The organism is Leptospira ainazelensis, from assembly GCF_016918785.1.
In the GTDB taxonomy this organism is placed as follows: Bacteria; Spirochaetota; Leptospiria; order Leptospirales; family Leptospiraceae; genus Leptospira; species Leptospira ainazelensis.
Map to the genome: position 1 here is coordinate 56,509 of NZ_JAFFPT010000025.1, position 57,671 is coordinate 114,179.

At 42.5% G+C, this 57,671-nt stretch carries 47 protein-coding genes, 1 tRNA gene and 1 pseudogene (2 of these 49 only partly in view); 27 read left to right on the plus strand and 22 right to left on the minus strand.

Annotation, left to right across the window (positions count from 1 at the left end):
* The 4 genes from JWG44_RS06455 to JWG44_RS06470 all read left to right on the plus strand — a co-directional run.
* Positions 1-3,754: the 3' portion of an alpha-2-macroglobulin family protein gene (locus JWG44_RS06455; RefSeq protein WP_205274146.1), read on the plus strand. The gene continues 854 nt to the left of window position 1, outside the view; 3,754 of the gene's 4,608 nt are visible here — the last part of the coding sequence; the start codon falls outside the window, past its left edge; the stop codon is at positions 3,752-3,754.
* Positions 3,755-3,860: 106 nt separating this feature from the next.
* The gene (locus JWG44_RS06460; RefSeq protein WP_408611905.1) at positions 3,861-4,499 is read left to right on the plus strand and encodes a YfaP family protein; all 639 of its coding nucleotides are present in this window, start codon (positions 3,861-3,863) and stop codon (positions 4,497-4,499) included.
* 3 nt (positions 4,500-4,502) lie between these two features.
* Positions 4,503-5,621: a penicillin-binding transpeptidase domain-containing protein gene (locus JWG44_RS06465; RefSeq protein WP_232371515.1), complete on the plus strand. Its 1,119-nt coding sequence runs from the start codon at positions 4,503-4,505 to the stop codon at positions 5,619-5,621.
* Complete coding sequence (locus JWG44_RS06470) at positions 5,618-7,429, plus strand: hypothetical protein (protein WP_232371516.1); 1,812 nt, start codon at positions 5,618-5,620, stop codon at positions 7,427-7,429. Before JWG44_RS06465 ends, JWG44_RS06470 begins: the two co-directional genes overlap by 4 nt.
* Before the next feature lie 3 nt (positions 7,430-7,432).
* Here JWG44_RS06470 and JWG44_RS06475 read toward each other — a convergent pair whose 3' ends face one another.
* The 4 genes from JWG44_RS06475 to murA are packed head-to-tail and all read right to left on the minus strand — an operon-like array spanning position 7,433 to position 11,283.
* Complete coding sequence (locus JWG44_RS06475; RefSeq protein WP_205274147.1) at positions 7,433-8,140, minus strand: hypothetical protein; 708 nt, start codon at positions 8,138-8,140, stop codon at positions 7,433-7,435.
* Complete coding sequence (locus tag JWG44_RS06480) at positions 8,137-9,327, minus strand: SpoIID/LytB domain-containing protein (RefSeq protein WP_205274148.1); 1,191 nt, start codon at positions 9,325-9,327, stop codon at positions 8,137-8,139. The genes JWG44_RS06475 and JWG44_RS06480 overlap by 4 nt, the downstream gene beginning before the upstream one ends.
* Before the next feature lie 4 nt (positions 9,328-9,331).
* Positions 9,332-9,988: a 4Fe-4S dicluster domain-containing protein gene (locus JWG44_RS06485; RefSeq protein WP_205274149.1), complete on the minus strand. Its 657-nt coding sequence runs from the start codon at positions 9,986-9,988 to the stop codon at positions 9,332-9,334.
* The gene (gene murA, locus JWG44_RS06490; protein ID WP_205274150.1) at positions 9,985-11,283 is read right to left on the minus strand and encodes a UDP-N-acetylglucosamine 1-carboxyvinyltransferase; all 1,299 of its coding nucleotides are present in this window, start codon (positions 11,281-11,283) and stop codon (positions 9,985-9,987) included. Before murA ends, JWG44_RS06485 begins: the two co-directional genes overlap by 4 nt.
* A 192-nt stretch (positions 11,284-11,475) precedes the next feature.
* Here murA and JWG44_RS06495 point away from each other — a divergent pair, with 192 nt between their 5' ends.
* Entirely contained in the window at positions 11,476-13,248 is a 1,773-nt protein-coding gene (locus tag JWG44_RS06495; RefSeq protein ID WP_205274151.1) for an apolipoprotein N-acyltransferase, read from the plus strand.
* Between the two features lie 139 nt (positions 13,249-13,387).
* Positions 13,388-13,708 (plus strand): DUF2809 domain-containing protein, encoded by a 321-nt coding sequence (locus JWG44_RS06500; protein ID WP_232371517.1) that lies wholly within the window; start codon positions 13,388-13,390, stop codon positions 13,706-13,708.
* On the opposite strand, the gene JWG44_RS06505 is transcribed toward JWG44_RS06500, so the two are convergent.
* Positions 13,698-14,822, minus strand: coding sequence for a hypothetical protein (locus tag JWG44_RS06505; protein WP_232371518.1), 1,125 nt, complete (start codon positions 14,820-14,822; stop codon positions 13,698-13,700). The two genes, JWG44_RS06500 and JWG44_RS06505, sit on opposite strands and share 11 nt — an antisense overlap.
* Positions 14,823-14,866: 44 nt before the next feature.
* Positions 14,867-15,274 (minus strand): LIC_13246 family protein, encoded by a 408-nt coding sequence (locus JWG44_RS06510; protein WP_205274152.1) that lies wholly within the window; start codon positions 15,272-15,274, stop codon positions 14,867-14,869.
* Positions 15,275-15,489: 215 nt separating this feature from the next.
* Between JWG44_RS06510 and JWG44_RS06515 the strand changes: the two genes are divergently transcribed.
* From JWG44_RS06515 to JWG44_RS06525, 3 genes are read left to right on the plus strand one after another with little or no spacing between them, the layout of a single operon-like run.
* Positions 15,490-16,065, plus strand: a complete 576-nt coding sequence (locus tag JWG44_RS06515; RefSeq protein ID WP_205274153.1) for a hypothetical protein — start codon at positions 15,490-15,492, stop codon at positions 16,063-16,065.
* 60 nt (positions 16,066-16,125) lie between these two features.
* Positions 16,126-17,322: an NADP-dependent isocitrate dehydrogenase gene (locus JWG44_RS06520; RefSeq protein WP_205274154.1), complete on the plus strand. Its 1,197-nt coding sequence runs from the start codon at positions 16,126-16,128 to the stop codon at positions 17,320-17,322.
* A 56-nt stretch (positions 17,323-17,378) separates the two neighbouring features.
* Positions 17,379-18,047: a hypothetical protein gene (locus JWG44_RS06525; RefSeq protein ID WP_232371519.1), complete on the plus strand. Its 669-nt coding sequence runs from the start codon at positions 17,379-17,381 to the stop codon at positions 18,045-18,047.
* Here the strand turns inward: JWG44_RS06525 and JWG44_RS06530 are convergent.
* From JWG44_RS06530 to mazG, 3 genes are read right to left on the minus strand one after another with little or no spacing between them, the layout of a single operon-like run.
* Complete coding sequence (locus JWG44_RS06530) at positions 18,044-18,826, minus strand: response regulator (protein ID WP_205274155.1); 783 nt, start codon at positions 18,824-18,826, stop codon at positions 18,044-18,046. The genes JWG44_RS06525 and JWG44_RS06530 overlap by 4 nt on opposite strands.
* Positions 18,823-19,212, minus strand: coding sequence for an LIC_13241 domain-containing protein (locus JWG44_RS06535; protein WP_205274156.1), 390 nt, complete (start codon positions 19,210-19,212; stop codon positions 18,823-18,825). Before JWG44_RS06535 ends, JWG44_RS06530 begins: the two co-directional genes overlap by 4 nt.
* Positions 19,209-20,024, minus strand: a complete 816-nt coding sequence (gene mazG, locus JWG44_RS06540; protein WP_205274157.1) for a nucleoside triphosphate pyrophosphohydrolase — start codon at positions 20,022-20,024, stop codon at positions 19,209-19,211. Before mazG ends, JWG44_RS06535 begins: the two co-directional genes overlap by 4 nt.
* A 151-nt stretch (positions 20,025-20,175) precedes the next feature.
* Between mazG and JWG44_RS06545 the strand changes: the two genes are divergently transcribed.
* Positions 20,176-20,700 (plus strand): DUF6580 family putative transport protein, encoded by a 525-nt coding sequence (locus tag JWG44_RS06545; RefSeq protein ID WP_205274158.1) that lies wholly within the window; start codon positions 20,176-20,178, stop codon positions 20,698-20,700.
* Between the two features lie 106 nt (positions 20,701-20,806).
* On the opposite strand, the gene JWG44_RS06550 is transcribed toward JWG44_RS06545, so the two are convergent.
* Positions 20,807-22,075 (minus strand): LA_2444/LA_4059 family outer membrane protein, encoded by a 1,269-nt coding sequence (locus JWG44_RS06550; protein WP_205274159.1) that lies wholly within the window; start codon positions 22,073-22,075, stop codon positions 20,807-20,809.
* Between the two features lie 742 nt (positions 22,076-22,817).
* Here JWG44_RS06550 and JWG44_RS06555 point away from each other — a divergent pair.
* Positions 22,818-23,372 (plus strand): LOG family protein, encoded by a 555-nt coding sequence (locus tag JWG44_RS06555; protein ID WP_205274160.1) that lies wholly within the window; start codon positions 22,818-22,820, stop codon positions 23,370-23,372.
* A 374-nt stretch (positions 23,373-23,746) separates the two neighbouring features.
* Here JWG44_RS06555 and JWG44_RS06560 read toward each other — a convergent pair whose 3' ends face one another.
* The 5 genes from JWG44_RS06560 to JWG44_RS06580 all read right to left on the minus strand — a co-directional run bounded on the left by JWG44_RS06560 (position 23,747) and on the right by JWG44_RS06580 (position 26,700).
* A complete protein-coding gene (locus tag JWG44_RS06560; RefSeq protein WP_232371520.1) occupies positions 23,747-24,763 on the minus strand; it encodes an ankyrin repeat domain-containing protein in 1,017 nt (338 codons plus the stop codon).
* Between the two features lie 83 nt (positions 24,764-24,846).
* Positions 24,847-25,794: an AEC family transporter gene (locus JWG44_RS06565; protein ID WP_205274161.1), complete on the minus strand. Its 948-nt coding sequence runs from the start codon at positions 25,792-25,794 to the stop codon at positions 24,847-24,849.
* Positions 25,795-25,844: 50 nt separating this feature from the next.
* Positions 25,845-25,916: transfer RNA gene (locus JWG44_RS06570), tRNA-Thr, on the minus strand.
* Positions 25,896-26,072: a hypothetical protein gene (locus tag JWG44_RS06575; RefSeq protein WP_205274162.1), complete on the minus strand. Its 177-nt coding sequence runs from the start codon at positions 26,070-26,072 to the stop codon at positions 25,896-25,898. Before JWG44_RS06575 ends, JWG44_RS06570 begins: the two co-directional genes overlap by 21 nt.
* Positions 26,062-26,700, minus strand: coding sequence for a DUF2889 domain-containing protein (locus JWG44_RS06580; RefSeq protein WP_205274163.1), 639 nt, complete (start codon positions 26,698-26,700; stop codon positions 26,062-26,064). The genes JWG44_RS06575 and JWG44_RS06580 overlap by 11 nt, the downstream gene beginning before the upstream one ends.
* Positions 26,701-26,856: 156 nt before the next feature.
* Here JWG44_RS06580 and JWG44_RS06585 point away from each other — a divergent pair, with 156 nt between their 5' ends.
* Positions 26,857-27,654 carry an SDR family NAD(P)-dependent oxidoreductase gene (locus JWG44_RS06585; RefSeq protein ID WP_205274164.1) on the plus strand — a complete coding sequence of 266 codons (798 nt, stop codon included), beginning with the start codon at positions 26,857-26,859 and terminating at the stop codon, positions 27,652-27,654.
* A 2-nt stretch (positions 27,655-27,656) separates the two neighbouring features.
* Here the strand turns inward: JWG44_RS06585 and JWG44_RS06590 are convergent.
* The 4 genes and pseudogenes from JWG44_RS06590 to JWG44_RS06605 form a co-directional block, all read right to left on the minus strand.
* Positions 27,657-28,892: pseudogene (locus tag JWG44_RS06590) on the minus strand (formylglycine-generating enzyme family protein); the annotation flags it as partial.
* Between the two features lie 614 nt (positions 28,893-29,506).
* Positions 29,507-31,042: a DEAD/DEAH box helicase gene (locus JWG44_RS06595; RefSeq protein ID WP_205274166.1), complete on the minus strand. Its 1,536-nt coding sequence runs from the start codon at positions 31,040-31,042 to the stop codon at positions 29,507-29,509.
* A 408-nt stretch (positions 31,043-31,450) separates the two neighbouring features.
* Complete coding sequence (locus JWG44_RS06600) at positions 31,451-33,097, minus strand: alginate export family protein (protein ID WP_332460779.1); 1,647 nt, start codon at positions 33,095-33,097, stop codon at positions 31,451-31,453.
* A gap of 159 nt (positions 33,098-33,256) precedes the next feature.
* Positions 33,257-36,787, minus strand: a complete 3,531-nt coding sequence (locus JWG44_RS06605) for a molybdopterin-dependent oxidoreductase (protein WP_205274167.1) — start codon at positions 36,785-36,787, stop codon at positions 33,257-33,259.
* Positions 36,788-37,214: 427 nt separating this feature from the next.
* Here JWG44_RS06605 and JWG44_RS06610 point away from each other — a divergent pair, with 427 nt between their 5' ends.
* The 10 genes from JWG44_RS06610 to JWG44_RS06655 are packed head-to-tail and all read left to right on the plus strand — an operon-like array spanning position 37,215 to position 46,530.
* Entirely contained in the window at positions 37,215-38,429 is a 1,215-nt protein-coding gene (locus JWG44_RS06610) for a nitrate/nitrite transporter (protein WP_205274168.1), read from the plus strand.
* Between the two features lie 27 nt (positions 38,430-38,456).
* Positions 38,457-40,982: a nitrite reductase large subunit NirB gene (nirB, locus tag JWG44_RS06615; protein WP_205274169.1), complete on the plus strand. Its 2,526-nt coding sequence runs from the start codon at positions 38,457-38,459 to the stop codon at positions 40,980-40,982.
* A gap of 17 nt (positions 40,983-40,999) precedes the next feature.
* A complete protein-coding gene (nirD, locus tag JWG44_RS06620; RefSeq protein WP_205274170.1) occupies positions 41,000-41,368 on the plus strand; it encodes a nitrite reductase small subunit NirD in 369 nt (122 codons plus the stop codon).
* A gap of 17 nt (positions 41,369-41,385) precedes the next feature.
* Entirely contained in the window at positions 41,386-42,333 is a 948-nt protein-coding gene (locus tag JWG44_RS06625; RefSeq protein WP_205274171.1) for a GTP 3',8-cyclase MoaA, read from the plus strand.
* 2 nt (positions 42,334-42,335) lie between these two features.
* Positions 42,336-42,578, plus strand: a complete 243-nt coding sequence (locus JWG44_RS06630) for a MoaD/ThiS family protein (protein WP_205274172.1) — start codon at positions 42,336-42,338, stop codon at positions 42,576-42,578.
* A 1-nt stretch (position 42,579) separates the two neighbouring features.
* Positions 42,580-43,050, plus strand: coding sequence for a molybdenum cofactor biosynthesis protein MoaE (locus tag JWG44_RS06635; protein ID WP_205274173.1), 471 nt, complete (start codon positions 42,580-42,582; stop codon positions 43,048-43,050).
* Positions 43,047-43,649, plus strand: coding sequence for a molybdenum cofactor guanylyltransferase (locus JWG44_RS06640; protein WP_205274174.1), 603 nt, complete (start codon positions 43,047-43,049; stop codon positions 43,647-43,649). The genes JWG44_RS06635 and JWG44_RS06640 overlap by 4 nt, the downstream gene beginning before the upstream one ends.
* On the plus strand, positions 43,646-44,422 hold the full coding sequence (gene cobA, locus JWG44_RS06645; RefSeq protein ID WP_205274175.1) for a uroporphyrinogen-III C-methyltransferase: 777 nt from the start codon (positions 43,646-43,648) through the stop codon (positions 44,420-44,422). The genes JWG44_RS06640 and cobA overlap by 4 nt, the downstream gene beginning before the upstream one ends.
* A gap of 9 nt (positions 44,423-44,431) precedes the next feature.
* Positions 44,432-45,340, plus strand: a complete 909-nt coding sequence (moaCB, locus tag JWG44_RS06650; protein WP_205274176.1) for a bifunctional molybdenum cofactor biosynthesis protein MoaC/MoaB — start codon at positions 44,432-44,434, stop codon at positions 45,338-45,340.
* Positions 45,337-46,530: a molybdopterin molybdotransferase MoeA gene (locus JWG44_RS06655; protein WP_205274177.1), complete on the plus strand. Its 1,194-nt coding sequence runs from the start codon at positions 45,337-45,339 to the stop codon at positions 46,528-46,530. Before moaCB ends, JWG44_RS06655 begins: the two co-directional genes overlap by 4 nt.
* A 40-nt stretch (positions 46,531-46,570) precedes the next feature.
* Here the strand turns inward: JWG44_RS06655 and JWG44_RS06660 are convergent, their stop codons facing one another.
* Complete coding sequence (locus tag JWG44_RS06660; protein WP_205274178.1) at positions 46,571-48,370, minus strand: hybrid sensor histidine kinase/response regulator; 1,800 nt, start codon at positions 48,368-48,370, stop codon at positions 46,571-46,573.
* A gap of 347 nt (positions 48,371-48,717) precedes the next feature.
* Between JWG44_RS06660 and JWG44_RS06665 the strand changes: the two genes are divergently transcribed.
* Positions 48,718-50,049, plus strand: a complete 1,332-nt coding sequence (locus JWG44_RS06665) for an MFS transporter (RefSeq protein WP_205274179.1) — start codon at positions 48,718-48,720, stop codon at positions 50,047-50,049.
* A gap of 32 nt (positions 50,050-50,081) precedes the next feature.
* Here the strand turns inward: JWG44_RS06665 and JWG44_RS06670 are convergent, their stop codons facing one another.
* Positions 50,082-51,398, minus strand: a complete 1,317-nt coding sequence (locus JWG44_RS06670) for a DUF1554 domain-containing protein (RefSeq protein WP_205274180.1) — start codon at positions 51,396-51,398, stop codon at positions 50,082-50,084.
* 278 nt (positions 51,399-51,676) lie between these two features.
* On the opposite strand from JWG44_RS06670, the gene JWG44_RS06675 reads away from it, so the two are divergent.
* Positions 51,677-52,213 (plus strand): inorganic diphosphatase, encoded by a 537-nt coding sequence (locus JWG44_RS06675; RefSeq protein WP_205274181.1) that lies wholly within the window; start codon positions 51,677-51,679, stop codon positions 52,211-52,213.
* A 63-nt stretch (positions 52,214-52,276) separates the two neighbouring features.
* Here JWG44_RS06675 and JWG44_RS06680 read toward each other — a convergent pair whose 3' ends face one another.
* Positions 52,277-53,179 (minus strand): lysophospholipid acyltransferase family protein, encoded by a 903-nt coding sequence (locus JWG44_RS06680; protein WP_205274182.1) that lies wholly within the window; start codon positions 53,177-53,179, stop codon positions 52,277-52,279.
* A gap of 342 nt (positions 53,180-53,521) precedes the next feature.
* On the opposite strand from JWG44_RS06680, the gene JWG44_RS06685 reads away from it, so the two are divergent.
* The 3 genes from JWG44_RS06685 to pheT all read left to right on the plus strand — a co-directional run.
* A complete protein-coding gene (locus JWG44_RS06685) occupies positions 53,522-54,235 on the plus strand; it encodes a 7-carboxy-7-deazaguanine synthase QueE (protein WP_205274183.1) in 714 nt (237 codons plus the stop codon).
* Positions 54,236-57,076, plus strand: coding sequence for a DEAD/DEAH box helicase (locus JWG44_RS06690; protein WP_205274184.1), 2,841 nt, complete (start codon positions 54,236-54,238; stop codon positions 57,074-57,076).
* 78 nt (positions 57,077-57,154) lie between these two features.
* Positions 57,155-57,671, plus strand: the beginning of a protein-coding gene (pheT, locus tag JWG44_RS06695) for a phenylalanine--tRNA ligase subunit beta (protein ID WP_205274185.1). 1,892 nt of this gene lie beyond the right edge of the window; 517 of the gene's 2,409 nt are visible here — the first part of the coding sequence; its start codon is at positions 57,155-57,157; its stop codon lies off the right edge, out of view.

Sequence of the window (57,671 nt, forward strand, 5' to 3'; positions counted from 1 at the left end):
AGAAGGTGGGGCGAGAGCTTACATTTATACGGAAAGACCCGTTTATAGACCCGGCGATACGGTTTACTTTAAAGGTGTAGTTCGTAATTTCAATCGAGACGATTATAGAGTGGCTTCGGGGGCGGCCACGGTTTCCATTCACTCCGAAGAGGGAGAAAGTCCGTTGCCTGCGATTCCTGTTTCCATCTCCGGCGATCAAGGAACGTTTTCGGGAGAATTTCAAATTCCGAGCGATGAATCGATCAAACTCGGAAACTTCACTTTGGTTTTGAATTTTAAAGATCAAACCTTTCAGACCGAATTCTCTGTGGAAGCCTATGTCAAACCTACCTTCCTTGTTACGGTTAACGTGCCAAAATCCAATTTTCTTCAGAAGGAAGAAGTGAACGCTACCGTAAAAGCGAGATACTATTACGGTCAACCTTTGAACGGAAAGGATGTTCAGTTCCGCGTTTTTAGAAGACCAAAGTTCGATTTTTCTCCGGTCGGTAAAATGAATTTCGACGCGAGCGCCGATTATCTGGAACAAGCGGGTCAGAGCGACAAACAAGAGTTGGTTCATAGCGGAACGGGTTCTTTGGACAAAAAAGGAACTTACTCTATAAAATTTAAACCGAACAAAGTGGACGCCGATTCCATTTATACGGTCATCGCTTCCGTACAATCCGAAGATCTTACGCTGGATGGAGCGACTTCGTTTTCAGTAAACAGAAGCGCATTCTTTTTGAAGATGGAAAAAGATCAGTCAGTTTACGAACCTGGAAAGGAAAGTAAACTTACGATCAAACTGGTTCCGTACGACAAAACGTTAAGCGAAGAAGCCCGAAAGAAGGAGATCCAAGGACGTAAGGTGGAACTCGTACTTTACAATCGAGAAATCCAACATTCCTCCGAAGGCGGACGTTCTAAAATTTCCAAAATCTCCGCGACTACCGATGTTTCCGGGAGCGCGCAAGTTTCGTTTCAAATTCCAAAACGAGGGCAATACATAGTTACCGCTGAAACGGAAGACGAAGAAGGAAATGAAACCAAAAGTGAAACTTTCTTTTGGGCTTCTTCCGTTTCGGACTCGATCGATATCCCTTTTAAGGATATCAATCTGAAACCGAGCAAGGATTTATATTCCGTCGGAGAGAATGCGGAGATTCTGATCCTTAGTCCTATTTCCAACGGCCACGTAGTTCTTACCGTGGAAGGGAATCGGATTTTTAAAAGTCAAGTTGTCAAGATGAAAGGAAACGCTTTGAAGTATTCGGTAAAGATCGCTCCGGAGATGAGTCCCAACTTTACGTTATCCGCCGTTCAATTCTCGGGAAGCGAGGTTTACAAGAGTCAGGTTCGGATCGTGGCTCCTCCGGAGGAAAAATTCATCAAAGTCGATTTGACGTCCGTTAATAAAGTCTATCGCCCCGGAGATAAGGCGGAAATCAAATTGAAAACGACAGGTCTCGGAGGCAAGGCCGTTTCAGCTGAAATCTCGGTCGCGGTCGTCGACGAAGCGATTTACCAAATCAAAGAGGAAAAAATTCCGAACATCGGCACATTTTTCTATCATCCGAGAAGAAATAACGTTCAAACAACATTAGCTTCTTCTTATAAGTTTTTCGGTTATTCGGAGGAGAAACGTCTCAAGCTTGCCTTGGGTAAAAAGGGAGAATCCGGTTATTCCGCAATCAAAAACGAAGAACAGAATCGAGATCGATTTAAGGATACTAGTTTTTGGAACGCGAAGGTCAAAACCTCTGCGGACGGAACCGCGGTCGTAAGTTTTGTTCTGCCGGACAATCTCACTTCTTGGAGAGTTACGGCGATCGCAATTACTTCCGATACGAAAGTCGGTCGAGGACAAACAAACTTCGTAACAAAAAAAGATCTTATGATTTTGGGCGGTCTGCCTCGATACATTCTCAAAGGAGAATCCCAAAAGGTCACCGCTACGATTTCCAATCAGACAAATCGCAAATTTCCCGTAAACGTTTCTCTAAAAGTTGAAGGTCTGAAAACGGTCGGCCCTGAAACCGCGACGATCCATTTGGAACCGGGCCAGAATCAATCGGTTCAATTTACGGTTCAGGCGCTTCAAGATCCGAAAATTAAATTAGCAAAATTGAATATTGTTGCTTCGGGAGGCGGTGTTTCCGATTCCATCCGATCCGAAATTCCGCTGAAGGTTTGGGGATCGCCTCGGGTGAGCTCGGATAGCCTAGGACTGAATAAGGGAACCGGTTCCGGGGTATTAAAGTTGAACGTAACTAAAGAGTTGGCGGATCCTTATTTGGAAATCAGATTGAGCCCGGCGACCTTGCCGGCGTTAAATCAATCTTTGGAATATTTGGCGGATTATCCTTACGGTTGTGTGGAACAAACGATGAGTCGTTTTTATCCACTTCTTTCGGCTCAGAAGGCGGGTTTTGTAAATTCTCGAATTCAAAAAGAATTACCTAAAATGATCGAAGTCGGTTTAAAAAGTGTTCAAGCTTTGCAGAGAACGGACGGAGGTTTCGGTTGGTTCGAGGGAAATTCGGAGAGCGATATTCTGATGTCCGCCTATGTTTTGAAAGGATTGGCGATCAGTCAGAAAAACGGCGCAAGGGTTACCGCGAATACGATTTATCGGGCTCGAAATTTTCTTTATTCCTCCCTCGAAAGAGGAGATGTTTCGGATAACGTAAAATCTCATGTTCTGAATGCGCTGAGCGAAAGCGGATCCTTGGAAAATTCTTTGGTGGAAAGTCTTTCCAAATCGGAATCCAAACTGAACTTCTACAGCAAAGCCTTGTTAGGATTGACCCTTTATAATCAAGGTAAAAAAGCGGAAGCGTCTCGGTTATTTAAAAAGGCGATGGAAGAAAGCGGACTTGGAAAAACTCCGTTTTTAAAATTGGCTTCTTACGGTAAAAATCCGAATTGGGAAGAAGATAGAATAGAGGGTTTGTCCAGTTTGTTGAGTCTCGGCGTTCGTTTAAACGAGAACGAAACCGTTTTGGAAAACTTTGCCTCGACCATTCTCACAAATCGAAACGGTTATGCCTGGAACAATTCCAGGGATACTTCTTTGGCGGTGCTGAGTTTATCGGAATATTTGACCGTTCTTCGCGAAACGGATTCATCCGCCGATGTAGAGATTAAACTGAACGGAACCACGCTCAAAACCGCGACGGTTTCTCCGAAATCCGAAGACGGAGAACTTTTTAAGATCGTAGTCGCGAACGATCTCATTCATTCGGGTGAGAATCGGATAGAAGTGATCAAGAAGGACGGCCCCGTATTTTACGCGACGGCGTCGTTGTTCTACAAGGATCGATCTAAAAAAATATCCTCGTTTACGAACGGAATTCAAGTACAGAGAAAATATTATAAGGTGAAACCGGGTTCGGATGGCTCGGGAATCGATGTTTCAGAATCCAAATCCTTTTCCACCGGAGACATTGTATTAGTGGAATTGAATGTAGTCAAAGAGGGGAATCCGGATTCTTACTTTATGATAGAAGACGTTCTATTGCCGGGTTTTTCCTTTCTTCAAAGAGATGCGGAATATCTTTCGGGAGATAGAAAGGTAGAATACGATTCTCGTCAGATTTTTGCCGATCGCGTCGTTTTTTTCAGCTCGGGGCCTAAAAAGGATTTTACGGTTCGTTATTTTCTTCGAGCCGAAGTCGGAGGTAAATACAAGGCCATTCCTGCGAGGGCTTATCTTATGTATTATCCCGAAGTAACTGGAGGGAGCTCCGATGATGAAATCAAAGTGGATTAGAACGATTCTCTTTCGATTTCGTTTATCAAAACTTACTATTCAATCGGAGATTTTAATGAAACGAAAAATTTCAAACTATATCAGAATGCCGTTTTTCTTTTTTCTTATGTTCTTTGCGGTTTCAAATGTATATTCTCAATCCTTGGTAATCGAATCTCCAAACGGCGGATTTACTACGGAAAGGATTCAAAAAATTTCGGGATCGGTTTCCGGATTAGTCGGAGATAGAATTACGATCGTACTCAACGGTATTCCGCAGACGGTCCCCGTTAGCGGAGGAAGGTTCGCGATGAACGCAGTCGTCGCACCCGGAAACAATCTGATCGAAATCAAAGCGGGAAAAACTTCGGAGAAAATTTCCTTTTTTGCAAAGGTTCCTCCAAGGGATATCAAGGTGGTTTTGATCTGGGACACACAAACTGACGTGGATCTTTGGGTAGTCGATCCGAAAGGTGAGAAGTGTTATTATTCCCATCCTTCCACCCAATCGGGCGGAAATTTGGACGTCGACGTGATCGACGGATTCGGTCCGGAAACATTTACGATGGCAAAGGCATTGCCCGGAAATTATTCGGTTCAGGTCCAATACTACGGCTCCTACGATAAACCCATCACTCGTGTGAACGCATACGTTGTTCTTTACGAGGGAAAGTCGAACGAAAAGCGGATGCGGTTCCAGTTTGTGATGACCAAATCGCAACAAGTATATCATCTCGCCAATTTTGAAATCGAACCGGAGAATTGAACTTTGTTTCGGTTTCTTTTTTATCCATTGAATTCGTTCTTTTTTAATCCGGGTATATTTTTTGTTCTGATCTGTATTCAATTTTCATTGTATTCTGAAACTACAAACGGACTTCGTTTTCAATACTTGGATTCTACGATTCGAAATTTTGAAAGCGAGAACTCCAATTCGAAGTCTGCGGTTTTGATTCTTGAAACCGAGTCCGGTATCGTTCGTTACGTATTTCATCCGGAGATGGCGATTGAAAAAAAATTCGGTCCCGGCTCTCTTTTAAAACCGTTCTCCGCCTTGATCTTTTTAAAATATAAGAACGAGCTCGGTTTTTCACCTTCGGATAAAATCAATTGCCAAGGTCGATTTTATCCGGAAGATACGATGGAGATCGTAAAGAGTGATCTGTCTCGATTTCATCTGCCGCAGGATCAGAACGGAAAGAAATACTTACGATGTTCTTTGAGAGAAGGACACGGACGGGTCGATTTGGAACAAGCATTGGTTCAATCCTGCAATGTTTATTTCTTAAAGAGCGCGAGTAAGAATCCGGAGTTCTTCTATTCAAAATTGAGATCCGATTTCGAATTAACGAACTCGGCCCAATCCAGATTGAAACCGTACAAAGAAACTCCTGGAAACTTTGAAGAATCTCCAAGCAACTTGAGAAAAGTCAGCTCGTCGATCGGGGAAGGCGGCTTTTTACTGAGTCCTCTTAAAGTTTCCCAATTGTATGCTTCCATATGGACTTCGGGACCGAGGCTTTCCCCTTCTTGGGAAACTTCAGAAAAAAGAATCAAAGTAAGCGATAATCCTTTTTCAAACCGAGACGTTCATTTTGTTTTGTCCGCTTTGGCTTCCGTTCCGAAAACCGGAACTCTCAAAGAACTCGAAACTTTTAAAAACCCTGCGATAGAAATCGTAGGAGCAAAAACCGGGACCGGGACGATCTATACAAAAAAATATGAGACTCACGGTTGGATTACTCTGAATTTTAAGATAAAAAGAAAAAATTATCTGCTCACCGCCTTTGTGGAAAAAGGCTCGGGAAGCAAACAAGCTCAACGTTTGGTTTTAAAAATCCTAAACGAGATCGGAAAACATGACAACCTCTCTTGGAGAAAAGAATGAAGGAAAGAATAAAAATCTGGATCGAAAAATCCAAATCGTTTTTGAATCAGACGAAGATAAAAATAAAAGAGAGCTGGGATCGTTTTGTTCCGATCTTCCAAGAAAAAATTTGGAAGGATCCGAAAAGACGTTATTCCTTTCTTTTCGCTCTTGTATTTACCGTTTCGGTTTTTTCCTACGCTTTTTTGAGAGACAAGTATTCTTTCGATTCTTCCATCGATGATCCGGCGCTCTTAATTCCGGATAACGCAAGTTTGGCGATCGAGGTTTTTCGTCCGGAAGAATTTATAGAAGACATTTCCAAAACCGAAATCGGTAAAAAACTCTCCGAAGACGGAACGTTTCAAAAAACATTAACACTTCCCGAATTGAGAAAGGTAAGTTCCATTCTTTATCTTTTGGAAACAAAGGCGGGAGTATTGACGGAGCCGAGTCGATTGGCCAATCTTTTTGACGGCCCCGTGGCAACCGCGCTCTTGCAAAAAAAGGATTGGATCGTAGTAGGTAAAGCGAGTATCAAATCCAAATTTGGGGTGAGCCTTTTAACCTTGTTTCAAGGGGAAAAAATTGCAAAAGCAAAAACGGATATAAAAACCGAACCGCAGACCGAAGGAGAATCTAATTCCGAAACACCCGGGCAGACTCATAGCGCCGACGATTTTACGGATCAATTCACCGTAGGATCGGAAAGTTTTGGAAACTTGGAGATGTATCAGTATGACTTTGGACAAGAGATCGTATATATTACCGTAATCGGAAATTTTATATTGATCACCAATTCAAAGGAAACTTTGGGTCTTTCACTCGGACTGGCATCTTCAAAAAACAATTCTTCGCTGGGAAATCTAAAAGGATTTAATAGTTTGCGCGAGTCCGCGCAAAAAAAGGAAAACAAACTTCTATTTTATGCGGGTAAGAATTCTTTGTTAACACCGCTTTTGAAACCGAGTTTTGGAAATTCAGGAATGGGACTTTTACTCGGTTGGAAGGAACACGGATTGTTGGAAGGTGAAGTTTACAGACTTGGAGGGGAACAGACTGAAATCAATTCGAATTCGATAACTCCGAGCCTTTCCAAAATTCTCCCAAAAGATCTGACCGCGACGTTTTATTCCGAGACGCTCAAACCGATTGAAGTCTGGAAAACGTTAAGCGAAATGGACGGGGAATGGGAGAATTTTTCCAAAGGTTTCGAACGATTCAGTGAAAGCTCTGGAATCAATCCGAAGAATTATTTTCAAGAATCACAGGGTGTCGCTTTTTCCTTTCACGGATTGGATTTGAAGAACGGTATGATTTATCCAAGATTCGGAATCTCCTTTGCATCCTCGGTAAAGGACGATCGAATTTTAAAAGCCGTTTTTAAAGTCGGGTCAAAAACAAAACAAAACTTTCAAAACGTGGAATTCTCGGCTTACACCCTAAAACAAGAAGGTTACTATTCCCCATCCTCGATACAATGGAACGATTGGTCTTTTTTCGGTTCCGATAGAAAAAGCGCGGAAGAAACGATATCTACAAAGAACGGGAATAAACCGAACCAGACCGATTTATTCGCTTCGGCAACGTTCGAAAATCAGCGTTCTTATCCTCATCATATCAGCATATATATTCCAAATTTATTAAGTGATTTGAAAAAATTTTATTTGTACGGCGCGAGTGATTCTTCGGAATACACTTCGAAAACGATTGAGAGGGACATTCAACCGATTTTTGATAAGATGAAATTATATTCTCATTTTTCTATGTCCTTTGGAAACGGCAACGCCGGGGAAGTTTGGGGAAAGGTAAACGTTAAAGCCGAATAAGAGTTATCGAGATTTTAAGAATTTTGAATAGAGAATTTTCCATTCGTTTTCAGGGATTCGATTTTCCAGAAAACTCCGAAAACGAATTTCCCCTTGGTCTTGTAAAATCCATTGTCCCCAGGCCGCGAGGAGTTTGTATTTTCTCAGTTCATCCTTTTTTTTCAAAGATTTGTCCAAGTGAATCCTTTTGAATTTCTCCCAAGATTTCGGGAAATCGAGAAACTTTTTAGGAACGATGGAATTGATAGGATATAGGGCTTCACAATAGGATTCTTCGATCCATCTCAAGTCTTCGTTATTCAAATGCGGGGAAAAAAAGTGACAGATCTCATGACGTATCGATGAATTTAGAATATTCCTTTTGTTTAATGTATTTGGGTTTTGGAAATGGAACCGATTCGAGTCCGGAAAAAAACTGGCGGCGACAAACGAAGGTTGTCCGCTCGTTTCGGAGAAAATTTTTGCGGTTTCGGAAATAAAAACGGTAGTTTCGGAGGGCTTTTTGAGATTAAGTCGTTCCGATTCTTTCGATAATTCTAATATAAATTGATCCGCAAATTCCCGAACGATCTTTTCGGTTTTTGTCGACGGGAAAGTTTTTCTATCGTTAAGAAAGTAAAATTCATAACCGTCGATTTTGTAACGGATCGGTTCCGAAAAAATCGGTAAAAAACCGCATATATAAAATAAAAGGTATAAGAATCGTTTCAAAGTTTTTCCAACTTCGCTTTCGGAAAATAGAATTTTAGAATCTCCGAAGACTGCGCGCCTTGAAACGCCATTTCCCTTGCCCCGTATTGGCAAAGTCCGATTCCGTGACCGAATCCTTTTCCTTGGATCAAAAATCCGTTCTGCGAATTTTGAATTGTAAAATCGTTGCTTTTGATTTGATTCCAACCAAATCGTTTTCCGATTTTGGAAAGAAACAAAGAAATCGGAATTGTGGACTTTCCGTTTTCGGTAGTCGCCAAAATTTCAGTCACTCTGGATTCTTTAAGAATCGGTTGTAAATGAATAATTCTTCTCAATTCGAGAGTTTCCTCGAGTTCTGTTCGACGTAGAATACTTTCCCAATTGGAATGAGGGGAGGATTCGCATAGGATTTTATCCTTTTTCCAGATATCCTTTCCGGAACGAAATATCTCCTCTTCGTTAATAAATTTTTTCCACATAACGGAAGGTTGAGAAAGATTTCCGCCGCAGGTGGAATGAAAAAATGCCTCGAGGATCTTACCGTTTACGTCCTTCAATGCGAAAATCTCGGAAGAATTTTTTTGATCTTTCGTAGCCGGTCCCAAGCGACCGGAATACTGAAGACAGTGAGTCAGATCACAAAGGTCGTAACCTTCCGATTTGTGACGGTTTATGTTGGCTAGGGCATAGGAAAGAACCACGGTTTCGGCTACGAGTTTGAATTCCTTTTTCCAATCTGCGGCAGTCCCTTTCGGATAACTTGCGTTAAACAACATCCCGAATTCGGATTCCGTAGCGGTTCGAGTATATTCTTTTTTTGGAATGGATAAAATGAGTCTCAGTTTTCCGCCGACCGACGTGATTTCTAAATCGCCGGAATAATGAAAAAATTCTTTCCGGTCCGGAAACGAAATCTCGTAATTCCCTCCTAAAAAACCGATCAAATCTTCCGAAAATTTTTTAGATTCATAGCGAACGTCGATTTGATTCGACTTCGATTTCAAACTTAGAGTTGATATTTGTTTCGAAACGGTATGTTCTCCGGCAAATACCTTAGCGTTGGAATAGCGGATCTTAATTTCTTTCGGAGAATACTTGGATAGAATTCCGACTCGAATTTTTGAGGGAATCGACTCCGTAAAAATCGGTTCCGTCGAAAGCAAGAACCCGAAAAGAATACAAAAAAACCGGATTCTTGAAGTCATAAAATTATTGAATTCGGATCGCTCTTGGAAAGGTAGGACAGGAAGAAACACACTGACCGCAACCCGTGCAAGCTTTGGAAAAGGAAGGTTTGATTCCTTTAAAATTGACAACACCTTCCACCGGACAACTATCCTTACAATTGGAACAAGTAGCCTCTCCCGTTTTGTGATTGAGACAAAACTCGAAAATTCCTTTTGCTTGACCGAACTTAGGGGCTTCTTTTAACGGGAGAAGAGCCTCGTCTTTGCAGGCTTTGATACAAGGCCAATCCTTACAAAGCATACAAGCGTTTAAATTTAAATCCATCCTTGGGATGTGTTTTTCAGAGGTTTCGTCAAAGACGGGAAACAATACGCTATAAGGACAGGCGTAAATACAATCTCCACAGCCGGTACACTTTTTTAAGAATTCAATTTCGCCTAACGCACCAGGAGGCGCCTGTATGTTTCGAATCTTTTTCTTTCGAGTCGATTTGATATGGTGAGGAAGTTGAAACGAAGTTTCCTTTTTGGAATTCTTCTTTGTCTTTTTCTTGGGTGCGGGTTTGGGGATCGGATCGGACGTGATTTCTTTAAAACCGGACGCAATGTCCGCGGCGCTTTCTTGTGCGAGGTCCAACATTCTTGCCAGACCCTTTTTAAAAAAATCCTTTCGGTTCAATCTTCTCTTACTCGTTCGATTCTTGCGCCGAGCGCTCTGAGACGCGTGTCGATGTTTTCAAATCCGCGATCGATTTGTCCTATGTTGTGAATATAACTCGTTCCTTCGGCGCACAACGCCGCGATGATCATTGCCATTCCGGCGCGAATATCGGGACTTGCTACCTTTTGTCCATAAAGTCGAGAATGTCCGATTACGATGGCCCTGTGCGGGTCGCAGAGGATGATCTGGGCTCCCATCGCAATGATGTTATCCACGAAAAAGAGTCTTGACTCGAACATTTTCTCGTGGATCAAAACGGTTCCTTTACACTGTGTTGCCGTCACGAGTGCAACCGAAGTCATATCCGCGGGAAAACCCGGCCATGGGGAATCGTCTATCTTTGGCGTAGCTCCGTGATAGTCGGGAATGATTTCCATCTTTTGATCTGCGGGAACTAAGATTCCGTTTTCATGGGGACGCACTTCGATTCCAAGACGGGAATAAACCATTCGAATCATACGAATGTCTTCGAGCTCCACGTCGCGGATCATAAGTTCTCCGCCGGTCACAGCGGCTAAACTGATAAAGGAGCCGACTTCCAAATAATCCGAACCAATTTTGTGATCTTTTTGAGGAGCTTTTAAAGAAGCAACACCTTCGATCGTAAGAATGTTCGAACCGATTCCTGTTATCTTTGCTCCCGCGGAATTTAGAAATTCACAGAGTCTTTGTACGTGAGGTTCGCTCGCGGCGTGTCTCAGAATTGTTGTTCCTTCCGCAAAAACCGCCGCCATCACCGCATTCTCCGTTCCCGTTACGGAAGCTTCATCCATGAGGATATCCGTCCCCCGAAGCCGATCCGCTTTGATTTCGTATCCGTCCGGAAAAACTTCGATACTTGCGCCTAACGCCTGTAACGCGAGGAGATGAGTGTCGAGTCTTCTTCTACCGATCTTATCTCCTCCGGGTTTGGGAAGAAAGACACGGCCGGTCATCGCGAGAATCGGACCGGCTAACGTAACCGCGCCTCGGATCCGAGAACAGAGTTCTTCCGGAAGTTGGTTTTTTAGATTTCCGTCGTGTTTGAATAAAAAGGTGCCGGGTTCTTCTTCCGTGATTTCCATTCCAAGATGACGGAGCACTTCCATGAGCATAAGAACGTCGGAGATCATGGGGATATTGGTGATTCGGAGAGTCCCAGGAACCATACAAACCGCTCCCAATAAGGGGAGAGCCTCATTTTTATTTCCCTGTGGAACCACAGTTCCATGAAGAGGGGTCTTTCCAATGATCTTAAAATACGAAGAACTCATAATGATAAACTGTAGAATCCGGTCTTTCTGGCAATCGAATTGTAACCTCTTGTTATTTTTGAATCACCAATGAAATAGATTGAGACTTAGGATGAATTCGTTTGAAACGACTGCATTCTATATTTTCAGATCGGCAATTCTCGATGAATTCTGTTGACTTCCCGTTCTAAAAAGGAGATGAACGTTTTATCCATGGATAATTTACACCATCGTTTTCAGCAATTTCAGAAGACAGTCTGGTTCAACCTTTTCTGTTATTTCTGGACAGGTCTTTTTTCATTCTTAGCATTTGCTCCCGTTTCTTTGAGTCATTTTGTTTGGATTGCTCCCTTTGGCCTCTTCTGGTTGAGTCTCAAATATCAAGGAAAGTATAAAAAGTTATTTTATCAGGGATTGATCATCGGCGTAATTTTTTATGCGATTTCGTTTCACTGGATCGTACACATGGCCATCACGTTTGGGAACTTTCCTTACGTGGTCGCAGTGCTCATTCTTTTGTTCGCGGGACTTTTGTTTAGTTTAAAGTTTCCGCTTTTTATGATGAGTTTTTCCTTTCTTTCCGGAAAGATCGGCCGTCATTCCGTATGGGTGGCGGGATTTTGCGGGCTTCTTTCCGAATTGGTCGGTCCTCAATTATTTCCTTGGTATTGGGGAAATCTCGCCGCGGGGAATATTCTCCTCGCTCAAAACGTGGAGATCACGGGCGTTTACGGGCTGAGCTTTCTCGTCTTTGTGGTTTCTTATACGCTCTTTCAATCCAATCCCTGGCATTGGAAAGAAATTCTTAACTCGAAAGAGAAAAGAAATCAGTATTTCCGTTTTGTCGCGTTACCCGCGCTTCTACTTCTGAGTTTCGTAATTTCAGGCGGGGTCTTGTATAAAAAATGGGAAAACGTAAAACCTTCTAAATCCTTAAAGGTGCTCGTGATTCAACCGGACGCACCTCTCAGTTTTCGCGACGGAAGAGAAGTGAAAGAATCCATCGAAGCGCTTATGGCTCGAATCGAAAAACTCACCGACGAAGGTGTTGCAAGAATGGGGAGTAAACCGGATCTGATCGTCCTTCCGGAAGCGGGTGTGCCGTTTTTTTCTGCACACAATACTCCAGTTACGACGGTTGCCAGAAGATTGTATTGGCATCGTTTTGATTCTTTGATGTTTCTTCTTGCGAACAAATACAAGGCCAACGTATTTTTTAACGAAATCGACGCGGGTTACAAAGGAACACCGGGTGCGAGAAATCTAAGATATTACAATAACAACGTTCTCTATGATCCGAACGGCGATAGAAGAGATTCTTATCAGAAAAAATTTCTTTTGATGTTCGGGGAATATATGCCGTTCGATTTTCTCTACGACCTGAGTCAACAGACGGGAAGGTTCGAGCCGGGATTGAATCATAATTTGATTCGCTACTACACTCCGGCTGAAAAGGAAAAATCTCCGAAGGGTCTTCATCTGGGATGGTTGGATACGGAGAATCTAAATCACGAGGCCGTACGTTCGTATTATGAGTCGGCAAAGACGGAAGTGCAAGAAGCGGGAAAATTTCTTCCTTTGATTTGTTATGAAGTCATCCTTCCTGAGTTTGTGAGAGAATTTAGAACCGCAGGAAATCCGGAGTTTATTGTTAATCTAACCAATGACAAATGGTATGGAACCACGACCGAAAGCGATCAACATATGGAACTTGGAAGACTTCGTTCGATCGAGTTACGGAGATGGATGGTGAGATCCACCAATTCCGGTATTTCGGCGAACATAGACCATCTCGGTCGATTGGTCGGCGGTAAAAAAACCGGTCTGATGACCGCGGAATCGATTTCGGAAACGATCGACGTAATCGATTCTCCGCCTACGTTTTATACTCAGTATGGAAATTTGATTCCTTGGTTGATGCTCTTTTTGAGCGGAATTTACTATCTGAATCTTTTGATCGGAATTCGGAAAGCGAAGAAGTTATAAACGACTCGTTCGAAAATTCTTCTTAATTTTTTATACTTATGAAAAGGGCCTGATGAAACAGAGACTTAAAAAGAAGAATAAAAATCCTACGTAGATCAGTCTCTGTTTTATCATAGTTCAATTCTTCGATTCCAATCGTTTGATTCGAGGTTTTCTGGGCGATTTGATCATCGTGATGGTTCTTTATAGTTTTTTTAAATCCATCGCTGACATCGATTCCGTAAAACTATCGATTTTTATAATTCTAATTTCATTTGTTTTGGAAACGCTTCAATATTTTAAGATCGTTCGGCTTTTAGGATTTCAGGAAAATTATCTCACCAAAATCATTTTCGGATCCGTCTTTGATCCGCTGGATTTATTCGCATATCTGATCGGTGTGTTTTTAATTTTTTTCATCGATACGCGGATTCTTCTCAAATTCTTAAAACAACAAACTCCGACCCGCGTCACGGATTGATCAGATAATAGGATAAGATCCCGTGAAAGGTTTCACCGGATCCCGGCGAAAGTTCCTTACCCGGACAAGATAGGTTCAAATCCGCTAAGGAGTAGATCTGATAGGGTTTCGCAAAAAACAAGCGGATAAAAAACCGGAGAACCGAAGAAATATTGGAAAGCACATTGATACTTCCCACGGATTCCCTTCTGACGATTTCGGCGGAACAACCTTCTTCAAAATAAATCTTCTCGCGCTTCGGAAGATCATATCCCGAAAAGGGTTCTTTCTCCGTTTCGAGAACCTCGAACTTAGTGATCTTACCCGAAAGAATATTTTTTCCATGGGGATCCAAAAGGGCCACGGTTCTAAAATAACCACCCGGAAAAGAATCGTTTCCTAAAAAACCGCCCGTATAAAAACGAAAGCCTTTTGTATTGATCGAACGGAGCAGTTCCCATCTTCGACTGTATTTATAAACTTCATAGTTTGTAAGGAGATGTTCTAAGCCGCCGGTTCCGGAGAGTTCCTTTTTTTTTCCGTCTTGGATCAAATATCCCCAAGCGGATTGAAAGGAATAAGCGATGTCGGCTTGGACAAAACGGTTCTGATCTTTTACCGGATATTTGCCTCCGGAAAGGGAAACTCCGTGTTTGAGACCGGACTTAAAGGATAAGTATAATTTAATGTTTTCCGTTTCCTGCTGAATTTCGATTCCTTCGGAATTCAAAACCATCCGACTATCTTCGATTCGAAGATCGAACTTCCCCTTTTCAGCAGTGAGTTCTTTTCCGGAAAATTCTTTCGTGATAAATTGAGTTTCTTCTCCGAGAGTATGGATAACCAAACTGATTCCGCAATTTTTTGTTCCCGGTCCGAGATTGCTTACCAAAAAGGTGGCGTAGATAAAGGTTTTGTCGTCGGTAAAAGAATAATTCCAAGCTTCAAAATAGCCTTCTTGTGCATAAGGTTGAAAAGAATAGTCTTTGAGACTTGCCTTCTTGAGAAGAATATGTTCCTCCGCTTTCGGAGAATCGATCCAAAAAACGCAGCTTGCAAAAAGTAAAATTGCAACGGACTTACGAAGAGACAGAATTCTTAAATTTATTTTTCCCAGGTTAGGTTGTTCCGGCATGCGGAAGATCCTTAAACCCGGGAAAAAAATGATCAAGCAGAAACTTATTTACTGAAGGATTTCGTTTCTTCCTCTTCCGCAAAAACACAATCCTTTTCGAAAAGATCGGAAATACAGACGATGTCAAAAACAGGATGTATTTTGGTTCCTTCGTTTAAAAAACGATCTCTTTCTTCTTGAATCCCGTCGATGTGAATCCAGGATTCATATTTTTCATTCGCCTTTATATAGATGAGAAAGTCGTGTTCTCCCAATCGTTTTAAGAATGCTTCGAAATTCTTAAAACCGTCCTTTTCCAATTGAATCCTCAGTTTTTGAGAATTGCTGAGTTTGGAGTAGGGGGCCTTTGCAACGTAGAATTGATTTAAGACCGAGACGATGTTTACAAACTCGTCTTTTCGACTGATCAACTTCTTCCATTCTCCCTGATCTAAATCGACTGTTTCTTTCATTTTTTTTACCTCTTCGAAAGAAGCGGTTCCGCAAACTTTCAGAACGGAGTTTCCAATCCGATTTTTTTTTAAAACCGCGTAAAAAAGTGAAAAGAGGATTCAAAAAGAGAATAGAATGGAATCTCCCGGGAAGTTTTGGTTAACGGCTTTGGGAACGTGAGCTTTTAATAAATCTTGCTAAAAAAGGGAAAATCAAAATAGTATCATTCAGACCTATGGAATCAGATCTACTGGGAATATTTTGGACAGAAAAAATCAAGCTGACTCAATATATTATTCAGACCACGAAACATTACAGTTCCAACCAGCTTGATTTTTCAGTGACTCCGAGGGAGTCCATCCGTTCCTTCCTTCAGGCCATGGTAGCGGGGGACTTTTTTTTGAGAGTCTCACTTCCGATTTCCATCGGTATCAGTTCGATTTTTCCCATCTCAAGACAATCCGAAGAAGACATCGAAAAGGACTTGGTGCGTTTTCGGGATCAGTTCGGATCTCCGGCGCTTCCGATTCATCTCAAGGACGTTATCACTCAGAGCGCGGAAGAACTTTTTTTTGAAGACTGCAATCCCGAACTAAAACCTCTTTTTTTACGCTGGAAAAGAATTTTGGTTCGTCTGGAAAAAACCATACAAGGTTTAAGCAGCAAAGATAGTCTTAAGTATCGTTACATTTCCGTAATCGGAATCGTCTCCCTTCCCGTCGCGATCAATTACTTTGAAATGCAGAACCTTGCTTGGCTCAGAAATGGGATCATGAAAATCACTGAAAATTCAAAATTTCCTTCTCAGTAGAACTTTGAAACAAAATCATATTCTACATCGTATCATCGCAAAATTTTAAAGGAGAATTCAATGGCAAAGATCAAGGTAAAAACCCCGCTCGTAGAACTGGACGGGGATGAGATGACTCGGATCATCTGGAAAGAAATCAAGGATAGATTCATTCATCCTTATCTCGATATCGAACTGGACTATTATGATTTAGGCGTGGAATACCGGGACAAGACGGAAGACAAAGTGACCGTGGATTCCGCTCACGCGATTCAAAAATACGGAGTCGGCGTAAAATGTGCTACCATCACTCCGAACCAAGACCGAGTCAAAGAATACAATCTCAAACAAGAATGGAAATCACCGAACGGAACGATTCGTTCTATTTTGGATGGAACCGTTTTCCGCAAGCCGATCATCGTAAATAACATTCCTCCTGCCGTCCGCTCTTGGAAAAAACCGATCACCGTCGGTCGTCACGCGTTCGGAGATCTTTATAAGGATACCGAACTCTACATTCCGGAGGCCGGAAAAGTAGAATTGGTTTATACTGGAAAAGACGGAAAAGAAAAACAAAGAGCCGTGATCCACGACTTCGACGGAGCCGGCGTCATCATGGGTCAGTTTAACTTAGATAAATCGATCGTAAGTTTTGCTCAGGCTTGTTTTAACTACGCTATCTCCGAAAAGATCGACCTTTGGTTTGCGACAAAAGATACCATTTCTAAAAAGTATCACGCAAGATTTCGCGCTATCTTCGACGAACTTGCAAAAGCAAAAGAGGGAGATCTTAAAAAAGCCGGTATCGAATATTCTTATTATCTCATCGACGATGCGGTTGCACAGATCATGAAAAACGAAGGTGGAATGCTCTGGGCGCTGATGAATTACGACGGAGACGTGATGAGCGATATGGTCGCATCCGGATTCGGATCTTTGGGTCTTATGACTTCCGTATTGGTTTCTCCGGACGGAAAATTCGAATACGAGGCGGCGCACGGAACGGTGACAAGACACTATCGTAAATACCAACAAGGGGAAACCACTTCCACGAATTCCGTTGCGTCTATCTTCGCATGGACCGGAGCTCTTATTAAAAGAGGGGAATTGGACGGAACTCCGGACGTAGTAGCTTTCGGACAGAAGTTGGAAAAAGCTGTGATCGATACGATTCAAGGAGGAGAAATGACAAAAGATCTTACTCTTCTTTGCACCGATCCAAATGCAAAATCTTTGGATACCTTTCAGTTTATGGAAGCGATCCAGAAAAAACTTTAATTTGATTTGAATTCGAGTTCCCGACCGAAACCCGGTCGGGGATTCTTATCAATACCATGAAACTTGAAAATGTTCTCCGAAAATCGAATGAATTTCGAAGAATCTTTCGGTTTCTAGTTTTGATTTTCCTTTTCTTTTCTTTCGAAATTCTTCCCCAAAAAAATCCCAAAGAACCAACCTTACCTTCTGAGCCGACGATCAACGGAGAATCGCGTAATCCAAGAGGAGAAACCGGAAAACAGACCGGTAGCGGAGTCGATGAGAAAGGCGAAAAAAAAATCAAAGTGATTTTTTGCGACGGTCGAGAAGTGGAAGGTTTTTGGAAAAATATACCGATCGAATTCAAGTTTAAACACAAAAAAAGCAATATCACTTATTCCAAAGCGCTCAAGCTGGAAGAAGTTTCAAAGATCAAAATTGTTACCTGGAAGCTAAAGGCTTCCAATCGGAGAAAAGAAGGAACTCCGTATCGAGCCGAACCGTATCAGATTCAAATGTTTTCCTTTTCGGGAGAATCGTTTTTGAAAGAACCGCTGGAAACCGGAGAGATACAACAGATTTCGTTTAACAATCAATTCGGAGAGGCCACTTTGTTTCTTTATTGGAACGATCTTCAATACGAAAATGGACAATGGTTTTCCGGTTTAAAATCTTTTTCGGGAGAATTTAGATCGGACTGTCATCCGGACGTGGTCCGCGAGATCCAGTTTTCCGCTGTGAATTAGATTTTTTGAATATATTCTAATATGTTTCTTTCTGAATAGGGTTTGTGGAGAATTCGAACGTTCTCCGGAAGTTTTGAAATGCTGATTCCTTCATTCTCTTCCAACCCCGTGATGACCGCGATCGGAACCGAATCAAAACGATTTTGTTTTCTTATCGCTTCGACAAATTCTTCCCCCGAAAAATCGGGCATGATCCAATCCGTAAAGATATGTGAAATTTCAGAATTGTCGGACAAAAGATACTCAAGAGCTTTTTTTCCTTCCGTAAAAGCCTGAACTTGAAAGCCGTTCTTTTTTAACATCTTTCCGAGTAAAAGAAGATTGAGTTCGGAGTCGTCCACGATGACGATCTTTTTATTATTGTTGGAAGCTACCTGATTTATATCTTCTTTACCGTAGGCCAATTCTATGATTTCTTCAATCACAGCCTTGAATTCTTCGATACCGGAAGGTTTTGGATAAATCCCGTCGAAACCGAATTCTTTTGCTTTGTTTCGATTGGAATCGATGTCGCCGGAAGTAATGAGATAAATTTTAGAATTTTTACAGGCGCTTGATTTTTTATCTCTAAGATTTGTTCGTATGATTTTGCAAACCGTAAAACCGTCCGCATCCGGAAGAACCATTCCGATCGTGATCAGATCGAAAGATTCCTGAAATGCAAGGTCCAACCCCTCTTTTGCAGTCGCCGCCTCGACGATTTGAAAATCCTCGGAAGGGAAAAAAGAAGAAATGATTCTTCTGACGGTGGCTCCGGAATCTAAAACCAAAACTTTCAAATACGATTCTCGCTTGAATTGATTTCAGCAATTCCGGATTCGTAAATTTGAATATAACGAATCAATTCTTCTTGGATTTGTTCGAAGTTCTCCAAAAATTCTCCGCTCGGTTTTGTCCAAGAAAGCGAGTTCGAAGAATTTGTATCTAAGCTGAGATAAAAGATCGGTGAGACGTTTTGGGACGATTTTATCCCGGAAGGAATCAGAGTAAACGAACCGAATATGGAGAATATGGCTTTGTATTGTTTTCCACGATACGCCGTTTCGTAGGCGCGAGGCCACTCCTGAGAATCCGATTTCGATTCTAAGGGAAAGGACTCGTTCAAAAAGGAAATAAGCTCTTCCGTTTTTTTTATCTTATTTTCGAATGAACCGGTTTCGCTCATGATTCTAATTCTTTGGCCTTGTCCCAGAGCCGATCCATTTCCTGTAGGTCGGATTCGGCAGGCGTCTTTCCTTGACTTTGAAGAGATTCTTCGATGTATTGAAATCTTGTTTTGAATTTTGCGTTGGTTCTTGTGAGAGCGGATTCCGCTGAGATTCCAAGATGTCTTCCTAAGTTTACAAGACTGAATAGGAGATCTCCAAATTCTTCTTCCATACGAACCTGATTGGAACCATCAGCTTTGATCTTACCATACTCAACTAAAAATTCTTCCATTTCCTCTCTGACCTTTCCTTCCACATCTGAAAGATCCTTCCAATCAAATCCAACCTTCGCTGCCTTCTTTTGATACTTCTCTGCTTTTAAGAGAGAGGAGAAATTTTCCGGTATGTTAGAAAAAATAGACGAGTAAGTTGATTGCTTCTTTTCTTTATCTTTGATTTTTTCCCAATTTTCAATCACTTCCAGGGAAGAAGAAAGTGTGAGCTCTTCCGGACGAAAGACATGAGGATGTCTGAAAATCAACTTATCCGCAACACGTTCCGCAACGTCCGCTAAATCAAAGGCATTTCTTTCTTCCGCGAGTCTTGCGTGGAAAACCACCTGAAATAAGAGATCACCCAATTCTTCTTTTAACAGTTCGTCGTTTTTTTTGAGAATGGCTTCGATTACTTCCTGCGATTCCTCTATCAAATAAGGAACCAAGGTCTGGTGGTCTTGTTCCTTATCCCAAGGGCATCCGTTTTCGCCTCGTAATGTGGCAGTTACGTCCCTAAGTTTGCTGATTTCTTCGTTAAGCGATCTGGTTGGCATGATATCCCTCTAAAATGAAGACGACGAATGGTCCCATTTTTTTCGAAGGAGCACAAATCGCACGTCTTTTCGGGAGGTTTTGGTTCGGGATTGGATTGACGGGAACCGCAAAAAACGAGTATAGTAATAAAAAATACTTTCTAGGCGCTCTATGATACGTTCAAAAAGTCTCATTGTCCTCTCACTCATCCTGGTCGCGGTTGTTAGTCGTTACTTTCCGCACCCGGCTAATTTTACGCCGATTCTCGCGATTTCTCTTTTTGCGGGAGCTCATTTTGCTTCCAAAAAACTTTCTCTGATTCTTCCTATCGTAGCACTTTTGATCAGCGATCTGATCATCGGATTTCACGATTTGATGCCGATCGTTTACGGAATGTCTTTGTTACTCGTAGTGATGGGCTGGCAGCTGAGAGTTTCCTCTTCCGTCGGAAGAATTGCTCTTTTCTCCGGAATCGGATCCGTAGCTTTTTTTGCGGTAACAAACTTTTTTGTTTGGCTGACTTCGGGAATGTACACCTTGGATCTAAGCGGGTTTGCCCAGTGTTACATTATGGCAATTCCGTTCTTTCCAAACGGTTTGTTGGGAGATCTTTTTTATAACACGGTTCTCTTTGGTGCATTCGCACTCGTTGAGAAAGCCGGTTGGTTGAAACTTTCTCCCGTTCCTGTGAAGTAAATTCGGATTCTTCTTAGAATTTGAATCCAGTGCAGTTCGGAGTTCCGACCTCGATCTGCACTGAAAGGCCTTTCCTTTTTTCAACTCAGAATCTCTATATTCTTTTTTACAAGATCAGAGAAACTCCCAAATAAAATCCATAATAAGAATCTACGACCTCTTTTTCCAGAGCCGGTCTGGTCGACGTCAAATCCACCGGTTTGGTGATCGTATTCAAAGCGGTAGCGCTGATTGCATCGGGAATCAAAAGAGAGGCGTTGTAGTTGTAGCCCGAAACGGAGGATCTCATCTCGGTGTATTGAAAACCGAGTGTAAACTTTAACCAACTCGTTCTAGAAAAAGAAAGTCCCGTGTCCAATTGGTAACCCGTTCTTTTTACAAGATTTTCCCCCGCTGAACCCGCAGTTTCCATAACCAGAAAATTCTGAACTCCGTTATAGTTTGTAGTTCCATTGGTCTGAAGACGATATTTGCCCAATGTTTTAAAATAGTCCGCGCTCGCATGAAATTGAAAATAGGAATTCAGTTTTTTTACGATTCGAAATCCGATCTGCGGTCCAAGGCCTCCCGCTTTTTCTTCCATGTTTCCAAAACCCAAACCTCCAGGGAGGTTTCCGTATTCTTTTGAGTAAGTGTCCAAATTTCGAATTCCTAAAGAGGGACCGATTCTGGTTCCGGATCCGGTTTCAAAAAAATAGAGAAGATTGAGTTGGATATCCGTTCTTCTCAATTGTGGTCCGTAAATGCTATAAGACTGATTTAAGTTTCCGGTTGTCGGATTGATATTGATGGATGAATAAGAAGGATTGATTCTCAAATCTAAAAAAGTCGCTTCCACTCCGAACTTTTTGGATTCGGTTAAGAATAGAAAACGGATGGGGTAAGCGGTTTTCGTATTTCCTTGAGGGCTCGAGTAGAAACTTCCGGTATTGTTGACGAGATGGGCGTCAAAACCGCCGACTGCGGCGGCGGAATTGATGCTCTGATAGGCGCCGGAAGTATAAAGATAAGAATTGGTTTCGTTTGTGGAAACGTTTTGTCTTCTCGCTAAGGACTCCGGAACCCAAGTCGCCTGATTAAAAAGAACGGCGATTTCGAACGTGGCTCCCTTGGGAGCTTTGTTGAGCTCTTGTTCGTGAAGAGTGTTTCTGAGCTCGGCGGCTTCCGTTCTTTTTCTTTGGATTTCAAAAATGAGCCTCTGTCTTGTCACAGGATCCTGAACTCTTCCGGCTTTTGCTTCGAGTTCATCCGCTTCCCTTTCCAATTGATCCGGGGTCGTTTGAAGAGTTTTGCCTTGGGCAAACATTTCCGACGAAAGGGAGACGATCAGAATGAATAAAATGAGAGTTACTAAGCTTTGAGTTTGGTTCTTCATATAATTTTTAGAGTGTGAATTAGATAAGACGAGAGAATTCGAAATTCAAACGTTTTTTTCCTAAAAGATGAAAAAGAAAAACATTAGAGGATCCTCTCGTCAGAAAAAAAGAAATAGAATCACCTTAGAAACAGATCGATTCAATTTTAGGTTTCTGAACCCACTCTCTGCGATCATAACCTAACCCACAAGTCGATTGAATCGGTAGAGGAATCTGTCGGAACTCCGACAATCCTCTGTAAAAATCGCGCGCCCCGCCCGATTTTCGGGTGGCGGGGCGGGTGGCGGAAGACTCCGGAAACTTTGCTATATCACAAAATTCTAATTTTGCAAGAAAAAAAATCCCCCGTAGGAGCTCCTAAAAAAACCTTCTTTGTAAGACAATTCTCGTGGCGGTTCCTTCCAACTTGTGGGTAAGGTTATGCACTGCGATCCGGAGTGGCGCCCCAATCCTTCAACCGCTGATACGATTCGAAATCTGAATCCCCTTGTTTGAAAAGCTCGGAACTCCTTGCCCGGTTCGGGATTTAGATATTTTCGAATTTTATCTCTGGATGCCCGGAATTTGAAACTTCATAAAATCAAAGAAATTGCCGATGCCGTGTAAGGAAGCTTGAAGTTCCAATGTCCTTCGATTGAAGTTTGTATAGATGCGGTTTCTTTTACCGAGAACGGAAATAAAAATAAAAAAAGGAATTCCAATTCTTAAAAGTCTTATGGAATAGAACTAAAAAGAGAGAGTATGAATTTTACCAAGTCAGCAGTTTGTGTTTTTTGCGGTTCCCGAAACGGGAACAATCCTATTTATACAAAAGTCGCACAAGACTTAGGAGTCTTGCTTGTAAGGAAAAATCTCGATCTCGTCTACGGAGGAGCCTCTTGCGGACTCATGGGAACGATCGCGGATGCAGTGATGGACAGTGGCGGATCGGTTTCCGGAATTATTCCCGACTTTTTAACGTTAAAGGAAATCAAACACGATCGAGTGAAAGATATTATGATCGTTTCCTCCATGCATGAAAGAAAGTTTAGAATGTATGAGAAGTCCGCAGGTTTTATCGCGCTCCCCGGAGGAATCGGAACTTTGGACGAGCTCGTGGAAATCACAACCTGGAATCAACTCAAACTCATCAGAAAACCTCTGGGTTTATTGAATACGGAAGGTTATTTCGATTACCTTCTCAAACAACTGGATCGAATGGTGAACGACGGTTTTATGGATTCGACTACAAAAGAAGCTTTGATCGTTTCGGACGATCCTTCCGAACTTTTGGATTTATTGATAAAGAAGTTTTGAAATTTACAATTTTTGAAAAATAGGAGCTGACCCTAAAACCTCAGAATGTAGGAACTCCAATCGAAATGAGGCGGCAAAAGTCTTTTAGGAAGGTCATAAACCGTGAGAAAGGGACGTAATCTGTGGGAACTCCATCTTTTTTATTACGAACTTGTATGAATCTTGTAGGTGGTTTCTTTTAAGGTTTTGGACGAACAATCATTAGAAGGCATGACTTTCGTTTTTCTAAATTTCCGAGTTAGGAAGAATGAATTCATTTTGAAATCCGATTTGGACCGGATTTTAAGCTCGTTTTCAAAAAGTATTTCCGTTCGTTTTTTCGAAACGACCTCTTTGCATTCTTAGAAGAATCGGATTTTTTCCCGAGAGAAAACCTAATCTTTTTCGGGTTCAGGTTCCAAGATTTGAATCAGCTCTTGGTTCTCCGATTCTTTGGCAAGATCCAAAGCCGACTTTCCATCCAAATTTTTTAAGAATGGAGAAGCGTTTTCGCGGAACAGATATTTGATGATTCCGATCTGTTCTTGAATCACCGCGATATGAAGCGGAGTATTTCCATCTAGATCGATCGAGTTCGGGGAAATTTCAAGGCCGAGAATCGTTTTACAAAGATCTTCGTCTCCGGTCTTTGCGGCCTCAAAAAGTTTTTCAACAAGAATCCTTTTAAGAATTTTTGCGGCGTGATGATATTTTTGTCTTTCCGCTTCTTCCAAGCCGGTTTTTCCGGAGGTATTTACTTTCAAAGGATCCGCTCCGATAGTTAGAAGTCTTTCGAGACATTCTACGCTATCGTGCGAGGCCGCGAGCAAAAGCGCCGTGTTCCCATCCGCATCGCGATTTTCTAATATAGATTTACTTTCTTCCTTTTCCAAAAATAAATCCAAAATTTCGAAATCGTTGTGAAGGGCAGTTAGGTGAAGAACGGTTCTTCCTTCCGAATTCTTCTTTAAAAAATCCGCGTTTTGATCCAAGAGATATTCTACAATGGAAAGATGTCCGAGATCAACGGCGAGCAGAAGCGGAGTATATCCTTCTCCGTTTCTTTCCTCAGGATCGGGACTAGGCTCTTCGTTTGCATAAACCAATTCCACAATTTCTACGTTTCCAGTGCTGACTGCCTTTGTAAGAGGCGTGTTTCCGGCAAAATCTTTCTTACCACAATCTGCACCTGCTTCTAAAAACGTTTTTATCAAGTCTTCGTTGCCAAGATCCAAAGAAGTGAGCAAAGGTGTTTCCCCTCTGGAGTTTGACTCGTCCGGATCGGCGCCAGCCTCCAAAAGAAGTTCGATCGCTTCCAAGTCCAAATTCTTAACCGCCCAAGAAAGAACTCCGGAGCCGTAGTTGTCCCTATAGTCTTTCAACCAATCGATAAGTATTTGCTCCCCTTCCATTTCCGAAAGAAGCCTTTTGATTTCTTCGTTCTTCCCGGTTTTGACTGCGGAAAAAAGGTCGATCAGAGATTCAGAAAAATCAGTCAGAAAACATTCTCCAAAAGAGTATAGAATAGAAATAACGTAGGAATGGAAAACAAGAGTCCAATTCCCGGAAAAGCCGCCGAAAGAGCCGGCCTATACCCCATCTGCAGGGCAACAATCGACGCCGTTATCATTGGCGCCATTCCCGCTTCCAGAACGGCAATCCTTATATGTTTCGGATCTACTTTCAGAAAGAAATAGCAAAGGAATATTAAAATCGGCGCAAAAAGCAATTTATAAATCAGGCCTGTTATGAGTGCGGTTCCGAAGGACGATTCCGATTCCATTTCTTGGGAATTTGAATCCGGAAACCGTAGCTGAAACCCGACCGTAAATAAGGCAATTGGAACCAATGTTTCTCCCAAAGTTTTAAACACGGAATGGATCTCTTCCGGGATTGTGAAAAGTCTTAGGAAAAACGAAAAAAGTAAAGCAAGAAACGGAGGGAAAGTGAAGAGCTTCTTTAAAATCGACTTGAAGAGTCCTTGATCGTTTTTCTTTTCGTTTTCGGGAAGATATCTTACCGCAAGAATGAATCCCGGTATTGAGAGACAAAGAAAGGTCCCGAATTGATCCGCGATCAAAACCGCACTCGTGACTTCTTCTCCGTAGAACATCCTTAGGATGGGAAGTCCGACAAAGGAAGTGTTTCCGAGTCCACAACAGAGAGTAACGGCGATTCTGGTTTGCAAAGTCCAATGGAAGAATTTGCCCGCGAAATAAAAGAAAACTACGGAAATTCCAAATACTAACCAAGGCATCAAGGCCAAATAAACAAAAGAAAATTCTAAAAACATGGATGGAACGTTCGCTAAGACGAGGGCGGGAAGCGAAACATAGATTATAAAACTTCCTAAAACCTGTGCTGAGTTTTCAGGAAGAATTTTTCCTCGTCTGAGTAGCCAACCTGCAAAAAGACAAACTGGAATTAGAATTAAATGCTCCATCCGTTGGACACAGTGTGGATCGGAAAGGATTGAGCAAGAGTTTTAGAAATAGCCCGCTGCCGGAATTGAACCGGCGACCTTTTCATTACGAGGGAAATGCTCTACCCCTGAGCTAAGCGGGCGGAAAGATTCCATTCGGGAAGAGAAAAATCTTCACTACAATCTCCCGAACAGCAGGGTTCGATGTTCGTTTTACAAAGACTGCACTGACCGTGTCCGTGGACATAGACTACTTCGGAGAGTAGACGACAGACGGGACATACTTTCTTAAGATCCATCTTTTCTCGATTTCTTGAATTCTTTTACCATCATTGCGGTGATGCTGTCAAGATGTTTCACTTGGTCTTTGAGTTCCGGTTTTTCATGACGGGAGGAAAAAGAATAACAGGAATTCTTAACGCCTCTGTCTTTCATCCACCAGTGGCGTCCGATTTCCCTTCTTTCTCGAGCCGGAAGTTCCCCTTCATACATTTTGTATTCGTCGAATTGCGCCGGAAAGTTTCTTTCCTTTAAATAAAAAGCGTATGCGGAATGGAAATTCATCGCGGCGTTCTGTATCAATTCGTTGATATGAAGACAACCCAAAGTTTTATCGGCTGGAAAACGATTCATGAGTTTGGAATAAGACATTTCTTCGCCGACGAGATAATCGTAATTTCGAATCGCAACGGGACATGTCTCGTACGGAACCCTTTTTTCTTCGACTCCGGATTTTTTGATTTTCATCGTAGTCAAATCCACTTCGAGATAGAGAGTCATATCGTGATACGGATCATACTGATTTACTTCTATCACGCAGAAAGGAGGCGATTCTTCCGGAAACCAATAGTAACGACTTTCATAGTTTCTCTGAAAATCCGTGTTTCTAAAACGAATTCTATCCTTGATTTCCTGTAACATGTTCATCCAAACCTAACCCTATTTAAAAAAACTTTTTAAAAATATATTCTTCTAATTCTTATAAGTTCATCTTTTTAAAACACTCGATTTCCTAAAGAATTTTTTAGACTTATTTTCAATTGCTTTTTTTCTCTTTTCTGTTATCTTCAGTCCGGCTTAGATATGACATCCTTCTTTTTAGAAAAATCATTTATGGTGACTGGAGCCAGTTCCGGAATCGGAAAGGCGATCGTCTTGGAACTCAACAAAAAAGGCGCGATCGTCGGCGCACTCGCTAGAAGAAAAGAGCTTTTAAAGGAATTAAAAAACGAAGCCGCTTATCCGGATAAAATTCTTCCTCTTCCCGGCGACGTATCGGATTCTTCTCAACTCAAAAAAACTACTGAAGATTTTAGAAAGAAAGTCCGGCGGATCGACGGAATCATTCATAGCGCAGGTATCAGTATGCGGGCCCTTGCAAGAGAAACTGAAATTAAAGTTTATGAAAGTCTAATGGACGTAAACTTTTATCCGCTTGTTCATCTTTTTAAACTTTGTGAAGCCGAACTCAGGCAAAATCAGGGCCATTTTGTTGCGGTCTCGTCGCTTCAAGGAAGATTTGCCACTCAGTATCGTTCCGGTTACGCCGCGAGCAAACACGCGGTGCAGGCGTTTATGGACAGTATTCGACTGGAAACTTTCGAGAGTGGAATGCACGTTATGACTGTTTCTCCCGGTTATGTGAAAACCGATATTTCCGTAAAGGCGTTGGCTTCGGACGGATCCGCCTATGGAATTATGGATGAAGGAATTAGGAAAGGACTTCCCACGGAAGTTGTGGCCAATCGAATTTTGAAAGCGATCGAGTCTCGAAAAAGAGATTGTTATCCTTCGCAACTTCGAGAGTTATTTGCCTTTTGGGTGAGTAGATTCTCGCCTTCCTTGTTGGATAAACTTTTGAGAAGGGCGAGAGTGACTTAATTTTATCTTCCGGGAAGATCCCAGACAAGACGAATTCCTGCCCGGCGATCCGTTTTCAAATTTGGGATTCCTCCGAAAGATCTGTGATAGACGGTCGATTCTTCTTTTGTGGAAGCAAAAGAACCGCCGCGAATCACCTTGTGCATTTTCCCGAACGCGTTTCTTTTGAGAGAGTGTCCTTTGTACGGAAGATAATCCGAACTCGTCCATTCCGCCACGTTTCCGCACATTCCGATAGCTCCATAAGGACTTGCCGATTTTTTTGCGAGTTCATAAACTCCGATCGTATCCATACGTTTACTTTCGATCGTATTACAGAGAACCGGATCAAAATCGTTTCCAAACGGATATTCGAGCGGATTGAGATTAAAAAAATAAGATTCGTCGCGATTTATCATCCAAGTAATTCCCGTTCCTCTTGCGGCCTTTTCCCACTCCATTTCGGTGGGCAATCGTTTTCCGGACCAGCGTGCGTAATCTTCCGCTTCCCTATAGGTAAGGCCGTTGACTGGATGATGTTCCTTTCCGGATGGATAAGTTCCGTTTGGCCAGTGTGGAGGAGAAGGGCTATTGGTTTCCTTTAAGAATTTTGAATATTCTTGATTTGTAACTTCATATTTATCGATGTAAAATGAAGAGACGTCTTGTAGATTTCCGCGATCCGGTTTAAAATAGAACGGATTATAGCTGTCTTCGGACGCGTAGCTTCCTTGTCCGTGTAGAAAAAAACCCATGGATTCGTAGAATATTTCTCCGTTCTGTTCGTATCCTCCGGAAATCAGAATCATCTCTTTTCCATCTTTCGGATGTCTGAGTTGTTTCGTAGGTCTCGTTCTTCTCCGTTCATCCGTAAAAAAAGCTCCCGGTTCCACGTAAGCAACTTCTTGTTTGTAATCTTGGATAAAGGTTCCCGCAGTAAGAAGACTTTCAGGAACGCCCGTGTTTGCTACAAAGGATCCGAAAAGTTCTATTTCGTTTGCTTTTTTTCCTCGAGAAGTGGATTGATAAGCGATTGAGATTTGTCGAATTGAGAACGAACCGATTTCCCTTTCAGGATTGGTTTGTAAAACCGGATAATCCGGTCGGCGCGCGAGAATGGCTTTGATTTCTTCTTCTTCCTTTCCGTAAAAAACCGATCCTCTTCGAATTCGAATTTTTACTTTCCCCTTTCCTCGATAAACGGCTTCGACTTCTCCTTTCCAGAAAGGGACCATCCTCAGGTTGAGGGACGGATCTTCTTGGTCTTGGGAGAAGAGTCCGTTCGATTCAGTTCCTATCCAAAGAATGATGGAGAGAATGAGAAATTTTGAAAATGTGAGAATGCGTTGCCGGATCATATTCTTGAATCGTTGGTGAAAGATTGGGATTCTTCTTAAATCTTCGGCAACAATCGGACGCTTCAAAGGAGAATTTTGAGGGGAAAACGGATTTTGAGAATTTCGGTCTTGGAAATGCGATTTCGGATTTCAAGATAATTTTCGTTTCATCTATTTGTTCCGACAAACTAAGAGCTTGTTCCAAATCCTTAAAATGTGGGAACTCTTACCTATTTTGGATGAAAAAAGAACCATTAGAACTGCCGAAAAAAACGATGAGACGTAATTTGTGGGAACTCTCACAGTTAGATTGGAATTTTATACAACTCGATTCTTTCTTTTTTCGAGGTTTTGAACAGATCCTAAATGCGTCTGAAAACGTTTGATTTACGGATTTGAAGTTCGGGGTCGCCGAGAATTGTGGTTTTTTTACGATCTGAAATCAGAGAAGATTTCTTTTGTAGGAACTCCTAAATTAAAAACCCCGTCTTTGCAGGACGAGGTTTTTTAAAGTGTCTTTTCTAGTTAAGAAATTCTTATTTTTTCTTCGCTTTATAGGGAGGTGGACCGGATTTTTTGCTTCGGTCTCCGCCGCCGCTTCTTCCGTTGCCACTGCTTCCTCCGAACTTGGAACGTGAGCCTCCGCCGGCGCCGCCACCTCCGCTCGGTCTTCCGGAATAACCTCCTCTGTCACGATTGTAACCTCCGGATTTACGAGAAGGTTTTCTATCGTCGAAACGCTGCTCCGCCTCGAACTTGACGCTCGCGTCAAAGGTACCGCTTTCTTTGTGAATCGTTAGTTTAAAAAGAGCGGCAGCGATATCAAGAGCAGTATATTCCGTTCCCATCAATCTTTCTACCTGGTTTACGTATTCGCTCAAATGTCCCGCGTCGACAAGACCTCGGATCTTCGCAGTATAGGAGTGAATTTTGGTTTCTTCAAGATCGTCTAACGTAGGGATTTTTCCGGGTTCTATTTTTACGCCGTTTGCGCGTTCTATTTTTTTGAGATTGTAGATTTGTTTTCCAACGATAAAGGAAAATGCGATTCCCTTTTTACCGGCTCTTCCCGTTCTTCCGATCCTGTGAACATAGTCTTCGCCGTCTCTCGGCAGATCATAATTGAAAACCGCTTCCACGTTGTTTACGTCGATTCCTCTTCCTGCAACGTCCGTTGCGACGAGGATCTCGATGGTTCCGTTGCGAAAGCCGTTCATCACCTTATCTCTTTGTTTTTGGTTTAGATCTCCGTGAAGACCTTCGGCAAAGTAACCGCGTGATTTTAATAATTCGACTAACGTATCGACTTGGGCCTTTGTGTTACAAAAAACGAGAGCGAGTTTGATGTTTCTGTGTTCGATCAATCTCGCGAGCGCCTCGCCTTTTGCGCTTTCTTGAATTTCAAAATAGATTTGTTCGATTTTCGGGGCGCTCAGTTTTTGATGAGTTACGTCTATGATCTGAGGACTTTTTTGAAAACGTTTCATCATATTCAAAATGTCGTCGGTCATAGTTGCGGAGAACATGATGGTCTGGCGTTCGGCTGGAGTGTCTTTTAAAATGATTTCCATATCATCTCTAAATCCCATATCCAACATTTCGTCCGCTTCGTCCAACACTACGATCTTGATTTCGTCCAAACGAAGAGAACCGCGTCTCATGTGGTCCATCATTCTTCCGGGAGTTGCGATTACGATCTGAGGATTTTTTCTCAAAGCTCTTAATTGTCTGTCGATTTCCTGTCCGCCGTAAATCGGAACAACTTCAAAGTTACCTTTGTATTTCATCAGTTTTCTAAACTGTTCGCTGACTTGAATTACGAGTTCTCTCGTCGGACAAAGGATTAAAGCTTGTAGACTTTTAGAATTTACTTCCAACATTTCGATGGTCGGAATTGCGAATGCCGCCGTTTTACCGGTACCTGTTTGTGCGTGTCCGATGATGTCCTTTCCCTTTAAGATGACTGGGATTGCGTCCGACTGGATCGGAGAGGCTTCCTCAAAGCCCATTTCTGCGATTGCATTTTGGATTTCGGTGGATAAGTTTAGTTCGCTAAACTTGAGTTTCTTCATAGATGTTCCTTTTAAAGTATTGGATCATCCCATATTCCGGGAACCTCTAATACTTTGAATTTTCAAGATGAACTATCCGGAAGATCAAAAAGCCAATTAAAACGAGAGGAAGGCTGGAATCAGGAGATATTTTGTGTCTCTGCGTAGATAAGACACGCTGTATTAACTACAGTTTTAAAACGGCCTATTTTAACAAGGAGAAAACAAGGGATGGAATTTCATTTTTCGAATTCATTCAATAGAACGATATCGAATTTACGATGATTGTAGTCGGGATCGAGCAATATGTCCTTTAAGAAGCTTCAAAAATTCTTATATAAAGAATCGAAGGTGAAAGAATCATCGCTCATTTGTTTGAAACGAGAGATGATTGAAAGGATTTCTTAGGAAAGAATTTTCGAAAACGACTTAGAATTGAGCGGTCATCGAAAGATATGCGAATTGCGCCTGAGGCAGGAAACTTGTTTTTCTAAATTCGGGAGAAATCGAATCATCGTTCACTTTTCCTCGAACCGCGTCGCCCGCAAAAATCCAACTATAACCCAAAGCCCAAATGATATCCTTGTATTTGAGCGTATAGACCATATCGATTTCTCTGAATAAATTTTTCCCCAACGTGCCCACGCCTCTTTGTGACTCGGCGCCTTTTTCACTTTGCAGATATGGATTCTTAAAACGATCGTTTGCGAAGGATTCGGTACTTGCTCCTTCTTTGAGAGTTCCTGCGATATCGTACCAACCGTCTTGAAGTTTTTGTTTGTCCACGATCCAATAGGCGAGTCTTAATTTTCCTTTTTCAGCTCCGTCCCAGGTAAGATTGACTGACTTACCGATCATGTTGACCCAACTGACTTGATCCGCTTCTCCGTAAAAAATATGGTTGGAATGAAATAAGTTGGAAAATGTCGCCGCTTTCCCGTCTTTGCGATTCGGATCGCCGCTGGCGACGTTGTATTCCGCACCAAGCCGAAAAGATCCGATCGTATAACCGGTATCCAGTGCAAAAGCGTAAGCGTCGTAAGCCTGTCTTTCCCTGTATAAGCTTTTTGTAATAGTCTGTCCTGTGAGGGGATCGACTGTGGCAGCGTTCGTGTTTAGCGAATCCCAGCCAGGAGTCACGTTCCAACCGGTCCTTCCCGTTTGAACCGAATACTCGAATGAAAAATCAAGAGGAGTTTCGGATTTTTTATCCTTTGTAGTTTTGTTGGAAACTCTGAATCCGAACGTGTGAAGTTGATCGTATCTGGAATCTCGGGGAATCGTTTCCGGATTTGCGAGCAAAAGAATCGCAGAGTTATTTTGAGGAAGCCATTTTTTATAGAGTCCGATGTAATACGCATCCAAATGTAAGTGTTTGGAGAATTTGATCGTATTGTAAAATCCGGTGAAAGTAGAATCTCCTTGTTGTTGTTTCGGAATGTCGGCCGAAAGTTTACAAGGAGTGTTTGTATTTGCGGGACAGTTGTATTGAGCCGGGAATGAATTTTTTTTGCCCAAAGAAGTTGTGTTTCCGGCGATATCGGAATCCTGTTCACCCACGATCATGATCCATGCATGAGAGGAAAAAAATTCTTGATCTAGTTTAAAACGAAATCCGTTAAAACTACGTCCTACGTTCGTCCAGTCCAAGGAGCCGACGAGTCTTTCGTCGCCGTATTTTAGAATTTGCCTTCCCGCTTGGAGAGTGATCGGGCCTATCAATTCCTTCGATTCTATCCAAGCCTCGCGTATTCCGACCGACTGCCTCGTATTGTCGTTTGCTGTATCCAATCCGGTGATCGAAGCCTTTTCACCTCCCCAAAGGACGGTGTCTTGTAAGGTGATCCGAACTTTGGTTTTTTCGGAAATATCTTTTTCCAGCCAGATCTGAGCTTTCGCGCCGACAAAAGAAGCATTATCGTTTTTGAATCTATCAAAATCATAATTATACTTCGCTTCGGGGCGAATTCGAATCATACCGCCGAATTTGATCGTTTCAAACCAAGGTAATTCTTTTTTAGGTTCCTTAGGAAGAATCGGTTCGGACTTTTCGGAGGTAGTCGGCTGAGTCGTAATTTGAGTCGGGCTGTTTTGAACGTTAGACGGAATCGTGTCTATTTTTTCCTGCGCTTGGATCGTTGAAAAAAGTAAAGTAAACGATAAAAGTAAAAGAGCTCCAGCTCTCGTTTTGTGAGGTTTCAATTTCGGACCTTTTTAGATTTATTTTTTTTAAATTCATTTTTCGCTTTCACTTTTCACTAAATTTGATTTTAGAATTTTGGAAACTTCCGGACGACAACTTCCGCAACCGGTTCCGGCCCCCGTTATCTTTCCAAGTTCGTCGATTGTTTTGATTCCATTTTGAATTTCTTCGAGAAGGTTTCCTTCTCCAACTCCGTTACAAGCGCAGACTAACTTGCCTAAAACGGGTTTTCTAGGAGTTGTGTTTCCCGATAGAAGTTGTTCCCTTCTATCTCCGAGCTCGATTCCGCTTGTTATCAATTCCCTAAATTCTTGCAGATTCGATTTGTCGCCGATCAAGATCGCCCCGACCAACTTGTCCGAGTTTATAATACATTTCTTATATTTTCTTTTTTTACGATCTAAGAATACGATCTCTTCGTATTCGCCGGAGCCATCATCGGAAAGATTCATTGGAGTTTCAGCCAGACGAAGAGATACCAAATCCAATTCCGGAATTTTGAGGAGGTTGGAATGAACCGAACCTTTGTAAAAATCGAAAGCATATCCGTAGATGTGATGAGCCGCGATTTTCGATTGATCCTCCGTCGCAGCTACCGTACCGTAAAGTCCGGAAGAATGTTCCGCGACTTCGCCAATCGCATAAATATCCGGATCGGAAGTTCTAAGATACGGATCTACAAGAATTCCTTGTTTGCAGTCGAGACCGGCCGATAATCCCAGTTGAAGATTCGGAGAAGTTCCCGTTGCAAAGACGATTCCATCCGGTTCGATGATCTTGCCGTTGCTGAGTTTTACGTTTTGAACCTTAGAGGTTCCTTTGATCTTTGAAATTTCCGCTTCGAAGATGATTTCGATTCCTCTGGATTCGATTTCTTCTTTAAGAATTTCAGAAGCAATCGTGTCCAATTGTTTGGACATGAGCCTATCAGTACGGACTAAAATCGTAACATTTACATGCAGAGATTTTAATGCAGCCGCGACTTCTAAACCGAGTAATCCGCCCCCGACTATCAAAACGTGGGAATCTCTTACAAAAAAACCTTTGATTCTTTCCGCGTCCTCTTTCGCGCGGAGACAAAAAATCCCTTCCATTTCCTTTTTGATCGTATTTGGAACGTTAGGTGAACTTCCGGTGGCAAAAATCAGCTTATTGTAAGAATGGACGTTTCCCTGGGAATCCCTGACTATTTTTCCTTCGGGATGAATTTGAACTACTTCGGTGTCGGGAAGAATTTTAAAATTCCAAGATTGAATTTCTTCCTCGGTGATTCCCATAAGATCTTCGAATTCTTTATCGCCGCTGATCAAATCAGGAAGAAGGATACGATTGTAAAACGGATTTTTTTCCTTACAAAGAACCGTGATTTCGCTTTTGCTGTCCAAGGAGCGAAAGTGTTTTAAAAATGCGAGCGTTCCGTTACCGCCGCCTATGATAAGAATTTTATCTTTTTCTTTTTGATAAAGATGAACGTTGACCGCAGAAATCTTAAATCCGGGCTGTTTTGAAAATGGATCAAAAGCTCCGCTTGTGAGATTGTTTGCACGGGAATCGTCTCTTCCGAGTTTTTTTCCCCAGTGCATCGGAAGAAAGACAACACCTTCTTTGATGTCTTCGGTAATGTTGGCTCTTACACGAACTTTTCCTCTAACGTTTGCGACTTCTACGATCGAACCTTCTATGATTTTTCTCACCTTTGCATCTTTAGGATGAATTTCCAAATAGGGTTCGCGTCTATGTTCGCTGAGTTTACGCACCTTCCCCGTTCGAGTCATCGTATGCCATTGATCTCTGATTCTTCCGGTTGTTAAGATCAGCGGAAATTCGGAATTTACTTTTTCGGAAGAATCCTCCGGATCCACTGCGTGAATTTTTGCCTTACCGTTGGGTCTGAAAAATTTATGATCCGTAAACAAACGCGCGGTGCCACCGTGATCTTTTGTCGGAAACGGCCATTGAACCGACCGTCTTTCCTTTAAGATGGAATAGTCGAGTCCCGCGATATCGATGTTAGTTCCTTTTGTTAAGCGACAATGTTCGTCAAAAACTTCACTTTCGTCTTGAAAGGCAAAGGAAGAGCGAAATCCCATTCTGATCGCAAATTGATTGAGGATCCACGTATCCGCCATTGCTTCTCCAGGAGGATCTATGATTTTTGGAAGATACGTGATTCTTCGATCCGAATTCGTCATAGTTCCTTGTTTCTCAGCCCAACCGGCCGCAGGAAGAATCACATCCGCAAAAGGAATCGCTGAAGAATCTTTGGATATATCTTGAACGACGACTAACTCGGCTAAACGAAGTCCGGACTCGACAAGACGAGCATCCGGAAGACTTACGGTTGGATTGGTGCAGATGATCCAAATCGCTTTCATCTTTCCGCTTCGAAGGTGTTCGAACATTTCAGTCGCGCTGTAGCCGGGTTTTTCTTGGATGGAATCTACACCCCAAAATTGAGCGACGTCAGCTCTGTGTTGCGGATCGGCTAGGTTTCTATGAGCAGGAAGAAGATTACAAAGGCCTCCGACCTCACGGCCGCCCATTGCATTCGGTTGTCCGGTAAGCGAAAACGGTCCCGCTCCCGGTTTGCCGATCTGACCAGTGAGAAGCGATAAATTGAGAAGAGCTAGATTTTTATTGACTCCGATAACGCTTTGATTGAGTCCCATTGCCCAAAGGGATAGAAAACCTTTCGAATTTCCGATAATGTCCGCCGCTTTATAAATTTGTTCGGAAGGAATGTCACAACTTCTTGCACATTCTTCCACGCTTACGGAAAAAACTTTTTGTTTTAATTCCTCAAAACCTTCGGTATGATTTTTTAAGAATTCGGAATTGATTCGATTTTGTTCAATGAGAATTCTTGCAATCGCGTGAAAGAGGTGAATATCGCTTCCGGGAAGAATTTGAAGATGAAGATCGGCTTCTTCGCAACTCTCGGTTCTCCTCGGATCGACTACTATCAATTTTACGTTTGGATCGGATTGTTTTCTAGCTTCGATTCTACGAAACAGAATCGGATGACACCATGCGGGGTTTGCCCCTGCTACTAAAAAACAATCCGCCAATTCAATGTCTTCATAACTGATAGGAACGCTATCTTCGCCAAGGGCCATCTTATAACCGACTACGGCGGAACTCATACAAAGTCTTGAATTCGTATCTATATTATTGGTTCCTAAAAAACCTTTTGCTAATTTATTAACTACGTAGTATTCTTCGGTTAACAATTGACCGGAAACGTAAAAGCCGACCGAATCCGGTCCGTGTTCCTGGATGATTCTTTTGAATTCTTCCGAAACTCGGTTGAGCGCCGAATCCCAATCGGTTCTGATTTGCGGCGAAAAGCGATCGTTTCGCATCATCGGATAGGTTAACCGATCGGAGCGATCCATTACGGAATAATTTAAATTCATTCCTTTGGAACAAAGCATACCACGATTTGCGGGATGACTTGGATCTCCTTCGACTTTTAATTCAAAATCCGAATGTTTATGTACAAGCACTCCACATCCCACGCCGCAATAAGAACAGGTGGTAGAATACGTCTCTGAATGATTCACTTCCTACCATTATGCAAGAATGATACCAATTCAGAGAACGTGTTCTTTTATAAAAAAAGTAAATGGAGAATCAGTGCTGGAGACGAGGAAATCTTTGTACAAAACACTTCATTCTCTGATTTCAAACTTTTGTAATATGACTGAAACAATGAATTCCCGTTACTCAAACGATGGTAAAACTGAAAAATATATAAGACAATGTACCGAATGTTCATTTTATAAACAGCGAATAACGCAGGTTTTATTTTTCCAATGCCCAGTTTTTATCCGCAAAGGAGCACGATAGGATTCTTTCAAACCCCGGTTTGGCCTTTGTATATTGCTTAGAAACGGTAATTCTGAATAAAACTAGAATCTGGTACGGTTTTTGCTCTATAAAGGCTGAGCGCTCCCAATTGGAGTTCGATTTACAGAGGGAAAATTATAAATGAAAAAGTTTAAAGAATTTTTGTCCGCCGGTCACTTTCCAACCTTACTTAGCTCTTTTCTCTACTTTGATTTCAGTTTTATGGTTTGGATGCTTTTGGCGGCCCTGGGTGTTTTTCTTGCCGAGGAGTTCAAATTGAACCCGGCTCAAAAGGGACTTATGGTCTCCATACCGTTGTTAGGCGGAACCTTACTTCGAATTCCGATGGGTTTATTGTCCGACCGTTACGGTTCACGTAAGGTCGCTCTAATCGGAATGCTGATTACGATGGTTCCTTTGGTTTTAGGCTGGCAATTTGGAAATTCAATGTCTGAAGTTTACGCGATCGGTTTGTTGCTCGGTGTTGCCGGTTCCAGTTTTGCAGTCGCACTTCCTCTGGCTAGTAGAAGTTATCCCGCAAAATATCAAGGTTTGGTAATGGGAATCGCGGGCGCCGGAAACAGCGGTTCCGTTCTTGCAACTTTATTCGCTCCCGATATCGCTCGCAGTTACGGTTGGCATTCTGCTTTCGGATTGGCTCTGATTCCAATGGGTCTTGTATTTATTTTCTTTTTCTTTTTTGCCAAAGAAGAAAGTATCAAACCTTCCGGTAAGACCGTACTGGAATATCTTGCGCCTATCAAGTCGGGCGATGCCTTGATTTTTAGTTTCCTCTACAGCATCACCTTCGGCGGTTTTGTCGGACTTGCGAGTTTTCTTCCTATGTTTTATTACGATCAATACGGAGCCGACAAAGTTACAACGGGACTTTATACGACTTATTGTATTCTAGGCGCGAGTATGGTTCGTCCGTTCGGAGGTTATCTTTCCGATCGATTCGGAGGAGCTTCGGTTTTGATAGTCGTTTTGATCGTTGCTTCCCTGATTCTTTTTGGAATTTCAACGCTTCCTCCTTTGATTATCATCTTACCTTTGTTTGTTCTTCTTATGCTCTGTTTGGGATTGGGGAACGGCTCGGTCTTTCAATTGGTTCCTTCCCGTTTTAAAAAGGATATCGGTATTATTACCGGTTTTGTGGGCGCTTTCGGCGGGTTTGGAGGATTTGTCGTCCCGAATCTATTGGGTTCCTTAAAGTCGGCCTGGGGGACTTATTCCACGGGATTTACCGTATTAGCTTTTCTTGTGCTCATTGCCGCGTTAGTCTTATATGCAACGAACTTCTACGTCTGGAGCAAGGCGCCCGAAGAAGCGGACTTAGGAATGGAATCCGCTTAGTCGAAAAATTCTTCGGAGAAAATAAAAATGTCGAAACAAAAATTAGTTATTATTGGGAATGGGATGGTGGGACATCGTCTCGCTGAAAAATTGATCGAGTTTGGTGGAAGTGAAAAGTATGAAATTCTAATATTCGGAGAGGAACCTCGGCGCGCCTATGATCGAGTTCATCTTTCCGAATATTTTACTAATAGATCGGTGGATCCGCTTTATCTTTCCAAAGAAAATTGGTATTCGGAAAATAAAATCGACTTACATCTAAAAGAGAAGGTAATAGCGATCGATACCGCTTCCAAAAAAGTAGAAACTTCTTTTGGAGATTTTTATGATTTCGATAAACTCGTTTTAGCGACCGGTTCGGCGCCGTTCGTTCCCACTTTTGACGGCATCGATAAAAAGGGAGTTTTTGTTTACCGCACGATCGAGGATTTGGAACAAATTTTAGAATTCGGTGCATCCGTTCGGAAAGCCACGGTCCTTGGCGGAGGATTGCTGGGTCTGGAAGCCGCAAAGGCTCTCGTCGATATGAATCTGAAAACCGACGTCGTCGAATTTTCTTCTCGTTTGATGCCGCGCCAATTGGATGAGGCCGCTTCTTCGATTCTTAAATCAAAGATCGAAGAGTTGGGAGTTTTGATTCATCTTGAAAAAAATACGAAACGGGCGTTCGGAGATTCTTCCATCGCGGGTTTAGAATTCCAAGACGGTTCCGTTTTAGAAACTGAAATGCTTGTCGTTTCCGCGGGTATAAGACCGAGAGACGAGTTGGCAAAGTTTTCGGGGATTTCCGTGGGCGAAAGAGGCGGGATTCTTGTGAACGATTCTTTGGAAACGAATGTTCCGGGAATTTATTCCATCGGAGAATGTGCGCTTCATAACGGTATGATCTACGGTCTTGTTGCTCCGGGTTACGAGATGGCCGAGATCGTAGCGCATAATCTTTGTTATTCGGAAAATTCTTCTAAACAATATTCAGGCTCCGATCTTTCCACGAAGTTAAAACTGATCGGAGTGGACGTCGCTTCTTTTGGAGACGCTCTTGGGCAATCCAAGCATATACCGATCGCATTCAAAAATCCGCTTACTGGAATTTATAAAAAGTTGGTAGTTTCCGAAGACGGAAAAACTCTGCTGGGCGGAATTCTAGTTGGAGACGCGAGCGCTTACGGAAATCTTCTCGCGCTCTATCTCAACAAGATCGAACTTCCGGCAGAACCGGAAAGTCTCATCGTCGGATCCGTTTCCGCAGAATCGTCGTTTGGCGCCGGATCCTTGCCGGACGAAGCGAAAATCTGTTCTTGCAATAACGTTTCTAAAGGCGACATCTTAAACGCGATCCGAAATCAGGACTGTTTTGAGATGAGTTCTTTGAAAGAATGTACGAAGGCAGGAAGCGGTTGCGGCGGGTGTACTCCGCAGGTAAACTCCCTTCTCAAAGGGGAACTAAAGGCGCTCGGAAAAGTAGTAACCGAACATCTTTGCGAACATTTCGCTTATTCCAGACAAGAACTCTTTCAAGTGATCAAAGTGAAAAAGTTGAAAACGTTCGAAGAGGTACTGACTAACAGCGGAAAAGGATTGGGTTGTGAAACTTGTAAGCCTGCCGTAGCTTCCATTCTCGCGAGTTTATGGAACGAAACGATCGTTCATAAAAAACACAGAGAGATCCAAGATACAAACGATAAATATTTAGCAAACATTCAAAGAGGCGGAACCTATTCCGTTGTTCCTAGAATTCCAGGCGGTGAAATTACTCCGGAAAAGCTCATCGTAATCGGAGCAGTCGCTAAAAAATTCAACCTCTATTGTAAGATCACCGGAGGACAAAGAATCGATCTTCTCGGTGCAAGAATGGAAGACCTTCCCGAAATATGGGGCGATCTTGTGGACGCCGGTTTTGAAAGCGGACACGCTTACGGAAAGGCGATGAGAACCGTAAAGAGTTGTGTGGGTTCGACCTGGTGCAGATACGGAGTTCAGGATAGTACGTCTTTTGCGATTCGTATCGAAGAACGTTATCGCGGGATTCGTTCTCCTCATAAGTTGAAGGCGGCCGTTTCCGGTTGTATTCGTGAATGTGCCGAAGCTCAGAGCAAAGACTTTGGTATCATCGCGACCGAAAAAGGATGGAATCTTTATGTCGGGGGAAACGGCGGAGTCACTCCTCAACACGCGCTCTTGTTAGCGGCGGATATCGACGAAGACACGTGTATCAAATACATCGATCGATTCTTAATGTTTTATATACGCACCGCCGACAAGTTGACCCGAACCGCGGCATGGCTGAAACAACTCGAAGGCGGAATCGATTATCTCAAAGACGTTATCATCAACGATCGTCTCGGAATCAACGAACAGTTAGAATCGGAAATGCAAACGCTCGTCGACAGTTACCGCTGCGAATGGAAAGCGGTTGTGGACGATCCTGAAAAACAAAAAAAATTCAGACACTTTGTAAACAGCGATCAACCGGATTCGAACGTGCAGTTTATCGAAGAGCGCGGTCAGATCCGTCCAGTGGATTGGGTAAAAGAAGAAGTTTCAGTTCGATAGGAAAGAAAAGGGTTTTTATGGAAACAGCGTTTGAAGAAAAAATTTGGATCGAAATCGCCCCGGCTTCCGAATTCTCACAAGATGGGGGAACGTGCGCCAAGGTTGGCGACGAACAGATCGCAATTTTTCATTTCCAACAAGGAGATGAGTGGTATGCTTGTGAGAATCGCTGTCCGCATACGGGGGACATGGTCTTATCCAGAGGACTCACAGGGGACTCGAAAGGAGAACCTAAGGTTGCTTGTCCTTTGCACAAGAGATCTTTCTCTCTAAAAACGGGGGAATGTATTTCTGGAGATTCATATTCGGTTCGCACCTTTCCTGTAAAAGTGGAAGGTGGGATGGTTTTTCTCGCAGTGGATTCCTCCTTGGTAGCGAAAGAATGAATTAGAAGAGGTATTGTATGATACGCGACGGTTTTGGAAGGAGTTTTCAAACTCTAAGAATCAGTCTTCTGGATCGTTGTAATTTCGCCTGTACCTATTGTGTGGATGAGGACGTTCGCCTTTTGCGTAAGAATTCTTACTTGGAAGTCGATGAATGGGTTTGTATAGTTCAAGACCTTCATCGTTTATTAAATTTAGAAAAGGTAAGACTTACCGGAGGAGAGCCGACTCTTTATCCTCACTTGAAAGTTCTCGTTCGGGAATTGAAGAATTTAGGAATCCCGCAAATTTCTCTGACTACAAACGGTTCGATTCTTTTCAAACAAGCATCGGATCTAAAAGAAGCGGGTCTGGATTCGATCAACGTTTCTTTGGATGCGATGACATCCGAAATTTTTCAGACGATGAGTCGACGTTCCGCTTTGAGACAGACGTTAAAGGGCATCGATGCCGCCGTCGATTCGGGACTTAAAGTAAGAATCAATTGTACTTTGGTAAGGGGAAAAAACGAGGACCAGATCATTCCAATTCTTGAATATTCTTGGAATAAGGGAATTCTTCCGCGATTTTTGGAATTGATGAAGATGGGTTATTTACAAAATTCGGATACGATCCCCATCTTTTCCCAAAAGGAAATCTTAGCTCGTGTCGAAGGACGTTACGGCGATTTAACTCCGCAGACGCGAAACGTTTCTTCCACCGCAAATTATTGGAATACCGAAGACGGAAATTCTTTCGGTATCATCGCTAACGAATCGGCCCCTTTTTGTAGCGATTGTGATCGTCTTCGTTTAGACAGTAAGGGAAGTCTTTACGGTTGTCTGAGTTCTTCCACCGGCTTCCCTTTGCCGAAGCTCAGAGAACAGGGGATCGATATGGAACAGATTCTTATCTTGGCTTTGCGTCAAAAACAGGACGTTCGTTTTAAGGGAAGCGATCTTACAATGATGGCGATCGGAGGTTGAGGATGGAAGTTGCGGTAAAAACGTTCGGAATTCTAAAAGATCACTTTCAATCCGACTTCGTATTAAATTTAGAATCGCCGGTCCGTGTGTTGGACGTGGTGGAAGAGATGAGAAAGAAAAAGCCGGAGACAAGTCAAATTCTCGAGGTGTCCCTTTGGGCGGTTCAGGACAAAATGGTCGGAGCCGATCGGATCGTAACGGAGGGTGAAATCGTTTTGATTCTTCCTCCTTTGAGCGGAGGCTGATATGTATCTTCAAGAAGAACCGATCGATCTAAACAAGATACTTTCTCAAGGGCACGATCCTTCCTGCGGCGCGGTTGTATTATTCAGCGGAGAACCGAGAGACACCGCAAACTCAAACAAACAAGTCGTACATCTATACTACGAGGCTTACGCTCCTATGGCGGAACCGATGATCGCAAAAATCTTAGAGGATGCGACTCAAACCTTTCATTTAAAAAAAGCGATCTGCGTTCATAGGACCGGAACGGTTTATCCGGAAGAATCTTCGGTCTGTGTGATTACCGCTTCCTCACATCGAAAAGAAGCGTACGAGGCCAACCGTTATATTATCGATCGTGTAAAACACGAAGTCCCGATCTGGAAAAAAGAATTCTATTCCGATCAAACTTCCGAATGGACTCTCAATTGCGCCGGTTGTGCGGCGGGGGCGATCGGACACGAACGTTATACGCCATTGAAGGTAAATCAATGACGGCTCGAAAACCAAAGGGACTCGTTTTGTGCGGGGGAAATTCCAGCAGAATGGGAAGCGACAAAGGTTTGCTTTCAACCGAGGGAAAACTTTGGGTTCATGAAAGAATTCTTACGTTGTCGCCGTTTACCGACGGTTGTTTGATTTCGATTCGGGCCGAACAACGAACCGCGTATTCAAAAGTTATTTTAAATGGAGAATTTACGGAAGATTTATACGAAAATATCGGGCCGATGTCCGGGATTCTTTCCGCTCACGCTCGTTTTCCTGCGGAAAATTTTTTGGTTCTGGCCTGTGACATGCCTTCTCCCGATTCTTGGATATTCTCCGAAATTTTAAAAGTATACACTACGAATCCTGGAAAGAGGAGTTATTTCTGGAAACTTGATGGAATGATAGAACCTTTTCCCGCGATTTATACCTCCGAATTGTTAAACGAAGTCGCTCGGAAACTAAACGATTCTGATTTTAATTCTTCTCCTAAAGATATTCTGGAAAGATCGGAAGGAATCGGATCGGACGTTCCGAAGGAACGATTCAAAGCATTCTTAAATTATAATACTCTTCCGGACTTATCCGGGGTGGGAATTTTAAATTGATTTCGAAATACGGGAAAGTTTATCTTGTCGGCGCCGGTCCGGGCGATCCGGAATTGCTGACAAGAAAGGCGGTCAAAGTGCTTCGCCAAGCGGACGTAGTTTTGTATGACGATCTCGTGGCCTCACGGATTTTGAGGATGTGCCGTAAAAAAACAGAGTTGATCTATGTGGGAAAAAGACTGGGACAACACAGTTGTCAACAAACCGAAATCAATCGGAAGATCGCCGATATGGCTCTTCAGTACAAGGTCGTAGTACGTCTGAAAGGCGGAGATCCTTCAGTTTTTGGAAGAGTAGGCGAAGAGGTGGAATCTCTTTTGTCGCTTGGGATCGAGTGCGAGATTGTTGCCGGTATAACGACCGCTTCCGGGGCGGCGGCGCATCTCGGATTCCCTCTGACTCATCGCGAATATTCGAAAGAAATTTTATATTTATCCGGACACGGAAAGAATGGAAAAAATTCTGAGAGTTTTAAAAATCTTTCCTGTGACGGAAAAACTCTCGTAGTTTACATGGGTTTGAATTCTTTAGAAGAGATTGTGGATGATTTGATCTCTTGCGGAAATTCGGATACGGTCCCGGTTGCGATCGTCGAAAATGCAACTTTGGAATCGCAAAGAATGATCACCGGTACTTTGGGTGACATTTCTTCGATCGCGAAAGAAAAAGAAGTGCGATCTCCGGCTCTATTGATCATAGGAAGTATCGTTCATTTTTATTTGGAAATGAATTCTCTTCGATCGTTTATCCACCGTCCGTATACACTCAGTTAGGACAAAAGAATGATCGACATCACCGAAAAAAGAACGAGCCTCCGTTCCGCGTTGGCCGAGGGGTTTGTATACTGTACTCCTGAAACGTTAAAAAGAATTCGAGAGAATACTCTTCCTAAAGGGGATCTTTTCGGAGTTGCAAAAGCGAGCGGCCTTCTTGCTTCTAAAAAAACATCCGATCTTATTCCCCATTGTCATCCTGTGAATATCGATTTTTTTGATCTTTCATTCGAACTCGTAGAAAGAGGAGTGAAGATTACCGCGACTGCGAAGTCGATCGGTAAGACGGGAATCGAAATGGAAGTTCTAACGGGACTCAGTTTGGCGGCGCTGACGATCTATGATCTTCTCAAACCGATCGACAAACAATTGGAAATATCTTCCATTCGACTTTTGGAAAAAAAAGGCGGTAAGAGCGAAACTCAATTCTCAAAGTTTGCCGAAGGTTCTAAAGCCGCCATTTTGGTTTGTTCGGATTCTACGTTTGCGGGTAAAAGAGAGGATAGTTCGGGAAAGGTCATCGAAAGTATATTAAAAGATTCAAATGTTCTAATTCACGAATATGCAATTGTTCCCGACGAACCGGAAGAAATTCGTAAAAAGATCGAAGACTGGGTTATTGCGGGCGTCGACTTGATCGTAACGAGCGGAGGAACCGGTTTGGGTCCAAGGGACAATACGACGGACACGGTTCGAGATCTTCTCGATCAGGAAATTCCAGGGATCGCCGAGACGATGCGTTCTTTTGGACAAGATAGAACTCCTTACGCAATGCTTTCCCGTTCTTTAGCCGGAAGGATCAAAAAAACTCTGGTAGTTTGTTTACCTGGAAGTTCTAACGGGGCGAGAGAAAGTTTAAAGGCGATCTTTCCTGCGATTTTTCACGCGAAGAAAATGATGAGAGGAGAAGGTCATTGATTTCGATCGAGGAAGCGCTTTCTAAAATTCTTTCCGAAGTTTCCGTAACAAAACCGGAGTCCGTACCTCTCAAAGAAACGTTGGGAAGAATTCTCGCAGATAACGTTTACGCCGATCGGGACTACCCGCCTTTTCACCGTTCTACGATGGACGGTTATGCGATCAAAAGCGAGGATTATGACTCTTCCAAGATTTATCGTTGTAAAAAAGAAATTTTTGCGGGTATGGAATCCGCTTTGGATCCGGACGAGGAAATCGTTAAAATTATGACCGGCGCTTCTGTACCCGAAGGTTTGGACGCAGTGATCAAAGTCGAGGATAGTCAAGAGTTAACCGATGAGAATTCGATCACACAAGTAAAATTTAATTCGGACAATATATTCCAATTTATGAATATATCTCTGCGAGGAGAGGATCTAAAAACGGGAGAACTCGTGATCGGTTCGGGAGCCAAAGTCGGAATTTCCGAAATTTCCTTGTTGGCTTCTCTCGGGATCGAAGCGGTTTCGGTATATTCGTTGCCGACTATTTCCATCATATCCACGGGAAACGAAGTGATTCCCGTGGGATCGGCGCCGCTTCCTTATCAGATCCGAGATTCTAATTCTTATTCTTTGATCGCCATTTTGAATCGTTACAAAATACACCCGAAATCAATCGTTTTAGTTCCGGATGAAGAAACGAAAATTGAGGAAGCTCTCAAGCAGGGATTGGAGTCGGATATTCTTTTGTTATCCGGAGGTGTTTCTATGGGGAGTATGGATTTGATTCCTCCCATTTTAGAAAAACTCGGAGTAAAAAAAATATTTCACAAGGTCTCACTAAAACCGGGTAAGCCGATTTGGTTTGGAAAAAAAGGAAAGACAGCCGTATTCGGTCTCCCGGGAAATCCTTTTAGCGTTCAGGTCTGTGCGAGAATATTTTTAGATCCTTACATTCGCTCTTATTTAGGAATGCAGATCGCTAAACCGTTGAGATATTCTTTTTATGGAAAAAGAAAAAAGAAGAATGTTTTACCGGAATATTTTCCCGTGTTTTTGGAAACGAAAGAAAAAACCGGACTCTGCGCGAAGTCGTTTAACGGAAGCGGAGATATTCGCGCCGGGTTGTTCTCGGACGGAATCGCTTTACATCCGGGTGAACGATCGGAAATTTCGGAAGGAGACGTTTTGGATTTTTATCCTTGGTAAGAATCGGTTTTAAATTATGAATTTATTCTGCGTTTATAAATTAAAACGTATAAGTAGTTTTGCCGCTAAGAAGTTTTTCTAGGAGTTCGGCGAGATCGTTCTTTCGAAAGGGTTTGCGTAGACTTGCTGAAAAACCGTATTCTTTCGGGGAAGAAATGACGGGATCTTCCGAATAACCGCTCGACGCGATTGCGATTACTTTAGGATCTATTTTTCGAATTTCTGAAATCGCCTTTTCACCACCCATTCCACCGGGAATCGTAAGATCGAAAATAAGAATATCGAAAGGTTTGGCGGAACTTTTCGCCTCTTGAAAGAGTTGAATCGCTTCGGTTCCGTTTTTTGCGGAGGTCGTCTGATATCCCATCTTTTCCAACATATCCGAAAAAATTTCGATGATAAAATCCTCATCGTCCATAATGAGAACTTTTCCAAGTCCCTTATGCTGATTTGTTTCCTTTGGGGAAACCGATTTTATTTCGTTCTGAGAAACGGGTAAATAAATATGGAACGTACTTCCAACGCCTAACTCCGATTTAACTTCGATTCCTCCGTCGTGTTTCTGAACGATGGAATAAGAAGTCGCCAATCCTAAACCGGTTCCTCTTTGTTTTGTCGTAAAGAAAGGTTCGAAAATGCGGGGAAGTAGATCTTTTGGAATTCCGATTCCACTATCTTGAACCGAAATCTGGATGTAATTTCCTTCATTCAAACGAACCGAATTGTATTTGCCGAGATACGTATTTTTCGCTGAAACCAAAATTGTACCGCCGAGCGGCATCGATTGAATCGAGTTGATGATTATGTTTTCAACAACCTGATGGATTTGATTTTCGTCAAAGTCGCAAAGCCCGATGTTTTCTTCGATTTCAAAGTGACAGGACACGTTTGAACCGCTCAAAGAAAACAATACACAGTCATTTAGGATCGGAGCTAACGATCCCGTTTTACGAATCGGTTTTCCTCCTTTTGCAAACGTGAGTAGCTGTTGGGTTAAATCCTTTGCTCTATTAAAAACGGTGATCGCTTTGTCCAGATATCTGACATTCGATTCACCGGCCGCGGCTTTTTCGCGGGCAAGATCTATGTAACCGAAAATTCCTCCTAAAAGATTATTAAAATCGTGCGCGATTCCACCGGCTAAAACTCCGAGACTTTCTAATTTTTGAGCGTGTAACAAACGTCTTTCGAGTTCGAGTCGATCCGACTCCGCTCTTTTACGATCCGTAATGTCGGTCCCGATGCTGATAGTTCCTATGATATGATTGTTACTATCTTGAAGAATTGTGTTGTCCCACTGGATTAATTTTTTCTCACCGCTTCTGGTTCGTAGATAATTTTCATAATGAAGCGGGAGCGTGTTTGTTCGAATTGCTTCTTTGAAAATGGAGAGAACTTGTTCTCGTTCTTCGGGAAGCAGAAAGTAATCGAACCAATTGTTTCCGATAATTTCTTCTCGTTTCCAACCGGTAAGATTCAGAAGATATTCGTTACAAAAAGTGATCATACCTTCCGAATCCAAACCCAAACCGATCAGATTGATATTTTCTAAGGTTACACGAAATCTTCGCTCGGATTCGATTAGGGCGGTCTCCGCGAGTTTTTGTTCATCGGATTCTTTTTTGAGAAGAAGAAAATAACGATTGAGAATGATCAATAAGAGTAAGGTCGTAATTCCGACAAATCCCCAACCTTTGTATGTTTGTAAAGTGGTAAGAATAAAAGGATCGAATGAAAGCAAACTGATGAATTGATCGGAAAAAAAAATCCAGGCAGATGCAAGTATGAGATAAAAAAGAGAAACTCTCGCAGGCGCAGATATCGAGGAAAATTTAATCATAAATGGTTAGTTATAAAACGATACGATTTCTTGTGGAAACGGGAATCTTAATTTAATTTCGACGATTTTATTTTTGAGATTTCAGGGAAGTCTTTTATCGACTTTACGAATTCTAAAATGAAAAGCTCCTGGGTCGAATAACCCTTTGTACGTAGTCCCTGGATTCAAAGAACCGTAAAGATTTTTGTTGTCGAAGCGCGAGACCGGGATACTTTTCCCTTTTTTTTGAGGATGCGGGATAAAAAGAGCCGAAGGAAAAAAATTATTTAATCCTTCTAAGCCGAGCTTTCGTATCGGATCGAAAATGATCTTGTAATGCGCTCTCGGTTTTCTAAGATCGTGGCCTAATGATTTCTCTATTTCGCTGGATTCTACCTGCAAAAACAAAACCCCTTTTATCTCCCGAAACGATTGAAAAAAAGTATCCGCTTTTTCGCTGGAGAATCTTAGAAGCTACATTTATCGGTTATGCCGTTTTCTATTTGGTCCGGAATAATTTTCCGGTTGTATCCAAGGAAATGGGGGAGGCGCTTCATTATAGTCAGGAACAAATTACTAATATTCTCGCCGTGACTGCGATTACTTACGGAATCGGAAAGTTTATCATGGGCGCGCTATCGGACCGCAGTAATCCACGATTTTTTATGCCTCTGGGTTTGATTTTAACCGCAGTCTGCAATTTATTTTTCGGCGCGTCGAGCGATTACGAAACTCACTTTTATCTTTGGACACTGAATGGATTTGTTCAAGGAATGGGCTGGCCTCCCTGCGGAAGATCGCTCGGGCATTGGTTTGGCGTAACGGAAAGAGGATCCAAGTTTGCGATTTGGAATATTGCACATAACGTTGGAGGCGGTTTAGTCGGAGTGGTCGCGGCGTACAGCGCTTCTTGGTGGGGATGGAGAAACGCATTTTATATTCCGGCTTTGATGGCAATTGTCACTGCAATTTATCTTCTTTTTCGTTTAGTGGACACTCCGCAGTCGGTGGGTCTTCCGTCTATCGAAGAATTCCAAGAAGATCCCGAAAAGGAATTAAGAATCCCAGTCGCAGATCAGGAACGAGAGCTTACTTTTAAGGAAATTTTCGTTCAATCTATATTCAAAAATTATTATATATGGACCTTTGCTTTCGCTAATTTTTTCGTTTACGTTGTTCGTTACAGTCTCACCGATATCGGACCAACCTATCTCAAATTCGCAAAGGGGGCGACGTTGGAAAAAGGGGGCGTAAGTACTCTTATTTACGAATTTGCGGGAATCGGATCCACTTTACTTGTCGGTTGGGGATCGGATAAACTCGGAGGTAAAAGAGGAATGGTCAGCTTTTTTTGTATGGTCCCAATCCTCTTTGCTTTGACCGGATTGCTCTTTACTCCTCCAGGACATCTCTGGTTGGATTTAACGTTATTCGGAATTGTCGGCTTTTTTATTTATCCCCCCGTTATGCTCCTAGGAGTTGCCGGTCTCGATTTTACTTCAAAAAAAGCGGTCGGAGCTGCTGCGGGTTTTATCGGATTATTCGGATATCTTGGTAGGACGTTTCTTTCCAAGGGGGTGGGATGGATGAGTAAACAACAAGGATTTCACTGGGAACAATCCTTATACTTGGTTATCGGATCGACTTTGATTGCACTTGCCCTTCTGGCGATTACCTGGAGTTGGAAGCCGAAAGCTTAAGAAATTTCTACGGGATCGTTTAAGGTAGAAGATCACTGTTCGACACAAAGTACGTTCGCAGAAGATCCCAATGAATCACAGCTTGAAGCGAAGTAATCGATTGCAGCCGAATTGACGCTTCCCGCCCAGCCCGTCATTCCTTCAGCCAAACTACTAGAGCTCGTCCAATTGGAGCAGTTTTGCGAAGAGAGGAGAGCCCAAGTATTATCAAAACCGGTCGCGTAACCGCAGGCGGTGCTACCCATCGGACAAGCGAACGAAGAAGTTACTCCGGCGTTCGCACTCACTTTGTTTGTCCATGAGATTGGAAGAATCGAAGCGCTGTTAGACGAGGCAATAATTGTTGTATTGTCGGTTCTATAATAAGTATGAAGAGGTTTGAGAGGCCAGTCGCTAGTCGGTGTGGGAAGAGGTTTTCTCGTGGTAGTTCCCAACAACGCGATAACCGTTCCGGAAAGGCCTCCGGGTTTATTATTGGTGCAGAGGGTATCGGCTCCCGATTTTCCTCCGAGATTTCCAGTACCACCGTTTCCTGCGTTTACCATATACATTCTTTTATCATTGTCCGAAATTGTCACGCTGGACGTCGTTGATACGTTAGTCGCGCTTCCAATCGACTGAGAAACCCTCGCGGTTATGACCTCGCTTTCGTCGGTAAAATCGGGAGTTCCCGTTTCATTCGTCCCGCTTACGATTCGATTTACGGTCGTTGTCCCCAATAAAGTCGGAAAAGCGGCATTTAGACTCAAATTCGAGGGGAAATTCGGATAAGCAACGGTTACGGTGCTCGACGGATTTGCAGCGGGAGGATGAGAAAGTTTCAGCGTAAAGTTAGTGGAAGCGTTGGTCGTACCTTCGACCACGGTAAGAGTGGAGGTGATAATGACGGAATAACAGTAGACGTCGATATCAACCACATTCGCCGAAACCGTACCGATATTGTTGTAAAGATTGCAGGAGAGATCGTTCGGAAATCCTGTAATGGAAACGTTATAAGAAGCTCCACCATTTAGAGAGGAGGAGAATTGATAGGCTCCGGCTCCTCCGGAGATTCCCGGGGAGGAAGAAAGAATGGTAACAGTATCGCTTCCATTCGTTAAGGTAAGGCTTCCGCTTACGAGGCCGGAAACATTTCCTCCAAAAGTGAACGTTGGGTTTGTCGAGGTTCCTGCGGAACCGCCGGCGCCCGAACTCTGCTGTGAACTTACCGGGGCGTTTACTACCTCCGTCGCGGCCACTTGTAAAACGGATCCTAAACCCTTCGAAGCATCGAATTGCATCTTATCGGCTTCAGCGCATTGAACCAGAAATGCCAAAAAAATGATCGTAAGAAGGGTAAGTTTTCGCATAAAATTGGCCTCATTCAAGATAACTCTTGAGAGAAAATTTATTTACCAAAAAATCCTTTTTTATAAGAAAAAATTACCATTTTATTTTTATGGGAATTTGCGCTCTCACACGGAATCCCTTCTCTCTTTCCTCTGGATTTGAAAAATGCAGAATTTTTCGCCCTCTTTGAAGTGGATGGCCTCTTTTAAGTTCTTGGATTCTCTATTTTGGAAAATCGTAACAAGGTCTTGAGAATTTTACACTTGCCTTCCTCAAAACCGTGAAATAGCGTTCTGTTATGGTACACCCTTGGCATGATATTTCTCCGGGAGAAGACATTCCGGAATTTGTGAATGGAATTATTGAAATCAAACGCGGTAGCAGAGCAAAATACGAGGTAGATAAGGAATACGGGATTCTAAAATTAGATCGGGTTTTGTATTCTTCTTTTTATTATCCGGCGAATTACGGATTTATTCCTCAATCGTATTGTGGGGATCACGACCCTCTGGATATTTTGGTTCTTTCTCAAGTAGAACTCGAACCTCTTTGTTTGGTAAAATCGAAAGTCATCGGAGTGATGAGGATGTTGGATTCGGGAGAAGAAGACGACAAGATCATCGCGGTCGCAGCCAATGATATGTCAGTGAATCATATCAACGATATCTCCGAACTTCCGCCGCATTTTACTCTCGAATTAAAACACTTTTTTGAAGATTATAAAAAGCTCGAGAAGAAGACGGTTGTTATCGAAGAATTCCAAAACGCAAAACTCGCAAGACAAATCGTTTTAGATTCTTTAGAACTCTATAAGAAAACATTTCCAAAAAAATAAGATTTGGATTTTTTTCAAATACGTTTTGGAAGAAAATCCGGACTAAAGATCATTCTACTTTTTTCAAACTTGACCGGGAAAATCTCCCGGTTTGGTTCTCCATCTTCTGTGAACCCAAAAATATTGTTCCGGAAAAAGTTTTACTTCTTCTTCTAATGCCTTTGTCCAAACCTCCGTGTAATGCCGGATTGCGGTTTCACGATCTGCAAAGGCCTTCTTGTCGACAAAACCCAAGTCTTTGATCCGAACGATCACCTTTCCTTTTTCTCCGCAGAGAACCGAATAGAGCAACATTTTTGCGCCTGTAAGATACGCCATCAGCGCCGGACCTTGATACGTGGAAGCAGGACGATTGAAGAAGTTTACAAAGATCCCAACCTTTCCCGCGTTCTGATCGGAACCGAATCCCATCCAATAACCTTGTTTGAGCATCTTTGCGACTTGGCTGGATTCTTCCGTAGAAACGAGTTTGATTCCGTTCTTAGTTCTAAGTTTATAAATCAATCTATCCACGTAAGGATTTCTAACTTTCTTATAAATCCCTGCTCCTTTCATCCGGATTCCCATAAACTGAACGAGAATTTCCCAGGTTCCAAAATGTCCGGAAATAAGAACGACTCCGATTCCTTCTTCCTTTGTCTTTCTTTCGATCTCTAAAGATTCTTTATCATATACAAGATAACGATCCATCCATTTTTGATTGAGCCTTGGTGCATAAAGAGTTCCTGCGACTAAGTTTCCGATATGGAGAATACTCTTCCAGACGAGTTCTTTCTTTTGGGCCTCGGTATACTCAGGAAATGCGTAAGATATATTTTCGTAGGCGATTTTTCTGTGCTTTCTGGCTAAAGGATAAAGAAGAATGACCAAAAATCTTCCGAACAATAAACAAAGACGATACGGTAAAATGCGAAAGGGAAGATAGAATAGATAAACAAAGAGGAATGAAGGAATGTAACGAATCAAGGGCGCCCCGTTAATTGTTTTTAATTACAAAGGGACCGATTTCGGCCCGGATTGACAAGCAAAAGAACTAGCTCTTTTTTTGACTTCATTGAGAATTCAAACTAAGAAAAATAAAACAACGTTTTCTTTAAAATCTCTTATAAGAATCTTGCTTCTTTTTTCAATTTGAAATATTCTTTTTGTCAACACGAAGTTTTGAATTCGAAAAAAATCCACTTTGTCCAAATGGAAGCTCCGAGAGTTGACCGCAAAGGGTAGGTTGGAAATTCTGGAATTAGCCTTTCCAATTTTTTTGTGAACACAAAGCTTACAAAAAGAAAAATCTTGTACTCATAAGAACCCATGGACAACCTGAAAACCTCCGTACACGAAATCTATCTTTCTCTTTCGGGAGAAGGAATTTCAACGGGATTACCGACCGTCTTTGTTCGAATGGCGGGATGTTCTTTGCGATGCGGAATGGCAGCGGGAAGAAAATTATGGTGTGATACTCCTTATGCCCTTTCTCCGAATGCAGGCGAAGAGTTGGATCTGGAACAAGTTCTGAAACAAATTCGAGAACTGAGTCCGGTGGATACGCAGATTCTCCTTACCGGCGGAGAGCCCTTAGAAGGAAGAAACCGCGATTTCAGCGTCGCATTCGGAAACGCAATTTTTAGAACACGAAATCAATCGGGTTCTTATCCCAGACCAAGAGTGGAAACAAACGGAGCCGAATCCATTGAAGGATTGGATTCATTCGTATTTACCTTGGACTATAAACTTCCCGGTTCCGGTATGGAAGATCGGATGCTTTTGAAAAATTTAGAAATATATAAAGATAGAAAAAACGATTTGGATGAAATTAAGTTTGTGATTCGAGATAGAATGGATTTTGACAGATGTGTCGAAGTGATTCAAGAGTTTCGTTTATTCGGGAATCTTTTGGTTTCTCCAGTACAAGGAGAGTTATCTCCCGAAGTTCTTTCAGAATGGATCAAGTCTTCACTTGGTTCCGGTCTTCGTCTTTCTCTGCAAACCCATAAATACATTTGGGGCGATCAAAGGGGAGTTTAGTTGGAAGAAACCTTACAACTCAGCCTCGATTTCGAATCCAAACAACGTTCCGGGTACAGAGGAGATTTTTGTTTTCTCACAAACTCGCCCGAGTTGGGAATCGGAAAGATCGTCTCTTCGGAAGAAGGAAAGGTCACGATCGAGTTCGTTTCCGCCTCTACGAAAAAAACGGTCTCCGAAAATTCTCCGCATCTAAGAATTCTTCCGGGATATCCATCCCCTCTCAGAAACGTCGGGGAACAACCGAGTCTGATGGATCTTTCTCTGACCGCGTACGAACTCAAACTTACGCACGCCTTCGATAAACTCTCTGCGCTTTCCAATTCGAGAACAAGACTTCTCCCGCATCAGATCGAATCGACTTATATCGTCGTCAACAGCCTTCGTCCTCGATTCATTTTGGCTGACGAAGTCGGTTTGGGGAAAACGATCGAAGCCGCTCTTGTGATGAAGGAATTGATCTTTCGAAGGGGTTATAAAAAAGTTCTGATCGTCGCACCTTCTCCGCTTTTGGTTCAGTGGCAACAGGAGTTGAAGAACAAGTTCAACGAAGATTTTGAAATTGTTAAGCGAAAGAATTTTCATACGGAAGGCGATAAGAATTGGAAGAATTTTCAGCACGTCATCACTTCCGTGGATTTTATCAAAAATCCGAAATACGCGGAAGAGATTCTAAAAACGAAATGGGATATCGTCATCTTTGACGAGGCGCATCGACTTCGAAGAGACTATCATAAGATCACAAGGGCTTATTTATTCGCCGAAAAAATTTCCAAAAAATGCGAATGCCTTCTTCTTTTAACGGCGACTCCGTTTCGCGGAAAATTGGAAGAACTCTATTATCTGATGCATCTGATCGATCCGAATATTTTAGGACCGTATCATACATTCGTAAATGATTATATACTTGGTAATAAAACCGATCTCAAAGAGAAAATTTCCAAGGTACTTTTGAGAAGAAGAAAGGTGGAAGTCGGCGGTTTTACCAAACGATTCGCGAAAACGGTAAGAATAGAACTTTCACCAGTGGAAAGAGAATTTTACGAAGAGACTACGAATTACGTCCGTAGAGAATACAATCTCGCTATGAGAACTCAAAACCGCGCGATCGGTTTTGTAATGATCGTTTTTCAGAAACTTCTGGATTCTTCCGTGTTTGCGCTTTTGTCAGCGCTCACAAAAAGAAAGTTTCTTTTGGAAAATCGATTTCATCATATTAAACAAATGGAATCCAAGCTGGAAGAATGGGATTTGGACGAAACCGAAAACGTGGAAGAATTTGTTTCCGGTTTGGACGAATCGGTTCAACTCGATCTTCAGAGTTTAAGAAGAGAACTTCTTTCTCTCAATCGATTGATTCTTCTTGGGAAAAAAATCAAAGAAGATAAGAAGTCGATCAAACTCAAAGAAACGATTCTGAAGTTGCAAAAGGAAGGTCATCCTAAGTTTATCATCTTTACTCAGTTTCGAACGACTCAGGATTTTTTGGCGTCCGTCCTCGCGGAATTTCAAGTGACTCTGTTTCACGGTTCCTTGAGCGCCGATGCAAAAGAAAGAGCGATCGTAGAATTTAAGACGAAAACCGAAATTCTTATCTGTACCGAAGCCGGAGGCGAAGGAAGAAATCTTCAGTTTGCAAACGTGCTTTTCAATTACGATCTTCCTTGGAGCCCTCTTAAAATAGAACAGAGAATCGGAAGGATTCACAGATTCGGTCAAAAGGACAACGTATTCATCTTTAACTTTGCGAGTAAGGACACGGTTGCCGAACGAATTCTCGAAGTTCTCACGAACAAAATTCGTCTTTTCGAAGAATCGATCGGTTCCTCCGATGAACTTCTCGGCGCGATCGAGGACGAGTTGGATTTTAATTCTTCCTTTATGAAATTCGTCACAGGAAATAAATCCAAAGTCGAGATGGAAGACGAGATCGACAACAGAATCAAGATCGCAAAAAAAGGTTTTGAAAAGTTAAGCGATCTCGTCACTCCGAAGATGATCGATTTTAACCTTTTGGATTATTACAGTCATACGCTCGAAGAGCGTTCGTTCAACAATACGCACTTGGAAGAATTCGTATCCAGATTTACGCGGACGTTTCCGGATGAGGCGGGTTTTAAACTCGTCAAAAAGAAACCTCAGGTTTACGAGATCGAATCGGCGCTTTACAAAGGAAAGTTCGGAACCTTCGATTCTGAACTTGCGCTTCAAAACGACAGTTTGGAATTTTTGGCGTTCGGACATCCGCTCGTGGACAAGGCCGTTTCTCATTTGATCCAAAATCAAAAGGGATGGGGGATTTCGTTTCATTCCATTTCGAAAAAAGAATATTATGTTTTTCTGGTGGATTTTCAATTTACTCTCAATCGAACCGAGTTATTTTATTTCGAATGCAATCGCCAGAGCGGTAGTATCAAACAAATTCAGGAATTGCCGGAAGAACTCAGAGATTCCGATTCTAATTCTAAAACTCGCGAGCCGGATGCGGAGCTTCCCTCTCGTTTCGAAGAAAATTTAATCCGAACTTATTTGGCTTTGGATGAAATCGTAGAATCGCGTAAAAAACAACTGGGAGATCAAACCCTCGATCTTTTTCAAAAAGAAGAATTTAAAATTCGGACGAGCAATCAGAATACGCTTCGACAACTCGAAGAAAAACTGATGCGTCAGGAAGCCGCTTTTAAATGGGAGGGAAAACCCGAAAAGAAATCGGCGATGAACCGGACCCGAAACGAGATTCAGAAGGTAAAAGAAGATTTCGATCGTGAACTTCGCAAGGTCAGAAACGGAAAGACGATTCAACACCGCTTTCAACTCTTCCAGGTATATTTACCGAATTAAAGCCGACCCTTTTCCTGCTCGACATCCGATTTTGGTCGAGGTTTCTGGACCTTAACAATTGGAACGGAGCCTGACGACGTGAAACTTTCCTTAGACTGGATGAATGACTTTGCACCTTTGAAGGAGGTCGGTCTTGACGCGATCTTGAAAAAAATCGCGATCTCGGTTTGTGAAATCGACGGCGCTGATCCCTTCCGTCCCGAGTTGGATTTCATAAAGATCGTAAGAATAGAATCTCTCGAAAAACATCCATCCGCAGACAAACTCCAAATCGTGCAGGTTACGAACGGCTCCACGAAATCGCAGATCGTCACCGGCGCCACCAATGTAAAAGTCGGGGATTTGGTTCCACTTGCCATTCCCGGAGCGAAATTGGGAGATAAGGAAATTATTGAATCCGAACTCAGAGGAGTCAAAAGTTCAGGGATGCTCTGTTCCGAAAAAGAATTGTCTCTTGCGGAAGAAAGCGCCGGGGTTTGGATTCTAAACGAAGTAGAAGGTGCGGAAATCGGAAAGTCGATCCGAACTTTACTACATTACGATGATATCATATTCGACGTAGATAATAAATCGATAACCCATAGACCGGATCTTT

Excerpts from the sequence above, each read along its gene's own strand:
- JWG44_RS06685 (WP_205274183.1), top strand. The coding sequence starts at position 53,522 with ATGGACAACCTGAAAACCTCCGTACACGAAATCTATCTTTCTCTTTCG.
- JWG44_RS06535 (WP_205274156.1), bottom strand. The coding sequence starts at position 19,212 with ATGAGCGAAACCGGTTCATTCGAAAATAAGATAAAAAAAACGGAAGAG.
- JWG44_RS06545 (WP_205274158.1), top strand. The coding sequence starts at position 20,176 with ATGATACGTTCAAAAAGTCTCATTGTCCTCTCACTCATCCTGGTCGCG.
- JWG44_RS06560 (WP_232371520.1), bottom strand. The coding sequence starts at position 24,763 with ATGGAAGGGGAGCAAATACTTATCGATTGGTTGAAAGACTATAGGGAC.
- JWG44_RS06580 (WP_205274163.1), bottom strand. The coding sequence starts at position 26,700 with ATGAACATGTTACAGGAAATCAAGGATAGAATTCGTTTTAGAAACACG.
- mazG (WP_205274157.1), bottom strand. The coding sequence starts at position 20,024 with ATGCCAACCAGATCGCTTAACGAAGAAATCAGCAAACTTAGGGACGTA.
- JWG44_RS06460 (WP_408611905.1), top strand. The coding sequence starts at position 3,861 with ATGTTCTTTGCGGTTTCAAATGTATATTCTCAATCCTTGGTAATCGAA.
- JWG44_RS06660 (WP_205274178.1), bottom strand. The coding sequence starts at position 48,370 with ATGATTAAATTTTCCTCGATATCTGCGCCTGCGAGAGTTTCTCTTTTT.
- JWG44_RS06550 (WP_205274159.1), bottom strand. The coding sequence starts at position 22,075 with ATGAAGAACCAAACTCAAAGCTTAGTAACTCTCATTTTATTCATTCTG.
- moaCB (WP_205274176.1), top strand. The coding sequence starts at position 44,432 with ATGATCGACATCACCGAAAAAAGAACGAGCCTCCGTTCCGCGTTGGCC.
- JWG44_RS06585 (WP_205274164.1), top strand. The coding sequence starts at position 26,857 with ATGACATCCTTCTTTTTAGAAAAATCATTTATGGTGACTGGAGCCAGT.
- JWG44_RS06635 (WP_205274173.1), top strand. The coding sequence starts at position 42,580 with ATGTATCTTCAAGAAGAACCGATCGATCTAAACAAGATACTTTCTCAA.
- JWG44_RS06505 (WP_232371518.1), bottom strand. The coding sequence starts at position 14,822 with ATGCCGGAACAACCTAACCTGGGAAAAATAAATTTAAGAATTCTGTCT.
- JWG44_RS06665 (WP_205274179.1), top strand. The coding sequence starts at position 48,718 with ATGATTTCTCTATTTCGCTGGATTCTACCTGCAAAAACAAAACCCCTT.
- JWG44_RS06565 (WP_205274161.1), bottom strand. The coding sequence starts at position 25,794 with ATGGAGCATTTAATTCTAATTCCAGTTTGTCTTTTTGCAGGTTGGCTA.
- JWG44_RS06670 (WP_205274180.1), bottom strand. The coding sequence starts at position 51,398 with ATGCGAAAACTTACCCTTCTTACGATCATTTTTTTGGCATTTCTGGTT.
- JWG44_RS06520 (WP_205274154.1), top strand. The coding sequence starts at position 16,126 with ATGGCAAAGATCAAGGTAAAAACCCCGCTCGTAGAACTGGACGGGGAT.
- JWG44_RS06675 (WP_205274181.1), top strand. The coding sequence starts at position 51,677 with ATGGTACACCCTTGGCATGATATTTCTCCGGGAGAAGACATTCCGGAA.
- JWG44_RS06630 (WP_205274172.1), top strand. The coding sequence starts at position 42,336 with ATGGAAGTTGCGGTAAAAACGTTCGGAATTCTAAAAGATCACTTTCAA.
- JWG44_RS06625 (WP_205274171.1), top strand. The coding sequence starts at position 41,386 with ATGATACGCGACGGTTTTGGAAGGAGTTTTCAAACTCTAAGAATCAGT.
- JWG44_RS06555 (WP_205274160.1), top strand. The coding sequence starts at position 22,818 with ATGAATTTTACCAAGTCAGCAGTTTGTGTTTTTTGCGGTTCCCGAAAC.
- JWG44_RS06480 (WP_205274148.1), bottom strand. The coding sequence starts at position 9,327 with ATGACTTCAAGAATCCGGTTTTTTTGTATTCTTTTCGGGTTCTTGCTT.
- JWG44_RS06510 (WP_205274152.1), bottom strand. The coding sequence starts at position 15,274 with ATGAAAGAAACAGTCGATTTAGATCAGGGAGAATGGAAGAAGTTGATC.
- JWG44_RS06595 (WP_205274166.1), bottom strand. The coding sequence starts at position 31,042 with ATGAAGAAACTCAAGTTTAGCGAACTAAACTTATCCACCGAAATCCAA.
- JWG44_RS06495 (WP_205274151.1), top strand. The coding sequence starts at position 11,476 with ATGGATAATTTACACCATCGTTTTCAGCAATTTCAGAAGACAGTCTGG.
- JWG44_RS06470 (WP_232371516.1), top strand. The coding sequence starts at position 5,618 with ATGAAGGAAAGAATAAAAATCTGGATCGAAAAATCCAAATCGTTTTTG.
- JWG44_RS06575 (WP_205274162.1), bottom strand. The coding sequence starts at position 26,072 with ATGGATCTTAAGAAAGTATGTCCCGTCTGTCGTCTACTCTCCGAAGTA.
- JWG44_RS06640 (WP_205274174.1), top strand. The coding sequence starts at position 43,047 with ATGACGGCTCGAAAACCAAAGGGACTCGTTTTGTGCGGGGGAAATTCC.
- murA (WP_205274150.1), bottom strand. The coding sequence starts at position 11,283 with ATGAGTTCTTCGTATTTTAAGATCATTGGAAAGACCCCTCTTCATGGA.
- JWG44_RS06515 (WP_205274153.1), top strand. The coding sequence starts at position 15,490 with ATGGAATCAGATCTACTGGGAATATTTTGGACAGAAAAAATCAAGCTG.
- nirB (WP_205274169.1), top strand. The coding sequence starts at position 38,457 with ATGTCGAAACAAAAATTAGTTATTATTGGGAATGGGATGGTGGGACAT.
- JWG44_RS06525 (WP_232371519.1), top strand. The coding sequence starts at position 17,379 with ATGAAACTTGAAAATGTTCTCCGAAAATCGAATGAATTTCGAAGAATC.
- nirD (WP_205274170.1), top strand. The coding sequence starts at position 41,000 with ATGGAAACAGCGTTTGAAGAAAAAATTTGGATCGAAATCGCCCCGGCT.
- JWG44_RS06610 (WP_205274168.1), top strand. The coding sequence starts at position 37,215 with ATGAAAAAGTTTAAAGAATTTTTGTCCGCCGGTCACTTTCCAACCTTA.